The sequence below is a fragment of the Arthrobacter sp. P1_D12 genome (genome assembly GCF_056406175.1).
The window spans coordinates 1-40,997 of sequence record NZ_JBFUAR010000029.1; the positions used below are offsets into that span (position 1 = coordinate 1).

General features: G+C 68.7%; 30 protein-coding genes and 1 pseudogene. 11 read left to right on the forward strand and 20 right to left on the reverse strand.

Annotated elements, in window-relative coordinates:
* Positions 1-85 precede the first annotated feature (85 nt).
* Positions 86-3,082, reverse strand: a complete 2,997-nt coding sequence (locus tag AC1DZV_RS19215; RefSeq protein ID WP_476954380.1) for a UPF0182 family membrane protein — start codon at positions 3,080-3,082, stop codon at positions 86-88.
* Between the two features lie 214 nt (positions 3,083-3,296).
* Positions 3,297-4,445, reverse strand: a complete 1,149-nt coding sequence (locus tag AC1DZV_RS19220; RefSeq protein WP_476954381.1) for a YlbL family protein — start codon at positions 4,443-4,445, stop codon at positions 3,297-3,299.
* Positions 4,446-4,702: 257 nt separating this feature from the next.
* On the opposite strand from AC1DZV_RS19220, the gene AC1DZV_RS19225 reads away from it, so the two are divergent.
* Positions 4,703-6,211 (forward strand): zinc-dependent metalloprotease, encoded by a 1,509-nt coding sequence (locus AC1DZV_RS19225; RefSeq protein WP_476951112.1) that lies wholly within the window; start codon positions 4,703-4,705, stop codon positions 6,209-6,211.
* A gap of 7 nt (positions 6,212-6,218) precedes the next feature.
* Here AC1DZV_RS19225 and AC1DZV_RS19230 read toward each other — a convergent pair whose 3' ends face one another.
* The 3 genes from AC1DZV_RS19230 to nudC form a co-directional block, all read right to left on the reverse strand.
* Positions 6,219-6,848, reverse strand: coding sequence for a M48 metallopeptidase family protein (locus AC1DZV_RS19230; protein WP_476951113.1), 630 nt, complete (start codon positions 6,846-6,848; stop codon positions 6,219-6,221).
* A gap of 32 nt (positions 6,849-6,880) precedes the next feature.
* Positions 6,881-8,983: an ATP-dependent DNA helicase UvrD2 gene (locus tag AC1DZV_RS19235; protein ID WP_476951134.1), complete on the reverse strand. Its 2,103-nt coding sequence runs from the start codon at positions 8,981-8,983 to the stop codon at positions 6,881-6,883.
* A 181-nt stretch (positions 8,984-9,164) separates the two neighbouring features.
* Positions 9,165-10,256, reverse strand: coding sequence for an NAD(+) diphosphatase (gene nudC, locus AC1DZV_RS19240; RefSeq protein WP_476954382.1), 1,092 nt, complete (start codon positions 10,254-10,256; stop codon positions 9,165-9,167).
* A 187-nt stretch (positions 10,257-10,443) separates the two neighbouring features.
* Between nudC and AC1DZV_RS19245 the strand changes: the two genes are divergently transcribed.
* Positions 10,444-12,108, forward strand: a complete 1,665-nt coding sequence (locus AC1DZV_RS19245; protein WP_476954383.1) for a macrolide 2'-phosphotransferase — start codon at positions 10,444-10,446, stop codon at positions 12,106-12,108.
* Between the two features lie 77 nt (positions 12,109-12,185).
* On the opposite strand, the gene AC1DZV_RS19250 is transcribed toward AC1DZV_RS19245, so the two are convergent.
* The 3 genes from AC1DZV_RS19250 to AC1DZV_RS19260 are packed head-to-tail and all read right to left on the reverse strand — an operon-like array spanning position 12,186 to position 19,548.
* Positions 12,186-15,755: an ATP-dependent helicase gene (locus AC1DZV_RS19250; protein WP_476954384.1), complete on the reverse strand. Its 3,570-nt coding sequence runs from the start codon at positions 15,753-15,755 to the stop codon at positions 12,186-12,188.
* Positions 15,752-19,105, reverse strand: a complete 3,354-nt coding sequence (locus AC1DZV_RS19255; RefSeq protein ID WP_476954392.1) for an ATP-dependent helicase — start codon at positions 19,103-19,105, stop codon at positions 15,752-15,754. Before AC1DZV_RS19255 ends, AC1DZV_RS19250 begins: the two co-directional genes overlap by 4 nt.
* Before the next feature lie 26 nt (positions 19,106-19,131).
* Positions 19,132-19,548, reverse strand: coding sequence for an MGMT family protein (locus tag AC1DZV_RS19260; protein WP_476954385.1), 417 nt, complete (start codon positions 19,546-19,548; stop codon positions 19,132-19,134).
* Between the two features lie 97 nt (positions 19,549-19,645).
* On the opposite strand from AC1DZV_RS19260, the gene AC1DZV_RS19265 reads away from it, so the two are divergent.
* The 4 genes from AC1DZV_RS19265 (at position 19,646) to AC1DZV_RS19280 (ending at position 23,207) form a co-directional block, all read left to right on the forward strand.
* On the forward strand, positions 19,646-20,356 hold the full coding sequence (locus AC1DZV_RS19265) for a 3'-5' exonuclease (RefSeq protein WP_028277186.1): 711 nt from the start codon (positions 19,646-19,648) through the stop codon (positions 20,354-20,356).
* 413 nt (positions 20,357-20,769) lie between these two features.
* Positions 20,770-21,705, forward strand: coding sequence for an ABC transporter substrate-binding protein (locus tag AC1DZV_RS19270; RefSeq protein WP_028277187.1), 936 nt, complete (start codon positions 20,770-20,772; stop codon positions 21,703-21,705).
* Positions 21,706-21,708: 3 nt separating this feature from the next.
* Positions 21,709-22,473, forward strand: a complete 765-nt coding sequence (locus AC1DZV_RS19275) for an amino acid ABC transporter permease (protein WP_028277188.1) — start codon at positions 21,709-21,711, stop codon at positions 22,471-22,473.
* A complete protein-coding gene (locus tag AC1DZV_RS19280; protein ID WP_028277189.1) occupies positions 22,470-23,207 on the forward strand; it encodes an amino acid ABC transporter ATP-binding protein in 738 nt (245 codons plus the stop codon). Before AC1DZV_RS19275 ends, AC1DZV_RS19280 begins: the two co-directional genes overlap by 4 nt.
* 79 nt (positions 23,208-23,286) lie before the next feature.
* On the opposite strand, the gene hemL is transcribed toward AC1DZV_RS19280, so the two are convergent.
* The 10 genes from hemL to hemE form a co-directional block, all read right to left on the reverse strand.
* The gene (gene hemL / locus AC1DZV_RS19285; RefSeq protein ID WP_223913924.1) at positions 23,287-24,618 is read right to left on the reverse strand and encodes a glutamate-1-semialdehyde 2,1-aminomutase; all 1,332 of its coding nucleotides are present in this window, start codon (positions 24,616-24,618) and stop codon (positions 23,287-23,289) included.
* Between the two features lie 45 nt (positions 24,619-24,663).
* Positions 24,664-25,764, reverse strand: coding sequence for an LLM class flavin-dependent oxidoreductase (locus tag AC1DZV_RS19290; protein WP_476951119.1), 1,101 nt, complete (start codon positions 25,762-25,764; stop codon positions 24,664-24,666).
* A complete protein-coding gene (hemB, locus tag AC1DZV_RS19295) occupies positions 25,761-26,744 on the reverse strand; it encodes a porphobilinogen synthase (RefSeq protein ID WP_476954386.1) in 984 nt (327 codons plus the stop codon). The genes AC1DZV_RS19290 and hemB overlap by 4 nt, the downstream gene beginning before the upstream one ends.
* Complete coding sequence (locus tag AC1DZV_RS19300) at positions 26,741-27,709, reverse strand: uroporphyrinogen-III synthase (protein ID WP_476954387.1); 969 nt, start codon at positions 27,707-27,709, stop codon at positions 26,741-26,743. Before AC1DZV_RS19300 ends, hemB begins: the two co-directional genes overlap by 4 nt.
* Positions 27,710-27,728: 19 nt before the next feature.
* Positions 27,729-28,727, reverse strand: coding sequence for a hydroxymethylbilane synthase (gene hemC / locus AC1DZV_RS19305; RefSeq protein ID WP_476951122.1), 999 nt, complete (start codon positions 28,725-28,727; stop codon positions 27,729-27,731).
* Complete coding sequence (locus AC1DZV_RS19310; RefSeq protein ID WP_476951123.1) at positions 28,724-30,016, reverse strand: ferrochelatase; 1,293 nt, start codon at positions 30,014-30,016, stop codon at positions 28,724-28,726. The genes hemC and AC1DZV_RS19310 overlap by 4 nt, the downstream gene beginning before the upstream one ends.
* The gene (gene hemQ / locus AC1DZV_RS19315) at positions 30,013-30,759 is read right to left on the reverse strand and encodes a hydrogen peroxide-dependent heme synthase (protein WP_476954388.1); all 747 of its coding nucleotides are present in this window, start codon (positions 30,757-30,759) and stop codon (positions 30,013-30,015) included. The genes AC1DZV_RS19310 and hemQ overlap by 4 nt, the downstream gene beginning before the upstream one ends.
* Before the next feature lie 171 nt (positions 30,760-30,930).
* The gene (locus AC1DZV_RS19320) at positions 30,931-31,788 is read right to left on the reverse strand and encodes a hypothetical protein (protein ID WP_476954389.1); all 858 of its coding nucleotides are present in this window, start codon (positions 31,786-31,788) and stop codon (positions 30,931-30,933) included.
* Positions 31,789-32,026: 238 nt separating this feature from the next.
* Positions 32,027-33,553: a protoporphyrinogen/coproporphyrinogen oxidase gene (locus tag AC1DZV_RS19325; protein WP_476954390.1), complete on the reverse strand. Its 1,527-nt coding sequence runs from the start codon at positions 33,551-33,553 to the stop codon at positions 32,027-32,029.
* 4 nt (positions 33,554-33,557) lie between these two features.
* The gene (hemE, locus tag AC1DZV_RS19330) at positions 33,558-34,730 is read right to left on the reverse strand and encodes a uroporphyrinogen decarboxylase (RefSeq protein WP_476943551.1); all 1,173 of its coding nucleotides are present in this window, start codon (positions 34,728-34,730) and stop codon (positions 33,558-33,560) included.
* Positions 34,731-34,900: 170 nt separating this feature from the next.
* On the opposite strand from hemE, the gene AC1DZV_RS19335 reads away from it, so the two are divergent.
* A complete protein-coding gene (locus AC1DZV_RS19335) occupies positions 34,901-36,295 on the forward strand; it encodes a glutamyl-tRNA reductase (protein WP_476951127.1) in 1,395 nt (464 codons plus the stop codon).
* Between the two features lie 38 nt (positions 36,296-36,333).
* Here AC1DZV_RS19335 and AC1DZV_RS19340 read toward each other — a convergent pair whose 3' ends face one another.
* The gene (locus AC1DZV_RS19340) at positions 36,334-37,434 is read right to left on the reverse strand and encodes an SDR family NAD(P)-dependent oxidoreductase (protein ID WP_476954391.1); all 1,101 of its coding nucleotides are present in this window, start codon (positions 37,432-37,434) and stop codon (positions 36,334-36,336) included.
* Between the two features lie 85 nt (positions 37,435-37,519).
* The gene (moeB, locus tag AC1DZV_RS19345; RefSeq protein WP_476951129.1) at positions 37,520-38,743 is read right to left on the reverse strand and encodes a molybdopterin-synthase adenylyltransferase MoeB; all 1,224 of its coding nucleotides are present in this window, start codon (positions 38,741-38,743) and stop codon (positions 37,520-37,522) included.
* Between the two features lie 157 nt (positions 38,744-38,900).
* On the opposite strand from moeB, the gene AC1DZV_RS19350 reads away from it, so the two are divergent.
* The 4 genes and pseudogenes from AC1DZV_RS19350 to AC1DZV_RS19365 all read left to right on the forward strand — a co-directional run.
* The gene (locus AC1DZV_RS19350) at positions 38,901-39,548 is read left to right on the forward strand and encodes a TetR/AcrR family transcriptional regulator (protein WP_279294506.1); all 648 of its coding nucleotides are present in this window, start codon (positions 38,901-38,903) and stop codon (positions 39,546-39,548) included.
* Positions 39,549-39,609: 61 nt separating this feature from the next.
* A complete protein-coding gene (locus AC1DZV_RS19355) occupies positions 39,610-39,834 on the forward strand; it encodes a DUF3107 domain-containing protein (protein ID WP_028278253.1) in 225 nt (74 codons plus the stop codon).
* 58 nt (positions 39,835-39,892) lie between these two features.
* Positions 39,893-40,195 carry a hypothetical protein gene (locus AC1DZV_RS19360; protein WP_079552845.1) on the forward strand — a complete coding sequence of 101 codons (303 nt, stop codon included), beginning with the start codon at positions 39,893-39,895 and terminating at the stop codon, positions 40,193-40,195.
* Positions 40,196-40,362: 167 nt separating this feature from the next.
* Positions 40,363-40,997 (forward strand): annotated as a pseudogene (locus AC1DZV_RS19365) (hypothetical protein); the annotation flags it as partial.

The window sequence follows — 40,997 nt, forward strand, 5'->3', positions numbered from 1 at the left end:
CAAACCCCGGCCTGTCGCACCGGTTCACAGCCTGCGCCTGGCCTCGCGCAGCGCGTGAGGACCTGTCAGGGTCAGCTGCGCAGCGTTAGCCGCCCGCCGTCGCCGACGGAGAGGGCGACGGTGTGGCGGTGCCCGCTGGCGCCGCAGGGGTTTCCAGCTTTGCTTCGGCCTCGAGCGCCTTCTGCAAGGCAGCGTTCAGCTTCTTTTGCTGCTCGCCATAGGTCGCGAAGTCGCCCTTCGCGAGGGCGTCCTGACCGGCCTTGATCGCGGCATTGGCCTCGTCCAGCGCGGCCTTCAGGTCTGCCTTCGCATCGGTAGTCCCAGGCGGCGGAGTGGCCCCACCTGGGGTGGTGGGCGTGGCCGGTGTTTGTCCCTTGTTTGCCGAGTCACCTGCTGCGGCACCCGAATTTCCGCCGAAGAGCTGGTTCAAGGCCTCGTCCAGCGTGGGCGCGAACCCGATCTTGTCGCCGAACGCCACCAGGACCCGCTGCAGCGTCGGGTAGGAGGTCTCCCCCGTGGAGCGAAGATAGACGGGCTGGACGTACGCCATGCCGCCACCGACCGGCAGGGTCAGGAGGTTGCCGTTGAGCACAGCCGACGCACCCTGGCGCAACAGGTTAAGGGCCTGCGAAACGGTGGGGTCGGAGTTGAACTTGTTCTGCGCCTGGCCAGGTCCGGGGACCTGGGTCTCCGGCGGGATCTGCAAGAGCCTCAGCTGGCCGTAACTGTCCGCTTTGACGCCCTTCTTGTTGCCGGCATCGGAGTCCGCGGCCAGGAAGCCGTAGAGCACGTTGCGGGCGTTGCCGTTGACCACCTGCGGGATGAACGACGAGGTCAGCTGGAACGCCGGCTTGTCCTGGTCAGGCATCTTCAGCGACATGTAGTACGGCGGCTGTTTGACTTCGTCCTTGACGGTGGGGTCGTTGGGAACGGACCAGGCGTCAATGTTGGTGTAGAAGCTGTCCGGGTTGGTCACGTGGTAGCGGCCCAGAAGCTCGCGCTGGACCTTGAACAGGTCCTCCGGGTAGCGCACGTGGCTCATGAGCGCACCGGACATCTCCGAATACGGCTTCACTGACGTCGGGAAGATCTTCTGCCAGGCTTTCAGGACCGGATCCTGGTCGTCCCAGGCGTACAGCGTCACGGAACCGTCATAGGCGTCCACGGTGGCCTTGACCGAGTTGCGGATGTAGTTCACCGAGCTGTTCGGCAGGGCTACTGTCCGGTTCGCGGCGGTCTGTGAGTCGGCCGTGGCGGCCGAGAGCTGCTCCTGCTGGGAGTACGGGAAGTACGGGCTGGTGGTGTACCCGTCCACGATCCACTTCACCCTGCCGTCGACGACGGCGGGGTACGGATTGCCGTCAACAGTCAGGTAAGGCGCCACCTTTTCGACGCGGTCCCGCGGGTTGCGGTCGTAGAGGATCTGGGACTCGGCGTTCACGCCGTCGGAAAGCAGCAGGTCCGAGGACTGGAACTTGATCGCGTAAAGGATCTTGTTGAAGAAGCTGCCCACGTTCGGGCCGCCGTTGCCGGTGAAGGTGTACTGCGTCTCGCCGTCGCCTTCCTTGGCCGCGGGCCGGTCCTGCTCACGGTGCGGTGCACCGTCCGGGGCGCCCACGATCGAGTAGTCGGGCGAGTCCTGGCCGAAGTAGACGCGGGGCTGATAGGTCGAATCGTTGCCGAGCGCGCCGGTGGACGGGATGCCCGCCTGCAGGAAGTCCGGCTTGCCGTCCACGGTGAACTTGTTGCCCTTGGCGGCGACGACGCCGTAGCCGTGGGTGTAGACCACGTGCCGGTTCAGCCAGGACTGCTGGTTCGTGGCGAGCCCGTCCGGGTTGAGTTCGCGGACGGCGATGACCGTGTCCTGGATCTTGCCGTCGATCTCGTAGCGGTCCACGTTCAGGGCGCTGGGGAACTGGTAGTAGGGCCGGTACTGTTCGAGCTGCGAGAACGCATCCGAGATCAGGTTCGGATCCAGCAGCCGGATGTTGGCGGTGGTCTGCGCATCGGGGGCCAGCGCGCCGGTGGTGGCGTTGGTGGTGGCGTTGTACCGCTTTTCCTGGACCTTATCCAGGCCGTAGGCGGCACGGGTCATCGCGATGTTCCGCTTGATGTATTCGTTTTCCAGCGTCTGCTCCGAGGGCCGGACCTGGAACTGCTGGATGACCCACGGGTAGACCCCGCCGGCCAGGATGGCCGTGATGATGAGCATGGCGGTGCCGATCACCGGCAGCCGCCACTTGCCGATCACCGCGGCGACGATGAACAGCACGGCGACGATGGCCGCGGCCACGGCCAGGATTGCCTTGGTCGGAATGACGGCGTTCACGTCCGTGTACAGCGCACCGGCCCAGCGCCCGCCGTTATTCTGCACCGTGGAGTAGCGGTCCAGCCAAAAGTTGAGGCCCATCAGCACCAGGAAGGCGGCGCCCGTGACAGCCAGGTGGATCTGCGCGGCTCGGCTGGTGAAGATCCCGCGTTCCATGATCCGGATGCTGCCGTAGAGGTAGTGGGTGAGGATGCCGGCAAGGCCAGCGATCACCGTGACGCTGATGAGGAACCCGGTGACGAACCCGAGGAAGGGAAGAGTCATGAGGTAGAAGCTGATGTCGAGCCCGAACTGCGGATCGTTCTGGCCGAATGCCTCCTGGTTCAGGAACAGGAGGACTTTCTGCCACTGGCTGGCCGCGGCGCTGCCGGCGAACAGGCCAAAGAGGATGGGAAGCCCCACCATCACGACACGGCGGATCGGTTCGAGCTGCGCCTGGTAGCGGTTGAGGTTGTCCCGGATTTCCGAATCGGGGGCGTACACCGGCCGCGCATGGTAGGCAATCCTGATGGCGAAGAAGACGGCCAGGAACATGACAGCGAAACCTGTCAGGAAGATCACGATCCTGGCCAGGTTCTCGGTCAGGAACACTTCGAAGTAGCCGAGCTGCTGGTACCAGAGGACATCCGTCCAGACATTGGCGAAGAAGATGAATCCGACCACGATCAGGGCCACGATGATCAGCGTCGGCGTCAGGGCGCCGCGTCGTGTCTGGGGTCTTCCGGGCGGGACAGTGCTGGCGGGACGGGACAAACTCGGTACCTCATAGCTGGTCGTCTACTGCTGGTTTTTAGTTATCAGTCGCTGCTGTGGCTCAGTCTGGCGACCAAGTGCCGGTGTTGCAGGTTGATGCATTCTAACGGCCGTCACCGCCGTTCCGTCAGGGCCCTGCAGCAGGGTCCCGGCGGGACGGCACGGCCGTCCATTAGTGCCACGAGTGGGGCCGGCGCTTAGTTCCGCGGCCAGTCTAGTTGTTGGTGCAGACCGGCAGGCCCGATGTGTCGCCGCCTGACGCCGCCAGTTCAACCGCCTTGCGGGCCTCGGTGAGGTTCTCGACCCGGACCACCTGCAGGCCGTCGGGGATGTGGCCCAAGACGTCTTCGCAGTTGGCCGCCGGCGCCAGGAACAGCGTGGCCCCGCCGGCCCGCGCCCCCTGCATCTTCTGGGCGATCCCGCCGATGGGTCCTACGGCACCGTCCGGGGTGATGGTTCCGGTACCGGCGATGTGCTTGCCGCCGGTCAGGTCCCCGGGAGTGACCGTGTCAATGATGCCAAGCGCGAACATCATGCCCGCACTGGGGCCACCGACCTTGTCGAGCGAGATGGTGACATCAAACGGGAAGGTGAACTTGTACTGCAGCAAGACACCGAGGATGTAGCGGCCCGCACTGTTTTTGGCCGGCGTGATGGTGACTGGCACCCGGGCGCCGGCGCGTTCCACGATGACCTTGGCGGGCTTGCCGTTGCCGGCGGCCAGTTCCGCCTGGACCACGCCGAGCGCAGTGATGGGCTTGTCATTGATGGAGACAAGTTCGTCCCCTGCCTGCAGCAGTCCTTTCGAGGCGGAGTCGTCCGGGAGCCCGGCCACTTGCATTTTCTGCCCGAACGGAATCTTCAGTTCCTTCAGTGCCGAGGCGATGGCGTTCTCCTGGGAGGTGGTCATCGCGGTGGCGCTCTCCTGCTGGGACTGTTCCTTGGTGACGCCGGTGGGGAACAGCAGTTCCTGGGGGTAGACAGCTTTGGTCCCGTTCAGCCATGCCGAGAACGCTTCGAAGACGCTGACCGGACCGTTGGGACCGCCGTCGACATAGACAGTGGTCAGGTCCAGGCTGCCCTTGGCGGGAAACGACTCATGGCCGCTGACGCTGATCACCGGTTTGCCGTTGTCCTGGCCGATGGTGTTGAAGGTGGGGCCGGGTGACTCGATCACGTAAGGCACGGGCAGGCTCACCGCGGTGATGCCCAGTGCGGCGGCAAGCAGCCCCGAGACAAGCATGGCTGAAGACCGGTTGTTGCGCGGGCGCCGCACGCCGGCGCCGGCCAGTCGTGCCCTCCTGCCCCGGGCAGGGCCGGCCGCTGGGTCGCTGGCGGGCTGCTCACCGTGGGTGATTGTCATTGAACGACCTCTCCGTGCCGGCACGAGGGGCTGCGGCCCTGCCAGGACAAGCCCGAGAGGACACCGCGACCACGCACCAGGGCCGCAGCCTAACCCGAGGCTGCCGCGTGCAAATATTCCAACTTCCAAGCCTACGCGCTTGGGACCCCGGACCGCTCTTTGCCTACAGCGAACGTGGCGCGGTTTCGGCAGACAGCCACTCTTGCACAGGGGTACCGTGAAGTTGAGAAGCAGCCACACCGACGATCGGCGGGATCATGACCTCCAACCCACTCAATCCGTCCAATGGCGACGAGGAACCCAAGGATCCCTTGGCCGAAATGCTCAAAAACCTGATGGGCGGGCAGGGCATGGGCAATATCGACCCCGCCGAGCTCGCCAAGGCAGCAGGCCTCCCGGACGATCCAAACCTCCTGGCCCAGATGTTCTCCCAGGTGCAGGCGATGATGAGTGCCCCCTCGGAGGGGCCCGTCAATTGGCAGCTGGCACATGACAACGCCCGGCGCGTCGCCGCCAGCGGATCCGACCCCTCGGTCACGGCGCCTCAGTCGCGGGAGGTCGATGAGGCCCTTCGGCTGGCCGAACTGTGGCTCGACCAGGTCACCGGGCTTCCGGCCACGGGACTGATTGGCCGGGCGTGGTCCCGCGCCGAATGGGTCGAGGAAACCCTTGGGACGTGGAAGCGGCTGACCGAGCCCGTGGCCAACAGCATTGCCAACGCGCTCTCGGCCGCCATGACCGAGCAGATGCCCGAGGAAATGAAGTCCATGATGGGCGGCGCCTCCTCGATGATCCAGAACATGGGCGGGGCGATCTTCGGCATGCAGCTCGGCCAGGCGATCGGCGCGCTCTCTGCCGAAGTGGTCAGCTCGACGGACATTGGCGTGCCCCTCGCAGACCTTGAAATGGCGCTCCTGCCGGCCAACGTGGCGAAATTCGGTGAGGGCCTCAGCCTGCCGGAGAACGACATCCGCCTGTTCCTGGCCGTGCGCGAGGCGGCACACGCCCGCCTCTTCGTCCAGGTCCCCTGGCTGCGCGGGCACCTGCTCGGCGCGATCGAGGCCTACGCCCGCGGCATCCACATCGACACCTCCAAGATCGAAGAACTGGCACGCGAGATCGATCCGAGCAACCCCGAGGGCATCCAGGAGGCGCTCTCGCAGGGAGTCTTCATGCCGCAGCGCACTCCCGCCCAGGAGCAGGCCCTCGAAAAGCTGGAGACCGCGCTGGCCCTGGTGGAGGGCTGGGTGGACGAACTCACCTGGGGTGCAACCGAGAAGATGTTGCCGTCCGCCGCCGCGTTGCGCGAAACCGTCCGGCGGCGCCGGGCCACCGGAGGCCCCGCGGAGCACGCGTTCTCCTCCCTCGTGGGACTCGAGCTGCGGCCGCGCCGGCTCCGCGAGGCCGCCACCCTGTGGGCCTTGCTCAAGGAAGAGCGCGGGGTGGACGGCCGCGACGCCGTTTGGCAGCATCCCGACCTGCTTCCGACAGCAGAGGACCTGGAAGACCCGCAAGGCTTCAGCGAACGCCGCAAACTCGCCGAAGCCAGCGACAGCGAAGTGGATGACGCCCTGCAGAAGCTGCTTAGCGGAGGGTTCGACGCGCCGGCCGGCGCCGACGCCCCGGACACCGAGGGCACTCCGGGTTCAGAGGGCACTCCGGATTCAGAGGGAACGACGGATTCAGAGGGCACGGACGAGCCGGTGGCCAAGGACGACGACCGTCAGGACGGCGAACCGGACGACGGCGGCACGCCCAAGGCCTAGCCCAACGCTAGTAGGCCCCGGCCGGGATTTCGGTTCCGTCCGGGGCTTCGCCGTGTCCGCCGTCGGGTGCCATGCCGCGTGAGGTGGCGAACGAGACCCCTTCCAGGAAGGCCTTGGCGCGCTCAGTCTCCGGGTACGCCGTCAGCAACCTCCAGAAGGCGGCATCGTGGCCGGCCACCAGGAGGTGGGCCAGTTCGTGGAGCAACACGTAGTCGATCACCCACTGCGGCATGGGCTGCAGCTTCGCCGAGAGCCGGATGGTGCCTTCGGACGGCGTCGCGGAACCCCATCGCGAATTCTGGTTGGTGACCCAGCGGACTGAGGAGGGCACCGCCCTGCCGCCCAAGTACTTCGCCGACAGATCCGCGGCGTGGGCGGCAAGGTCGGCATCGCTGCGGGGGCGGCGCCGGCCGGAACCCCGCGCCGCCCGGTCCCCTTGGCGGCGGAGTTTTTCCAGCATGCGATGGACCCACTCCCGTTCCTGCGCCCTGCTGAAGGACGCGGGGATGGCGACGACGGCGGTGCCGTCCTCCCAGAACGCGGCGACCGTGCGGCGTCGGCGTGCAGAGCGGCGGACCACGACCGGGGCGCCGTCGGCGGTGGTCAGCGGAATGGCAGCCGGAACTGAACCGGACATCACTGAACCCCCAGGCTTCACGGAACCGGGCATCACTGAACCGTGCTTTCGGCCAGGACTGTCAGAACGGCCTCGCCGTACTTCTCCAGTTTGGATGGACCCACGCCGGCGAGTTTGGCCAACTGCTCCAGCGACTCGGGGCGTGCCTCGGCGATGGCGGTCAGGGTGGCATCGGTGAACACCACGAACGCCGGGACGTCCGCCTCGAGGGCCACGTCCTTCCGCCACTGCCTGAGCGCGTCGAACGTCTGTTCCTCGTAACTGGGCGGGCACTGGTTGCAGCGGCCCACCTTGCGCTCCGCGCCGCTGGAGAGCATGCTGCCGCAGACCCGGCACGACGCCGGAACGGCCGCCTTCCGGCGCGGCGCCGGGCCCTTGCCCCGCAGGTGGGAGCTGGCCACCGAGTCGGGGCGCAGGCCGTCCAGGAAGCGCGAGGGCTTGCGGTTGGCGCGTCCGCCGGGCGTCCGGGCAGTGGACCAGGACAGGGACAGGTGTTCGCGGGCGCGGGTGATCCCGACGTACAGGAGCCGGCGTTCCTCGTCCACCGCTTCCGGAGTGTCCGCGAACGAGATCGGCACGAGGCCCTCACTCAGCCCGACCAGGAACACGGCGTCCCATTCCAGGCCCTTGGCGGCGTGCAGCGATGCCAGGGTAACGCCCTGCACGGTCGGTGCGTGCTGGGCCAGGGACCGTTCCTGGAGCTCGTTGACAAAGTCCGGGAGCGAGAACTGCGGGCCCCTGCTGATCACGAGTTCGTCGGCCAGGGCCACGAGGGCGGCCAGCGATTCCCAGCGCTCCCGGAGAGCGCCGCCGCTGTGCGGCGCCGCGTCCGTGTAGCCCAGGGAGGCGACGATGTCCCGGACCAGCTGCCCAAGCGGCTCGGGCGTGGCGGTTTCAGCCACCGCCCGGGTCGCGGCCCGGAGCTGCAGGATGGCGTCCCGGACCTCCTTCCGCGCGAAGAACCGCTCACCGCCGCGCAGCTGGTAGCCGATCCCCGCCGAGGCCAGCGCCTGTTCGTAGGCTTCGGACTGCCCGTTGGTGCGGAAGAGCACGGCGACCTGGCTCGCCGGAGTTCCGGTGTCGAGGAGCTCGCGGATCCGTGCGGCGACAGTGGCGGCCTCCGCCTCGTCATCCGAGCATTCGGTGAACCGCGGCACCGGGCCCGCCGGCCGCTGCGCCACGAGCTGCAAAGGCGTGGCCCAGGCGGCGTCCGCCACCGGGCCGCCGCTGCGCCGGCCGGCGAGGAGGTCGTTGGCGAGCCTGACAACCTGCGGCGTGGACCGGTAGTCCCGGATCAGCTTAACGACGTGCGCCTCGGGATACATCGCTTTGAACCCGAGCAGGTGCTTCGGAGAGGCGCCGGTGAAGGAGTAGATGGTCTGGCTGGCATCGCCCACGACGCAGAGCTCGTCGCGTCCGCCGAGCCACAGCTCCAGGAGCCGCTGCTGCAGCGGCGAAACATCCTGGTACTCGTCGACGACGAAGTGCCGGTACTGCTCCCGGACGGTCGCTGCCACCTTTGGGTCCTCCTGCAGGATCCCCACGGTTATCAGCAGCACGTCCTCGAAGTCGATGACGTTGCGGTCGGTCTTGACGTCCTCATAGGACTGGAAGACCCGTGCAACGGCGGTCAGGTCGAAGCCGCCCGGATTGCCCCGGCCCTGGGCGTTCTCCAGATAGTTCGCCGGGGTCAGCATGGATACCTTGGCCCACTCGATTTCGGAGGCGAGGTCCCGGATGGAGGCGCGGTCCGTGCTGAGCCGGAGCCGCCGCGCGGCCTCGGCAATCATCTGTGCCTTGTGGTCCAGCAGGTTGGGCAAGGTGCCGCCGACCGCCTGCGGCCAGAAGAACTGCAACTGGCGCAGCGCCGCGGCGTGGAAGGTGCGGGCCTGAACGTTGCCGACGCCGAGGTCACGGAGCCGACTGCGCATCTCGGCGGCAGCCCGCGCCGTGAAGGTGACAGCGAGGAGCCGTTGCGGGCTGTACACCCCTGAGTGCACGCCGTAGGCGATCCGGTGCGTGATGGCGCGGGTCTTGCCGGTCCCGGCACCGGCCAGGACACACATGGGCCCCTGGAGGGTGCTGGCGACCTCGCGCTGCTCAGCGTCGAGGCCGCCGAGGATCCGTTCCTCCAGCGAACGGCCGTCAGGTTCGGGGGCATCGCCAGGCGGGGCATCGCCCGACGTCGTGCCGCCCGACGGTTCCCCGCCGGGGATGGTGCTGAAGTTCAATTTCTCTGTGGTCACTTTTGCTGCTCAGTCGGTAGTCGGTGTCCTGCGGATTGGGGCAGGCGGTGTCAGCCTGTAGAGGGCAGTGTCAGGCGCTGTCGGCGGCGTCCTGAATGACGCCGCCGTACCAGTGTTCAATGAGGGACCGGGCGATGGAGAGCCTGCTGGAAATGACGATTTCGCCGCTGAGGACGGCGTCCTGCAGTTCGCTCCGGCTGAACCACCGTGCCCTGGTGACCTCGACGCCGTCGGGCCGGGCTTCGGTGTCCGGCGTGGTGGCCGTGAAGCCGAGCATCAGGGAGGCGGGAAACGGCCAGGACTGCGATCCAAGGTACTGGGACGCGGTGACGCGGACCCCGACTTCCTCGCCGATTTCGCGCTGCACGGCCTGTTCGAGCGATTCCCCCGGTTCGACGAAGCCGGCGAGGGTCGAATAGTTCCGGGCGTCGAGCGGTCCGCCTCCGCCCAACAGCAGTCTCCCGTCGGGGCCCACCACGGTGACGATGATGGCCGGATCCGTCCGGGGGAAGTGCTCGGAATTATCGGCCGGGCAGCGCCGGACCCAGCCGCCGGCTTCCGGCTGCGTGGGGGTGCCGCAGCGCGGGCAGTGCGTGTGGGTGGAGTGCCAGTTGGCGATGGCGCTGGCTTCGATGAACAGCGCAGTGTCCGTGGAGTTCAGGCGTGCCGCGACTTCGCGGAAACCCACCCACTGCGCATCGCTGGGAACGCCGGCCACGTGGGCCTCGAATTCCTCGGCCTGGACTTCGAACTGAAGCGGGAGGACAAAGAGGACAAGCTCGGTGCCGGCGTCGAGGTCCGAACCGGCCAGGGCGGAACCGAGGTAAATCACGTGTTCGGGAGCGTACGGGGTGTTGGCCAGGTGCCCGGAGAGCTCGGCGGCGTTGAGGAGCACGAGGCTGTTGCCGCTGACGAGGGCCTGCCTGCCGGAGAGCACAACGGCCTGCGCCGCGCCTGAATCGACCAGCTCCGCGAGCATTCCGGGTTTCACCCGCGCCGCGGATCCGCGGTCGATCAGGGCCGGGCGCACGGGAAGGACGGTCTCCATGAGGTGGTTTGCCGGCAGGAGATGTACCGGCGGTGCCGCACCGTCGGATGCCGGGGATTCGGAGGGTGTTTGCTGTGATGCCGATGAAGATGCCGCTGACTCCGCAAGACTCATACACCCACCGTACTGACTCGGGCAGACAATTGACATTTGCCGACCGGGCCGCCGGGGGCTCCACAACGTGTGCGGGACAGGCCGCTTGCCCGGGATTCAGCGCTGATTTCCCTCCGATTTGTCCCCGATCTCAAGACTCGCCGGAGTGCATCGCCGACTTGGGCGCCGCTCAATCTACCGTGGAAGGGTGAGAAGGAAACCAATCGAACTGGCAGCTGTAGCAACGGCGGCGGTACCCGGCCTGACCCCGACCGCCGTCAGCTCTGCGCCCGACGATCCGGCGGACTTCGACGCGGCCCTCCTCCTGGACTCTGAGGGCAAGCGTTGGCGCGTCCGCTCCCCCCGGCATGCCGAAGCGAGCGCCCGGCTGGAAACCGAATTCCTGGTGCTGCGGGCCTTCGCTCCCGGCATCCGGGCCGAGCTCCCGTTCCTCATGCCCACAGTGGCGGGAACGGTCCGGCAAGGCCAGCTCAGCACGTTTGTCTATTCGCACCTGGCCGGCGCCACCCGCTCCCTGGACGAGCTCAGCAACGGCTCTCCCGCGCTGGCCCGCGAAATCGGGGCGGCCCTGGCCGCGATCCATGACCTCCCGCGGTCAATCGTGAGCAACGCCGATCTGCCCAGCTACACGCCCAACGAATTCCGCCAGCGGCGCCTCAATGAACTGGACCAGGCGGCCACGACCGGAAAAATCCCGCCGCTGCTGCTGCGGCGCTGGGAACACGCCATGGAAGACGTCTCGCTCTGGCGCTTCAATCCGTGCGTCGTTCACGGCGACCTCCACGAGGACAACCTGCTGGTCGAGGGTGAGCGTGTGACCGCGGTGACGGGCTGGACCGACCTGCGCATCGGTGACCCGGCGGACGACATGGCCTGGCTGGTCGCCTCCAACGAACAGGACTTTGTGAACGCGGTCCTGGATCACTACACCTCCAGCCGTCGCGACGTGCCCGATGCGCACCTGTTGCGGCGGGCCGCGCTCTCTGCCGAATTCGCCCTGGCGCAGTATCTGGTCAAGGGCATGGCCGCCGGCAACCAGGAAATGATCGACGAGGCGGAATCCATGCTCGCCACACTGGCCGAGGACGTGGCCGAACACGGCGGCCAGCCGATCAGCGTGGAACCGCTGCCGCAGCCGGTCGCGGCACCCGAACCCGGCACAGAACAAGACATTGCCGACGCCGGTGCTCATGTCGATGCGCCGACGGTCCCGGCCGCGCCGGCCCCTGCGGCCAACGGGACGACGCCCGCCGTCAGCAAGGTCACGCTTCTGCCCATGGAGCCGGTCCCGGGCAGCGCTCCGGCTGATGAGGCCACTGCCGGCATCAGTGCCAGCCCCGCGGTGCACGTCACGCCTATCCCCCGCGAAACGGGGGCTGACGAACCGGCGGCTGTCCCCCAGCCCGTCGCAGACACAGCCACAGCCGCTGACGCCGGCGACCAGGCGAGCGCCGAGCCGGGCGCCGGTAAGGCCGCAGGTGCGTCCGCCAACATCACCGCAATCCCCGGCGCCGCCAAGTCCTCCGAGTCCTCCAACGCTGATGCCGCGCTGGACGGCGCCCCGCAGGCGGCTGCCCCCGACCCGGACGCCGGGAAGGTCAGTGAGGCCGGTGACAGCGACGCCGGGGCAGCGGTTCCCGCCGGCACCGACACGTCGACGCAATCGATCACCGTCGTCCAGCCCGGCTCTGTCTTACAGCCCGAGACCGCTGTGCAGCGCGACTCCCCTGTACAGCCCGAGACCGGTGCGGAGCCCGGGTCCGGTGCGGAGCCCGGGTCCGGTGCGGAGCCCGGGTCCGGTGACAACACGTCAACCGCCGCGATCACGGTGGTCGACTCCGCGTCCCGCTAGCGCCGGCTGCCGGGCGGTTCAGGTGTACTGCCCCGCCCGGCTCGTTCGGCGGATTTTCTCCGGCCGGATGACATCCGCTAGGCGCCGCTGTGCGTCGCCGTCCTCCCCAGCGCCGCCGCCACGATTTCCTCAAGCTTTTCCGCTGATCCGAGGTCATGGGGGCGGACCACCTGGTTGTCGGCCACGTAGTAGAAAGCGGCCCGGACGTCCTCCAACGGGACCCCCTTGAGCCGGGCCCAGGCCAGCCGGTAGACGGCGAGCTGGACTGCCTTGACCTTCAATTGGGCCGCCGAGGGGCGGCGGCCGGTCTTCCAGTCCACGAGATCCCAGCGGCCATCGGCGTCGCGGAACACGGCGTCGATCCTGCCCCGGACCACGACGTCGCCGATCCGTGTCTCGACCGGGACCTCGACGTGGGCGGGGGCGCGCTGGGCCCACTCGGACTGACGGAAAGTTTCGACCATGGAATCCAGGCCGTAGGCCTGGTCGATGTGGTCGTCAGCGCCGGCGGCCTCACCCAGGTCCAGCATCCCGGCGGCGCCGAAGTATTCCTCCACCCAGGCGTGGAAGGCCGTGCCCTTGCGGGCCGACATCCCCGGTTCGCGCGGGATCGGCCTGCGCAGGCGGGCCACAACGGAGCCTGGGTCATCTTCCAGGTCCACGAGAGTCGACGCCGAGATGTGCCCGGGCAGATGCACATCCTGGACCACCGAACGCCGGGAGCGGCGTTCCAGCAAAGTGGCCGCCTCCTGCGCCCACCCGGCGGCTGGACCGCGCTGGACGGGACGCTTTCCGGCCTCCGCGCCATCCGGGCCGGCGGCCATCGCCTGCAGGACGCGTGCCGCTGCAGATTCCATGGCCGCCCGCCGGCCCGGGACCAGCCGCAGCCGTCTTCCCGTCCGGGGGTCATGCGGGCCCTCCAGCGGATCATAGGGCCAGGCGGCGACTTCGAGTTCAGAGGTCAGGGGGCTTTCGGCCGGCAGCGCGTCCTCGCTGACGGATAGCGGATGGATTTCGGCCGCGCCGTCGGCGGTGAGGCCCTCGAGCCCGGCAAGGAAGGGAGACATCTCCGCCAAACCGGCCCGGGACCCCACCCACGCCGCACTCGATAGCCAGAGCACGTGTTTGGCACGGGTGTACGCCACATAGGCCAGGCGCCGTTCCTCGGCCTCGCCGTGCGCCTGGACGGCAGACTTGAACTCCTTCTCAGCGTCAAGCCAGCCTTTTTGGTCCGGCTGGTCCAGGTCCCATTGGGGCAAATCGGTACGATCGCCGCGCAACGGCCACGGCAGTGCCGCACTGCCGCTGCTCCACCGCGAGTCACGGCTGCTGGGGAACGCCCCGGAATTGAGCCCGGGAACGAACACGACATCCCATTCCAGCCCCTTGGAGGCATGCACGGTCAGCAGCTGGACGGCTTCGTGGTTGACCTCCGGCGCTGCGGCATCCAGACCGTTTTCCTCGGCCGCCGCGGCTTCCAGCCATGCAAGGAACGCCAGGACGTCGACCCGCTGCGAGGTGTGCAGGAACCCGGCCGCCGCGTCCTGGAAGGCGTCCAGGTTACGGCGGGCCTGATGGATGCTGATCCCGGGCCGCGCCGCAACTTCGATGTCCAGGAGCATCGCCCGTTCGACCTCGCCGAGCAAAGTGGTGAGGTCGTCGCCCATGTAGCTGCGCAACTGCCGGAGCTCGTCCGAGAGCCGCTGCAGACGGTCCCGGGCCTCCGGGCTCAGTCTGCGTCCGTGCCCCGAGGTCCAGCCGTCGCGGGGCAGCCAGTCCAGGGCCTCGACCAGGCTGGCGGCGTCCGTGATGTCGCCTTCGATCACGGCGTCGTCAGAATCGTCTACAGCACCCCCGGCGTCGCCGGCGTCCAGGCCGCCGGGGCGGCCCCGACGGCGGGCCAGGAAACTGGACCAGTCCCGGAGGGCCATCAGGTCCGCCGGGCCGATCCGCCACCGCGCGCCGGCCAGCAGGCGCATGAGGGAGTCCGAGCGGCCCGGGTCGGCCAGGACCCGGAGCGTAGCGACAAGGTCGATGATTTCCGGCGTGTCCAACAGCCCGCCGAGCCCAACGATTTCGTAGGCAATGCCCCGGACTTCGAACTCGCGGCGAATGCATTCCATCTGCGCCCGGCGCCGGCACAGGACAGCCATGGCCGGCGGAACCGGGTCGGCGGAGTGCGCGGCGTCGAAGTCTGTCACGCGAAATTTCAGCACGTCGCCGGCGATCGCCGCGGCCTCGGCTTCGTCCGTGGCGAACCGTCCCATCACCACCCTGCCGTCCACCGCGGCCGGGCTGGGCTGCAGTGGCGGGACCTCGACGGCGTCGGCGCTTTCCCGGGCCCCGGCGGCCCCGAGGTTCGCCGCCGCCTTGCTCAGCGGCGCCGAAATGAGGTTGGCCGTGGCCAGGATGTGGCGTCCGTTGCGCCACGCTGTAGTCAAGTAAGAGGTGGGCGCCACGGCAAAGCGCCGGGCCTGCCCGCTGCCCCGGTCCCGCGAGCTGCCCCGGTCCCCCTCGCCGCCGTGGGCGGTGTCCTTGCCTTCGCCGCTGACGAGGATCGGGAATTCACGGACGAAATGGAAGAGTTGCCCGGCGGACGCTCCCCGGAATCCATAGATGGACTGGTTCGGGTCCCCCACCGCCGTAACCGCATGGCCGTCGCCGAAGAGCCGGGAGAACAACACCAACTGGGCGTGCGAGGTGTCCTGGAACTCATCGAGCAGCACCACCTTGTACCGCTGGCGCTCCGTTTGGGCGGCGACCGGAATCTCACTGGCCACCCGCGCCGCCAGGGCCACCAGGTCACCGAAGTCCAGGGCGCCGCGGGCGCGCTTCGCCTCGGAATAGCGGCCCACCATGTCCGCGACGCTGGCCCGCGTGCGAAGCATCGCGCTGAGCTCGCCCGCGGCCTGGGTGGGGTTCTTCTTAGCTTCTGCGACATACGGGAGCGACTCGAACGCGGCGACCCGTTCCAACAGCCAGCCACGGACCTGGGCCGGGTCCTGCAAATGCTCGGAGCACTCTCCCGCCAGCTGGATCACGGCCTTGACGAGCGTCGATTTGGCGGACCGGAAGTGTTCGTAGTCCCCGTCAAAGGCTTCCACCACCTCGCTGGCGAGCTGGAACGACTGGGCGCCGCCGAGCAGCACGACGTCGCGTTCGACGCCGAGGCGGAGACCGTAGTCGGACACAATGCCGCTCGCATACGAGTGGTAGGTGGAGACCTTGGGTTCGAGCGCATCCGCGCTCAGCAGCCCGGCAGGGAAGAGCGTGTTCCCGGTGTCGGCCGCCGCGATGCGCGCCAGCGCGGCCAGCTTGGCCCGGATCCGCGAGGCGAGTTCACCGGCGGCCTTGCGGGTGAAGGTGACGCCGAGGACTTCCTCCGGCCGGACCCAGCCGTTGGCGACGAGCCACACCACCCGGTCCGCCATGGTGGCGGTCTTCCCCGAGCCCGCCCCGGCGATCACGAGCCGCGGCGTGAGGGGCGAGGAAATGATCAGGGACTGTTCAGCCGTGGGGCTGTTCCCCTCCCCCAGCAGTGCCGACAGCTCTTCCGGGCTGAACCGCGGCTCGGGAGGGGGCGCGGGAAGGGGAGCCGGTGCCGGATGCGGGTCGGACGGGCCGCTTGCCGGCGCCTCGGGGCTCATTCAGTAACCTGCTTTCCCCGCACGCACAGCGGGCACACTTCAGGGAGCCGGCAGCCGTGGCCGCCGTGGCCTCCCTTGGACGGATCGTGGCGGGCCTGGAAAACGCTGCCGGACATTACGCGGGCGGCGTCGCCGACCATCTCCAGTGCCCAGTTGTCCTGCGGATCCAGCGGTGCCTGGGCCTGGATGCCGGGGCTCTTGGTGGTGGTGCCCAGCTGGGCCAGGACGGCGCCGCCCGGCAGCGGCGGCGGACCGTCGTCGGGACCCGCGAAGCCGCCGGCCAGCACGGCGGCCTGGTAGGCGCCGAGCTGCGGGTGCCGGTCCAGATCCGCTTTGCCGGGCTGGCGTTTGCCGGTCTTGAGGTCGATGATCACCAGCCGGCCCTCGGCGTCGATCTCCAGCCGGTCGACCTGGCCCCTGAGCACGGCGGGCCGCGCCGGACCGGCGCTTCCGCCCTCGCCCGGATCGGATCCGGCCTGTGTGGAAGCGGCTTCCGCTGGAACGTCCGGCAGCTTCACCTCAAAGTCCTGTTCGACGCCGATCAGGCTCCGGCCCTCGCTGCGCATCACGAGGACATACTGGGCGAGCTTGCGGACCATGGACTCGGCTCGCTGGAAGTCCAGTTTGCCTTCCCAGTTGTCCTTCATCCCCAGCGTGGGCCAGCGCCGGACGAGTTCGGCGACATATTCGCTTCCCGAGGCGTCCGGGAGGTCCTGCGCAATGGCGTGGACCAGCGTTCCGAGGCTGCGGGCAAAATCGGTGGCGGCTTCACCGCCGGCGGCTTGGACAAACCAGTCCAGCGGAGATTTCTGCACGGTTTCGACCTTCGAAGGCGACACGAACACGGTACCGCCCGGCGGAACCACCGCCTCCTCCGAGGACAACTCCGCCAGCCCCCACCAGCTCGCGGGGTGCGCGCCCGGAACCGGCGGCTGGGCCGTGGCCAGGCCCCCCAGCACGGCCGCGGCTTCCGCCGATTCGGCCGCCCTCGGGTCGAGCTGGGCGTACTGCCGCAGTTCCGCGACCAGCGCCCGGAGGGTCAGCGGACGCTCGACCGGGGTAAAGCCCCGGCGGTCCTGCCCGGGCCGCAACGGCGCCACATAGTCCAGGAACGAGGACGGCTGCTCGTCCTCCGAGGACACCGCCGTGCAGATCAGCACCTCCCGGGCGCGGGACACTGCCGTGGAAAAGCTCCGGAGCTCGTCATAGCGTATTTCGCGCAGCCGGCTCTGCGGATCCAGTCGCAGGGCATACTCCACGCCGTGCTCGACGGCGTCGGCGAACAACGTGCTGCCGAGCAGCTCGCCTCGCAACCGGGTGTTGGGCCACACGCCTTCCTGAAGTCCGGGCACAATGACCACCGGCCATTCGCGGCCGGCCGCGCTGGCAGGGGTCATGAGCTCCACCGCGTCTTCCAGCTGCGCCCGGGCGGCCAGGGTATCCATGGGAAGTTCCTGGCTGAGCAGGTATTCAAGGAACTGCTCCGGGCCGGAACCCGGCAGCTGGTCCACAAAGCGTTCCGCGGTATGGAACAGCGCCATCATGGCATCAAGGTCACGGTCGGCCCGGGCACCGGCTGAGCCTCCGGCGAGGGCGGCGTCGGTCCAGCGGGAGGCCAGGCCGGTGGAATGCCAGAGCGCCCAGAGTACCGTCTCGGCGTTGCCTCCGGGGGCACCGGCGGCGTCCCGGCCCGCTGCGATCATCCGGGCAATCCGGCGGGCCGAGTGACCCTCGATGCCCAGCGTTGCGAGCGCTCCCGGCTCCAGCAGGGCTTCGACCAGGAGCGCGTCGCTGGTGCGCCCGCCGCCGCCCAGGAGTTCCTCCCGGCGCAGCGACTGCCGCAGCCTCCGCAGTTCAATCGCGGTGGCGCCGCCTATCCGGGACGTCAGCAAGGACACCGCTGACTCGGGTGTGAGCACGGCAGGGTCCAGGGCCACCGCATAGGCATCGAGCAGCGGACGGACCGCGACCTCGTCCCGGACGGCGGATTCGGCGACCGGGATCCGGACGGGGATCCCCTGGCCGGCCAGGTATCGCTGCAACTGGCTGAGCTGGCCGCCGTTGCGCACGATCACGGCGATCTCCCCGAGTTCCCGGGCGTCGTTCAGCTGCGCTTCGAGGATCCGCTGGGCCACATACCGCAGCTCGTGGACCGGGGACGGCAACAGGTGGGCCTCGACCGTCCCCTCGCGGGCGCCGGCGGCTCTGTCGGGTGTCGGGACTGGTTGGCCGTCCGGCGCCGGCACTGGTCCGGGCTGTTCCAGCCGGCGGGCGGACTGCCCGCCGGACCTGCGGGAGATGCGCCCGGCCACTGACAGCCATGCCTCCGCCACGGCCGGGTCCTGCCGATGCGCCGTCCACAGAGGTCGTTCCAGGATCGTCCCATCAGGGGCCAGGAGGCCGGGAAGCTCCGCCACGAGATCGGGGCGCGCCCCGCGGAAGCCCTGAACCACGGTGTCCGGCGAAGCAGTGATGATGGCATCCTTGCCGGCGGCGATGTCGGCGAGCAATTCGAAGACCGCCGGGTTCGCCTCCTGGATGTCATCCACAAGAATCAGCTGCAGGCGGTCGCGTTCGGCGGCGAGGAAATCGGGTGAGTCCTGGAAGATCTGGCGCGCGGCAGTGATGATGCCGGCGGGGTCGAAGGCCTCGGGCATGCGCAGGTCCAGGACATCGCGGTATTCGGAGTAGAGGGCGGCCGCCGGAATCCAGTCCGGCCGGTTGCACTGCCGGGCCAAGGCTACAAGGTCCTCGGCGGTCCGCCCGGATTCGATGATCCGGTCAAAGAGCTGGCGCACTTCCTGCCGGAAACCGCGGGTCTGCAGGGCGGCGCCCAGGTCCTCGGGCCAGGGCAGCTCGAGGCCGGGCAGCGCATGGCCCTCCAGCAGTTCCTTGATGATCAGGTCCTGTTCCGGGCCGGAGAGCAGCTTCGGCTGGCGCGGAAGCGGCAGGAGGCCTTCGGCCTTGGCACGGCGGATCAGATCGAAGGCATATGACGCCCAGGTCCGTGCCGGCGTCGTGCTCAGGCTCCGGTCCAGGCGGGCCGTGAACCGGTCGCGGAGCGTATCCGCGGCGAGCCGCCCGGGAGCCAGGATGAGCATCCGCTCCGGATCCAGGCCATCGCGCAGGGTGCGGCGGACGGCAGCCTCGACAAGGACCGTCGACTTGCCGGTGCCGGGCGCGCCGGGCACCAGGACGGGGCCGGAGCCGGGCGGGACCTCGACGGCGGCGAGCTGGTCCGGTGACAGCACCGGCACCGCGCTGTGCTGGGTCCGGGGCGGCAACAGTCGCAGCCCCGCTCCCGTTGCGCGCCCCGCCCCGGGAAGGGCACGGGACCCGGACCGCTGCAGGCTTGGTTCGAGGTGGCTGGGGGTACTCACACAGTCATTTCATCATCGGGTACCGACAATTTATGCGACTCCCGCTCGAGCCGCTCCGCGATGGCATCGATCCGGTCGAAATCGGCATCGGTGGGCGCCCACCGGCCGGAGGCCAGGTCAACACGCCAGCGCCCCTCGCCGGTCCGGCGGAAGTCCTCGTACCGGCCCAGCAGTGGCGTCCCCTCCTGCAGATAAAGGCCCAATGCCTCGTGCTCCAGGCCGGGCGGGGCGTCTCCGCGGGATTTCAGGACGCGCCACCAGGGCACGCTGCTGCCATAGTGGCTCATGACCGATCCGACCTGGCGCGGGCCGCCGGCGCCGAGGAGTTCCGCAACGTCGCCATAGGCCACCGCTGTGCCGGCCGGGATCAACGCCACGAGCTCCAGCACCGCCTCCACATACTCCGTCCGCATCGGTCCAGCCTAGCCGTTCCGGACTCCGGAACCGTGCCCGGGCGGCACGCGGGCACGGCGGTCAGGAACTGTCAGTGGCAGCAGTTACGGTTGAAGCATGAGCACTTGGAACACCCTCCCCCGCGCAGCCTTCGACCTCGAAACCACGGGGCGGAACTCCCGCGCGGCGCGGATTGTCACAGCATCCATCACCGTGGTGGACTCCGACGGCGGGATTGTCCAGGAACACGAGTGGCTCGCTGACCCCGGGGTTGAGATTCCCACCGAGGCCAGCGACATCCACGGCGTCACCACAGAGAAAGCCCGCAGCGAGGGCCGCCCCGCCGCGGAAGTGACGCGGGAGGTCGCCGCCGTGCTCCAGGAGCTTTTCGACACGGGTGTGCCGGTCATCGCCTTCAACGCCAGCTACGACTTCACGGTGCTCGCCGCCGAGTCTGCCCGCTACGGCGTCCCTCAGTTGAGCCGCTTCCCCGTGCTGGATCCGTACGTCATGAACAAACAGGTGGACCGCTACCGCAAGGGCAAGCGCACGCTCACCGCCTTGTGCGAGGAGTACGGCGTCAATCTGGACAACGCGCATACTTCCGCGGCCGATGCCCTGGCAACCCTTCGGATGCTCGATGCCATGGCCGGAAAATTCCCCAAGCTCAGGATGCCGGCGGGCAACCTGCACCAGCTCCAGGTCGAATGGGCCTCTGCCCAGGCCGCGGACTTCCAAAGCTACCTGCGCAAGACGAAGCCGGCCGCCGTGATCGAAGGCGACTGGCCCGTCCTGCCTCCCGAGGATGCCAGCCGGGGCGACTTCTAGGATTTCCGAACGCGGGGATTCCGGACGCCTGGGCGCCGGCGGCGCGGGAACACTTCTTAAAACGAAACGTTCGCCGGCGGAACGGGCTTAACTAGTCCGCCGCTGCGCGCAAATCCAGTGATTGCGACGGAGGTCACACCGCCCGGGGCTTCCACTTGCCGCCCGCTCCGGCGCCGATGATTCCGCGTCACCCGGCCAGCACTATCAGGATCACCGCCGATCACACATGAACCTGAAGATAGTTCGCAGAACGCACACACCAGCTCTGATCTGTTCGGATTGAATGGGCGTCCACGTCGAATGACACAATTATCTTTCGCGGCGTGTCTGCTCCACCCGGCGCCCAAGCCAGCGGCCGGGGGCCCGATGAGCCTCCCGCGACCCACTGAATTTCAGACGAAAGTGATTGCGTGATGAAAAGCAAAGCCTTGAAGTGGCTGACCACCGTTCCCGTGGCCATCGCCGTGGCGGTTTCCCTTGCAGCCTGCGGCGGCGGTTCGGCCCAGTCAACGGCGTCACCGACGGATGCCCTCCAGGGCAGCGACCAGAAGTCCTTGGACAAGTACACCACCAAGGACGTCACTCCCCTGGACAAGATTGACAAGTCCAAGCTCGGCCTTATCAGCGAGGGAACCCTGACTGTGGGCACCCTTTCGGACGCCCCGCCGAACATCTACATCGATAAGTCGGGCAAGTTCACCGGCTACGACAACGAGCTCCTGCGCGCCATTGCGGACAAGCTGGGCCTCAAGGTGGAGTTCAAGGCGACCGGCTTCGCCTCGCTGCTCGCCCAGGTCCAGAACAAGCAGTTCGACCTCGGGTCCTCCTCGATCTCCACCACCGACGCGCGCCGTAAGACCGTCGGCTTCACCAACGGTTACGACTTCGGCTACATGGCCGTCGTCGCCAAGAAGGACTCCAACATCAAGGGGTTCAAGGACCTGACCAAGGACACCCGCATCGCCGTGGTCCAGGGCACGGTGCAGGATGACTACGTCACCAACACCCTCCAGATCGAACCCGTCCGCTTCGAGGACTACAACACCGCCTACGCCAACTTGAAGAACGGTCAGGTTGACGCCTGGGTCGCTCCGTCCCAGCAGGCCACCGGCCAGGTCAAGGAAGGCGACGGCACGGTCATCGCCGAGTCGGTTGTGAACACCCAGAACTTCACCGCGTACGCCGTGAACAAGGAAAACCAGCCGCTCATTGACGCGCTGAACTCCGGCCTCGACGCCGTGATTGCTGACGGCACCTGGTCCAAGTTGACCAAGGAATGGTACCCGGACCGCGAGACCCCGGCCACGTGGTCCCCGGGCTCCAAGGCCGTCACCGTTCCGAAGTCCTAGTCCATGGATGCACTCGATCAACTCGTAAAGACCTTCTTTGACTGGGAGGCGATGGCAGCCGTCCTGCCGAACATGATTATGTTCGGCCTGCCCAACACCCTGATCCTGGCGGTTTCCTCGGGCGTGCTCGGGTGCATCCTGGGCATGGTCCTGGCCGTCATGGGCACGTCCCGCCTGACGCCGCTGCGGTGGCTCTCCCGGATCTATACGGACATCTTCCGCGGCGTTCCGGCTATTGTCATCATCCTCCTCATCGGCCTCGGGCTCGGACCCATAGTCCGGGTAGCGACCGGATCCACGAACCCGTTCCCGCTGGCCATCTTCGCCCTGACGCTCATGGCGGCGGCCTACATCGGCGAGATCTTCCGCTCGGGCATCCAGAGCGTGGAAAAGGGCCAGCTGGAGGCGTCCCGGGCCCTGGGCTTCAGCTATGGCTCGTCTATGCGCCTCGTGGTGATTCCACAGGGCGTCCGGCGCGTGCTCCCGGCCCTGGTCAACCAGTTCATCGCGCTGATCAAGGACTCGTCCCTGATCTATCTGCTGGGCCTGATCGCCAGCCAGCGCGAGATCTTCCGGATCGGTAACGACGCCGCGGCCAACACGGGAAACCTCTCGCCACTGGTTGCCGCCGCGTTCATGTACCTCATCCTGACCGTTCCGCTCACCCACTTGGTCAACTACATCGACAAGCGCCTGCGCACCGGCCGTCCGGAGAAACGGCAGCCGGACGACGCCGCGGCCCTGATCGGGAAGGGAGCACAGCCATGAGCGAATTCGCCTCCGGCTCGCTGACCGGCAAGAACCTGCACTTGTCCTTCGGCACCAACCATGTCCTCCGCGGCATCGACCTTCATGTCGAGAAGGGCACCACCGCCTCGGTGATTGGCCCCTCCGGCTCAGGGAAGTCCACGCTGCTGCGTGTCATGAACCGCCTGATCGAACCGGATCAGGGCGACATCCTGCTCGATGGCCGCTCGGTCCTGAAGGACAACCCGGACGAGCTGCGCCAGCGGATCGGGATGGTGTTCCAGCAGTTCAACCTGTTCCCGCACAAGACCGTGGTGGACAACGTCTCGCTGGCGCTGCGGAAGCTGCGCAAGCTGCCGGCCGAGCAGGCCCGGGCCGAGGCACTCGAGCAGCTCGACCTGGTGGGGCTCAAACACAAGGCCGACGCCCGTCCCGCCAACCTCTCCGGCGGCCAGCAGCAGCGTGTCGCCATTGCCCGCGCCCTGGCCATGAAGCCGGAGGTGATGTTCTTCGATGAGGCCACCTCCGCCCTCGACCCCGAGCTCGTCAAGGGTGTGCTGGCGCTGATGGCCGACCTCGCCAAGGGCGGCATGACCATGGTGGTAGTGACCCACGAGATGGGCTTCTCCCGCAATGTCTCGGACACTGTGACGTTCATGGACGCGGGCGTCGTCGTCGAGTCCGGTCCCCCGGAACAGATCTTTACCAGCCCTCGGACCGAGCGGCTGCAGGGGTTCCTCGCGGACGTTCTGTAATTCGCGCCAGCGTCCCGGCAGCTTAAATGACTGATGGCACCCGCAGCGGCGGGTGCCATCAGTCAATTAAGGGCTGAGGCTATGGCTTGGCGCCGGCGGCCGCCTTCGCCGCGGCCGGGAGGGCGTCGAAGATCCGGTTCATCGCGGTGTCGTCGTGGGCGGCGGAGAGGAACCAGGCCTCGAAGACCGACGGCGGCAGGTAGACGCCGGAGTCCAGCATGGAGTGGAAGAACGGGGCGTAGCGGAACACTTCCTGGCCCTGGGCGTCGTCGTAGTTGTGGACCCCCCGGGCGCCCGTGCCAAAGGCCACGGAGAACAGGTTGCCTGCGCGCTGGATGGAGTGGTCCACGCCGGCCGCATCGAGTGCGGAGGACAGCGCCGCGGAGAGTTCCAGCGAGCGGGCATCCACGAACGAATAGACCTCGGGGGTGGCGTGCGTGAGGGTCGCGACCCCGGCGGCCATGGCCACCGGGTTACCGCTCAGCGTCCCGGCCTGGTAGACGGGGCCCAGCGGCGCCAGGTAGTCCATGACCTCCGCGCGTCCGGCGAGGGCCGCCGTCGGCATGCCTCCACCAATCACCTTCCCGAACGTCAGCAGGTCCGGGGTCCACGGCTGGGCGGCACCGGCGGCGCCGCCGGTGAGGCCCCAGTAGCCGGAGTAGCCGGTGCGGAATCCGGTCAGGACCTCGTCGAGGATCAGCAGGGCGCCGTGTTCGCGGGTGATCCGGGAAAGGCCTGCGTTGAAGCCGTCGCCGGGGGTGACCACGCCCATGTTGGCGGGAGCGGCTTCGGTGATGACGGCGGCAATGCTGTCACCGTGCTTGGCGAAGGCGGCTTCGACGGCGCCGAGGTCGTTGTAGGGCAGCACGAGCGTCTCGGCGGCGGTCGCGGCGGTGACCCCGGCCGAGCCGGGCAGCGCGAGGGTCGCCAGGCCGGAGCCTGCGGCGGCGAGGAGGCCGTCGAGGTGGCCGTGGTAGCAGCCGGCGAACTTGATGATGAGGTTGCGGCCGGTGAAGCCGCGGGCGAGCCGGACGGCCGTCATGGTCGCCTCGGTGCCGGTGGAGACCATCCGGACGCGCTCGGCGGCCGGGACGCGCTCCTTGACGATTGCGGCAAGGTTGGCCTCGTCCGGCGTGGAGGCGCCGAAGGAGAGACCGCGGTCGACGGCGGCGTGCACGGCTGCCAGGACCTCCGGGTGGGCGTGTCCCAGCAGCGCCGGGCCCCAAGAGCAGACGAGGTCGACGTAGTCGGCACCGTCGGCGTCGGTCAGGTAGGCACCCTTGGCGGACACCATGAACCTCGGCGTCCCGCCCACAGAGCCGAAGGCGCGCACGGGCGAGTTCACGCCGCCCGGCATCAGCTGGCGGGCACGGTCGAAGAGTTCCTCGTTGCGAGGCATGCTGGAAGTCATGGTTCCTATTCTTTCAGTTCGCGGCGAAGTCAGTTCGCGGCCAGTTCAGTTGGCGCTCAGCAACGCGGCCACGCGGGGCGCCACTTCGGTGCCGAACAGTTCAATGGAGCGCATCATGGCCGCGTGCGGCAGGGTGCCGTTGCTGTACTTGAGATCAAAGCGGTCCACCCCCAGGTTCTTTTTGAGCAGGGCAATCTTCGCGGCCACGGTTTCCGGTGACCCGACATAGAGGGCCCCCTCGGGCGTACACATCGCGTCGAACTCGCCCCGGCTGGCCGGGCCCCAGCCGCGTTCGGCCCCGATCCGGTTCCGCTGCTGTAGCCAGTGCGGGAAGAACTCCTCGCGGGCTTCCTCATCCGTGGCGGCAACGTGGCCGGGCGAATGCGTGGCCATCTGCTGCATCGGGTGCCCGTACTTGGCCATGGCCTCACGGTAGAGGTTGGCCAGGGGCGCGAAGGACCGCGGCTGGCCGCCAATGATCGCGAAAATGATCGGGTAGCCATACTCGGCGCAGCGCAGCACCGACTCGGGCGTGCCGCCGACGCCGATCCAGGTCGGCAGCAGGTGGTGTTCCAGCGGCGGGTAGACGCTCAGGCCGCTGATGGCCGGCCGGGTACGTCCCTCCCAGTGGACCGGTTTCTGCGCCCGGACCTTGTCGAAGAGCTCGAGCTTTTCCTCGAACAGGACCTCGTAGTCCGCCAGGTCCAGACCGAACAGAGGGAAAGACTCGATGAAGGAGCCGCGGCCCAGCATGACCTCTGCCCGGCCGCCGGAGATGGCGTCCACGGTGGCGAAGCGCTGGAACACCCGTATCGGGTCATCGGAGCTGAGCACTGTCACGGCCGAGCCGAGACGGATGTTCTTGGTGCGGGCGGCCGCCGCGGCCAGGAATACCTCCGGGGCGGAGACCGCGAAGTCGCGGCGGTGGTGCTCCCCCACCGCGAAGGCGTGCAGGCCGATCTGGTCCGCGAGTTCGGCCTGTTCCAGGAGCTGGCGCAGCACCTGGGCGTGCGGGACGGGATGGCCGTCCGGGAAGACCCCGACGTCGCCGAAGGTGTTCAGGCCCAGGAGGATGCGGTTGGGCCCCACCGGCGCGGTGGGTATGGAATTGAGCGGGGCATCCGCGGATTCGGGGGCCGTGTTCATCGGGTTTCCTTCAGCCAGCCGGCGAGCTCACTCGCCCAGTAGGTCAGCACCATGTTGGCGCCGGCGCGCTTGATGCCCAGGACGGACTCGGTGATGGCGGCCCGGCGGTCGATCCAGCCGTTTGCGGCGGCGGCCTCGATCATCGAGTACTCGCCGGAAATCTGGTAGGCGGCCACGGGGACCGGGCTCATGGCGGCGACGTCGGCGAGGATGTCCAGGTAGCTCATGGCAGGCTTCACCATGACCATGTCGGCGCCTTCGGCCAGGTCCAGGTCCACCTCGAGGATGGCCTCCCGGCGGTTGGCGGCGTCCATCTGGTAGGTGCGGCGGTCGCCGGTCAGCTGCGAGTCGACGGCCTCGCGGAACGGGCCGTAGAACGCGGAGGCGTATTTCGCTGCGTAGGCCACGATCGCGGTGTTGGCGTGCCCGGCGTCCTCGAGGGCCTGCCGGATCACGGCGACCTGGCCGTCCATCATGCCCGACGGGCCCAGGACGTGGGCGCCGGCGTCGGCCTGGGCAACCGCCATCCGGCCGTAGATTTCCAGGGTGGCATCGTTGTCGACATAGCCGTTGGCGTCCAGGACACCGCAGTGGCCGTGGTCGGTGAATTCGTCCAGGCACACGTCGCTCATGACCACGAGGTCGTCGCCGACCTCGGCGCGGACGTCGCGGATGGCTTTGTTCAGCACGCCGCCGGGGTCCAGCGACGCCGTCCCGCGCGCGTCCCGTACGGCGGGGACGCCGAACAGCATGATGCCGCCGACACCCAGCTGGACAGCCTCGGCCGCGGCACGCCTGAGCGAATCGGTGGTGTGCTGCTGCACGCCGGGCATCGAGGCGATCGGGTTGGGCTCACTCAGGCCTTCGCGGATGAAGGCCGGCAGGATGAGCTCCGAGGCTGAGAGCCGGTGTTCGGCCGTCAGCCGGCGCATGGCCGGGGTGGTGCGGAGCCGGCGGGGGCGGTGGGTCGGGAAGCTCATATGGTGTCCTTTGCTGAGGGCTCTGCGGCTGACGGATGCGGTGGGGGCTGCTGGTGGTCAAGGGACCGGACGACTGCGGCAACCAGGCCGGACGCCGTCGGCTCTTCGGCGACGGCGTCGACGCTGAGTCCGAGGGAGGCCGCCTCGGCCGCCGTCGAGCGTCCGATGGCGACGAAACGGCAGGTGCCCAGCGGGCCGATGTCCGCGTGGATGCGGCGGGCGGCGCTCGGGGAGGCGGCGACGACGGCGTGCAGCCGCCCGGCCCCGATTTCGGCTTTCGCCTCGGCCGTGGTGAGCACGGTGGGCGGCGGCGCGTCCTGCCCGGCCGGACTGATCCCCTGCGACATGGTCGCCTGTGGCGGGGCCGGCGGGAATGCGGGCAGCGCCCGCCGCGGATCGGCAGGATAGTCGACGGTGTTGTACGCGGTGACGGCCTGGACGGCCGCACCGCGGGCCTCGAGGCCCTTGCGCAGCCGCGGGTCCGCTATGTCCGCCTGGGGCAGGAGCACGCTGCCTTGGTTCGCGGGCCAGATGTCGAGCAGGCCCGTGCCGGATTGCTGGCCCGTGGGTGCAAGGTCGACGCTGATGCCCCGGGACTCCAGCTCACGGCGGGTCGCCGGGCCGATCGTGGCCACGAGGATGCTGCCGGGCAGCCAGCTACTGAGGGAGGCGCCGCGTTCCGCGGCTTTCGCCTCAAGGGCCTGGACCGTGGTCACGCTGCTGATCACGAGCCACGTGTAGGCCCCGGCGCCGAGGGCGTCGAAGGCGACGTCGAGGGAGTGCTGGTCGCTGGCCTGCTCAAAGTCAATCAGCGGGAGCAGCAGCGGCTCGGCGCCGGCACGGCGCAGGGCCGTGACGAGTTCCCCCGCGCGGTCCGGGCTGCGGGCAACCAGCACGCGGGCGCCCTCCGGCACCCTCATGCCGGTTGGGCCGCCCGTGTGGTTGCGGTCGCTGTGCGGTGCCATGAAGTGGTGGATCCGTGGTTCAGGAGGCTGTCAGGTCCGCGATGTCCGCGGCGCCGCGGGCCAGCAGGACTTCCGCCAGCTCGATCCCGAGCAGCGTTGCCCCGACCTCGGTGAGGGCGTCGGTGGCCTTCTTGTCGCGGACGGTTGCCGTGCCGTCGACGGCGCAGACCACCGCTTCGAGGTACAGCATGCTGCCCTTGCGGTAGGCGTAGGCGCCCACCGGGGCGGCGCATCCGGCCTCCAGCCGGGCCAGCAAAGCCCGTTCCGCCGTGACGGCGAGCCGGGTGTCCGGATCATCGAGGGCCGCGAGGGCCTGCGCCAGCACGCCCTGGGAGCCTTCCGTGGACCCTGCCCGGCGGGGGGCGTCGGCGGTGCGGCATTCGATGGCCAGGGCACCCTGCCCGGCGGCCGGCAGCATGATGTCCGTCTCGAGGTATTCGCTGACCGCGTCGAGCCGGCCGATCCGGTGCAGTCCAGCGGCTGCGAGCACGACGGCGTCGAGGTCGTTTGACTTGCCGTCAACGACGGCATCGTTCGTGTTGCCCGACAGCCCGGGGACGCGTCCCAGCCGGGTGTCCACGTTGCCGCGGATGTCGCGGATGTCCAGGTCCGGGCGCACGGCACGGAGCTGGGCCGCGCGGCGCGGGGAGCCGGTGCCGACGCTCGCGCCTCTCGGCAGGTCGGCGAGCTTCAGCCCGTCGCGGGCGCACAGCACGTCCCGGACGTCGACGCGTTGGGGTGTGGCCGCGAGGCTCAGGCCGAGGGCCGGACCGGTCGGGAGGTCCTTGAGCGAATGCACGGCGATGTCGCAGGTGTCCTGCAACAGGGCGTCGCGGAGCGCGGCGACGAAGACGCCGGTACCGCCCATCTGGGACAGCGAGCCTTTGAGGACGTCGCCGTCGGTCCGGATATGGACCAGCTCCACGGGGAACCCGCCGACGGCGGCCAGCTGGTCCGCGGTCTGCTGGGTCTGGGTCAGGGCGAGTTTGCTGGCGCGCGTGCCGATCCGGACGCTCATGCGGTCCCCTGGCCCGCCGCAGCAGCAGCCGCGGCTGCCCTTCCCGCCGCCGCGGGGGCGGCCGGGTAGGGATCGTGTCCGGTCCCGACGGTGGTGTCGGCTCCGGCGATGGTGGGTTTTTCGCCGCGGAAGTTAGCGCAGCAGCCGGGACGGCAGACGTCGTACCAGGGGCCGAGGTTGGTCAGGTGCGGCCGCTCGGCAATATTGTTCGCGACGGTCCGCTCGCAGATGAGGTCCACAAGCCCGGCGACAAACTTGCGGTGCGTTCCGGGCGTGGGGACACGGGTTGCGGCCAGTTCCAGCCGGGCGCAGGTCTCAAGCGCCTCGGTGTCCAGGTCCCAGACCACTTCCATGTGGTCGCTGACAAAGCCCAGCGGCACAATCACGATGCCCTTGACGCCCTGGCCCGCGAGCTCCTCGATGGCGTCGTTGATGTCCGGTTCGAGCCACGGCACGTGCGGGGCGCCGGAGCGGGACTGGTAGACGAGGGACCAGGGTGCGGTCAGGCCGGTCGCGTCTTCCACCCGGCGGATGATCTCGGTACCGGAGGCCAGGTGTTGTGCGGCGTAGGCGGAGTCTTCCTCAAAAGTGCGCGGCTCGCCCTCGGACCGGCCGGCGGCCTCGGCGTCGCGGGTCGGGATGGAGTGCGTCGCGAACAGGATGTGCACGGGGGCGTCCGGGGTGCCGGCCGCGGCCAGCTGGGCACGGACGTCGGCGAGGCCGGCCCCGGTTCCCTCGATGAAGGGTTCCACGAACCCGGGGTGGTCGAAGTACTGGCGCACCTTGTCGACCTCGAGCTTGCCGTCGAGCCCGGTTTCGGTCAGCGCCATGCCGATGTCCTCGCGGTACTGGCGGCAGCTGGAGTAACAGGAGTAGGCACTCGTGGTGAGCATGAGCACCTTGCGGTGGCCGGCGTCGTAGATCTCCTGCAGGGTCTGCGGGATGTACGGGTCCCAGTTGCGGTTGCCCCAGAACACCGGCAGCGCGATGCCGCGGGCTGCAAGTTCGGCCTCGAGGCCGGCCTTGAGCTGACGGTTCTGTCCGTTGATGGGGCTGATGCCGCCGTTGGCGCGGTAGTGGTGCGAGACCTCTTCGAGCCGTTCGTCGGGGATGCCGCGGCCGCGGGTGACGTTGCGGAGGAACGGGATGACGTCCTCCTGGCCTTCGGGTCCGCCGAACGAGGCGAGGAGCACGGCGTCGTACTCCTTGGGGGCCATCCGGCCGGCCTCGGTGACGGTGTTCACGGCGGTTACCGGGGCGGCGGATTCCTGCGGATCGAGCGGGCTCATGCCAGGACCTCGGCAATCTCGGCGGCGGTGACGCGGCGGCCGGTGTAGAAGGGGATTTCCTCGCGGACGTGGTGCCGGGCTTCGGTGGCGCGCAGGTGGCGCATCAGGTCCACGAGGTCCACGAGCTCGGGGGCTTCCAGTCCGAGGATCCATTCCCAGTCGCCGAGGGCGAAGGAGGAGACGGTGTTGGAGATGACCTGGGGGAAGTCGCGGCCCAGCATGCCGTGGTCGCGGAGCATGGCGCCGCGCTCGGCGTCCGGGAGCAGGTACCACTCGTAGGAGCGGACGAAGGGGTAGACGCAGAGCCATTCCGCCGGTTCCACGCCGCGGGAGAACGCCGGGGTATGGTTCTTGGCGAACTCGGCCTCCCGGTGCACGCCCATGGCGGACCAGACGATCTCGGTGCCGGCGAACAGCTTGCTGCGCCGGATGTCCCGCACTGCCCGCTGCAGGGCTTCCGGCCGGGGACCGTGCAACCAGACCATGATGTCCGCGTCGGCCCGCATCGCCGAGACGTCGTAGCTGCCGCGGTGGACAACTCCGTCGTCGGCGAGGCTCTTCATCAGGGCCTCGAAGTCCTCAGCGGCATCGGCGCCGCGCAGGATGTCCGCTGACCGCTTGAATACGGTCCAAAGGGTGAAGAACTGCTCAGTTGAATCTTCGGGCGCCGATGCCCCGGCGACTGATTCTCCGGGGGCTGACATTCCGGTTTTAGTGACAGATTCGGCAGAAGTGTGGCTCATGCATACCAGTCTGCCTCCTCTCCCCAGCTAAGTCGAAAAAAAGCACTTCTACAATGCGTAGAAGTGCTTTATTTCACATGCGGGGCGCGGGAGGTGGGAGGCGGGTCCGCGGGAGGCGAGTCCGTGGGAGGCGGGTCTGCGTGAGGGGCGCGTCCGCGGGGGCGGGTCCTGTCAGCTCCGGCGCATCCGGAGGACCGCGGCGCCGGCGCCGAGCGAGAGCGCCACCAGGCCGATGCCCCAGCCGACCAGCGGGGACAGGCCGGCCGGTTCCAACGTCGAGGTTGCCTCGAGGGAGGAGTTGCCGGAGTGGCCCTTGGCCGGAGCCGGTGCCTGGGTCCAGCCGGCTGTGTTTGAACCCGTTGGGGACGGGTGCGGTGTGGCCGACCTCGAGGCCGTCGCCTGCGCGCCGGCACCGTTGCCCGCGGCCGGCACAGAGGTGCCGGACTGTGGATCGGCGGCCGGGTCGGCGGCCGCGCTGCCCGGTGCCGGCCGGCCGGGGGCCTGCCCGGTGGGGGCAGACCCGGCGGATCCGCCTGCGGCGGGAGCTCCCGGAGCCGGGGCGGCGGGCGGAGTGGCGGGGTCCTGCGGCCCGGCGGGCGGCGCAACCTTCGCGGGCGGGGTGCTCGACGCCGGTGGGGTACTGGTGCGCGGGGCCGTGGGTTCGGGATCGCTGGGCTCGGGGTCGCTGGGCTCAGGGTCGCTGGGCTCGGGGTCGCTGGGTTCCGGGCTGCTGCCGCGCGACGGCGACGGGGAGGACTCGCCCGAGCCGGCGGACGGCGAGGGGCTCGGCGTCGTCGAGGAGCCCAGCAGGCTGTCCAGCACGTCGCCGAGGCCGAGGGTCAGCGAACCCTGCGCGGACGGTGCGGTGGACGCCGCCGCGGACAACCCTGCGGCCGCCTGCGAGGCAGGAGCCCCGACGGTGCCAGCCAGGACGGCCCCGAGCACGACCGCCGCCGCGCCGCTTCGAAGGCCCCGATGGCGGCCGGTCTTCGTTGTTGACACCTTGGACCTGAAAATAAACATGGTCATCGAGCCTAGCCGGAATCGACCAGCAGGAAAAACTTGCAAAAACCGCGAATTTCCGGCACGAAACCGCAGGGACCGGAGGGGTTCAGGGTGCCTTTGGAACCGCTGTGATTCGTGTGACTGAAGGTGTGTTTGGGACTCAGGAACCTCGTTCGGAACAGCCTAATTCAGGGTCACCAAATTCAGCGCACGCACATTGAGGCAACCACATTCAGCGCAGCCACATTCAGCGCAGCCGCGTTCAGGACAACAGGGCGCGGACCTGCTGCGGGGTGTCGGCCACGATCGCTGCCAGGCCATTGCCGGACAGCCAGCCACCCACCACGGCAAGCGTGCCGTCCGCGGCACAGACGCTCCGGACGGCCGCGATGCGCTGCCTGTGGCCCAGGGACGCAAACGGCAGCGCGCCGGCCCAGCGGACCACGTCCCAATCGGCCACGTCCCCGGCGCCGACTGGCACTGCCAGCAGGGCCGACGCATCAGCAAGGGCTGCGCGGAAAAGTTCATCGTCGGAGCGCGGCGCCGCGGCCAGTCCGCCGCCGCGGGACTCGGGCAATGCCCGGGGAGTAACAGCCCCTGGAGCTGCGCTCCGCCCGTAGGAGAGCCGGAGCACATGCCGTCCCGGGCCTGCCTGCTCCGCCAGCCACGCCCATTTGGCGGTGGCGTGCGTCAACGCCTTGGCCTGCACACCCGGGCTCTGCGGCGCAACAAGCACGCCGGTGCCGCGTGGCGCCGCGTCAAGGGCCGGGAGGTCCACTACGAGCGTGACAAGGCTGACGTCGGGTCCGGCATCGGGGCGGTGGCCGGCAAGTTCCGGCAGGGACTCCTCAAGCAGCCCGACGGCGGCGGGACCGTCGACCGCAATCGCGAGGAGCCCGGCGTCGAAAGTGGCCTGGTCCGTGGCCACGCGCCAGCCGTCGGCGGTGCGCCGCACTGACCGGGCCGCGGTGCCGGGCAGCAGGATGACTCCGCGCTGACGCAGATCGGCCAGCAGGGCGGCGACGAGGGTGTGCATGCCGCCGCGAAGGCCGGCGACGGCGGAACCGGCCTTCTGGAGCCCGCCGGCCTGGCCTGCTCCGGACGGTCCGGCTGGTCCGGGGGGGCCGCCCGTGGCGGCCGCCGCTCCCCTGCGCTGGGCCGCGACGGCGGCGGCCAGGGAACCATGCTGGCGGATGCCGGCCCGCAGACCGGGGGCCACCATGTCGACGTCGAGCACCGACGGGTCGGCCGAGTGCACGCCGCCGACCACCGGTGCGACGAGCCGGTCCAGGACCCGCCTGCCCATCCGCCGGCGGACCAGGGCTGACACGCTGGTTGCCCCGTCAGCGGTGCCCAGCGAGGCCGGCAGCACGGCGTCGACGGAGGCGCGGAGGGATCCCAGCAGGCCCAGCGACCGGCGGACTTCCGGGTCCCACGGGCTCGCCGGGATGCCCAGCACACCGGTCTTAGGCAGTTCCCGGGGGCCGTCAGGCAACTGGACCCAGGCCCCGCCGGGGTTCGGCGCGACGATCCCGCCGGCCAGCCCCAACTCCGCGGCGAGATCGGCTACGGCGGCGGTGCGGGTGGCGAAAGACTCCGCGCCGCTGTCCAGGGTCAGTCCGGCCACGACATGGCTGCCGACACAGCCGCCCCAGGCCTCGCCGGCCTCCAGGACGGTGGTGCTGACCCCGGCCCGGGCGAATTCCCGTGCCGCAAGCAGCCCGGAAATCCCGCCCCCGATCACGACGGCGGTGCCTTCCACGGGAGTCCCGGCGGTGCCTGCGTCCACGCCCCTACTCCGGAGCGATGGAGTGGATGAGTTCGACGACGCGCGTGAGCACCTCAGGGTCCGTCTCCGGCGGCACACCGTGGCCGAGGTTCAGGACGTGCCCGGGTGCCGCGGAGCCGGCGGCGATCACCTCTCGGACGTGGGCTTCGAGGACTTCCCACGGCGCCGAAAGCAGTGCCGGGTCGATGTTGCCCTGCAGCGGGACGGTGCCGCCGAGGCGGCGGTTGGCTTCGTCCAGCGGCAGCCGGTAGTCGACCCCCACGACGTCAACGCCGACGTCGCGCATCGCGACGAGCAGTTCCGAGGTGCCGGTGCCGAAGTGGATCAGGGGTGCGCCCAGGTGCCGGACATGGTCCAGGGCACGGGACGACGCCGGCGCAACGAAGCGCTGGTAGTCGGCAAGTCCCAGCGAACCGGCCCAGGAGTCGAAGAGCTGGCCGGCGGAGGCGCCGGCTTCCAGCTGTGCGCGGAGGAACATCCCCGAGGCATCGGCGGCCCAGTTGGCCAGGGCAGTCCAGGTTTCGGGGTCGGCGTGCATCATGGTGCGCGGGCCGAGATGGTCGCGGGAAGGCTTGCCTTCCACCATGTACGCGGCGAGGGTAAAGGGCGCACCGGCGAAGCCGATCAGCGGGGTGCTGCCGAGCTCGGCCACCGTGAGCCGGACGGCTTCGCGGATGGGCTCCAAGGCCTCCCAGGTCAGCTGCGGCAGGGCGGCAACGTCAGCGGCCGTGCGGACCGGTTTGTCCAGGACGGGTCCGACGCCGGGCACGATGTCCACTCCGACACCGGCCAGCTTGAGCGGGATGACAATGTCCGAGAAGAAGATGGCGGCATCGACATCGTGGCGGCGGACCGGCTGCAGGGTGATTTCTGAGGCCAGCTCGGGGCGCAGGCACGAGTCCAGCATCGCGACGCCCTCACGGACCTTGAGGTATTCGGGCAGTGAGCGGCCGGCCTGGCGCATGAACCAGACGGGACGACGGGAGGGCTTGCCGCCGCGGTAGGCGGTGATCAGCGGCGAATCCGCGGTGCGGCCGTCCATCAGCGGGTGGCCGGCGTCGAGGCCGCGGGCGGCGCCGTCTGTGGCGGCGCCGTCAATGGCTGCATTGCCGGCTGCGCCGTTGTCGGACGTACTGAATGTGGTCGTGCCGGCACGTGCCGCAGCGCTTGGAGTCATGACTTCGATTGTGCCCAAATTTGTGGCCAAAAGATAACGACAGCCTGTCACGCCGGCTCTGACACCGGCCCCGAGTGCCGGGTCGTGGCGGGAATCACAGGCCAGGGTGCCTGAGCCCACGCCCGGACAGTTGTTCTACACGGGCGCGAAAAAGCTATGATGGTGATGCTGTGGTTCTTTTTTCATTGGTGGCTACACACGCCGACATCGACCTCGAAACCGTTGCTCAGTTGAGCACCGGTGCTTCAGGGATCGCCACATCCGCCCTCGCCGGATCGCCGGCCGTGGCGGGTGCCGTTGTCCTTGCCACCTGCAACCGCCTTGAAATCTACGGCGAAGCCCCCCATCCGGACGCCGTCGCCGCGGCCCGGGCGGCCCTCATCACCCACATCAGCGGCGCCAGCGGACTCAACGATCAGCTCGTCTCCCGCGCCTTCAGCACCCGCACCGGCGCCGAGGTCAGCCAGCACCTCTTCTCGGTCAGCTCCGGGCTGGACTCCGCCGTGGTGGGCGAACGGGAAATTGCCGGGCAGGTGCGCCGCGCCTTGATCACGGCCCAACACGAGGGCACTGCCAGCTCCGGCCTGGTCCGGCTGTTCCAGGCCGCGTCCAAGACCGCGAAGGACGTCGGTGCCCAGACGGCGTTGGGTTCGCGCGGGCTCTCCATCGTCTCCGTGGCCCTTGACCTCGCCACGGACCTGTCGGAAAACCCGGACTGGTCCGCCAAGAAAGCCGTCGTCTTCGGGACCGGCGCCTACGCCGGTGCCACCATGTCCCTGCTGCGGGAACGTGGCTGCACCGATGTCTTTGTCTATTCCTCCTCCGGCCGCGCCGCCGGCTTCGTCGCCACCCGGGGCGGCACGGCACTGAACGAGGACACGCTTCCGGGCGCAGTTGCCGCCGCCAACGTCATGATCGGCTGCAGCGGCTCCGACAGCCGGGTCGAAGCGGACGAACTCGCCCGGATCCGGGCGAACTCGCCCCAGCCGCTGATCGCGATCGATCTCGCTTTGACCCATGACTTCGACCCGGCGGTCGGCGACCTCGACGGCGTTGAACTGCTTACGCTGGAATCGGTCCGGCTGGCCGCACCGCAGGAACAGGCCGAGTCGCTCGAACAGGCCAGCAGCATCGTGGCCGGGGCGGCCAGCGCCTTTGAGCAGGAGCGCGAGGCCAGGAGCGTCGACTCGGCGATCGTCGCCTTGCGCCGCCACACGATGAACGTCCTGGATGCGGAAATGGAAAAGGTCCGGGCCCGGCACGGCTGCACGGCCGCCGCCGAAGAAGTCGAATTTGCCCTGCGCCGCATGGTGAAACAGCTTCTCCACGTCCCCACCGTCAGGGCCCGCGAACTGGCCTCCAACGGACAGCAGGACGCCTACATTGCCGGTCTTGAGGCGCTGTACGGCATCACGGTGGAGCCTACCGCCGGCGCAACGGTTGCAGGTGCCGCCGGTTCCGGGGCCGCGTGCCCCGTGGACCACAACGCCGCTGTCCACAACCCCGGTGTCCATAACCCCGGCGACCCGAGCCCCGCAGCGGGCGACATCCGCGAAACCGCGTAGCTGCCCCGCGCCTCCCCGCACCGCGGCTTATCCCTGGATTATCCGGGGAAAGCGTTGATCCCGGTCATTTCGGCCGACACCTGCCACAGCCGTGTGGCCGCCTCCCGGTCCACCGCGTGGGCATCCACTCCCCTGATCCTGGCTTCGGGCGATCCCGGCACCGTGGCTTCGGCGATGTCGCAGTCCTCGCAGTAGACGCCGCCCATTCCTTCGAGCGCCGGCGCCGTCGCGGCCCAGACCGAGGTGGCGGCGCCCTGCGCGGGTGTCTTGAACCGCGGGTCGAGTTTGCCGTGCTCGTCCATCCAGCCCGCGGCGATCATTTCCTCCCGCGGCAGGTGCCGTTGCAGCTCCGTCATGATCCCGCCGGGATGTACTGCGAAGGCGCGCACGCCAAAGTTCCGGCCCAGGGCATCGAGCTGGACGGCGAAGAGCGCGTTCGCCGTCTTGGCCTGGCCGTAGGCACGCCACTTGTCGTAGCCGGCGTCGAAATTGATGTCATCGAAGCGAATGGCCGAGAGCTTGTGGCCGGTCGAGGACAGCGAGACCACGCGGGCTCCCTGCGCCGCGGCAAGCGCCGGCCACAGCAGGTTGGTCAAGGCAAAATGGCCCAGGTGGTTCGTGGCGAACTGTGATTCCCAGCCGGGTCCCACCCTTTGCTCCGGACTTGCCATGATGGCGGCGTTGTTGATGAGGATGTCCAGGCTGCGGCTTGAGCCCGGCGCCGCGCCAGGTGCCGTTCCGGTCGCCGGGCCGGCCAGGAAGCCGGCGGCGAACGCCTTCACACTGGCCAGGTCCGCAAGGTCCAGCTCGGCGACGCTGACGCCGCCGCCAGCCGTTGCCGGCGTCAGCCCCGCCGCGGCCAGGACGTCGCGGGCATGCTCGGGCCGCCGGGCCGGCACCACGACAGTGGCGCCAGCGGAGGCCAGCGCCCGCACGGTCTCCAGGCCCAGCCCCGAGTAGCCGCCCGTGACAATAGCGGTCTTCCCGGTCAGGTCGATGCCGGCAATGACGTCGGCCGCCGTCGAATCCCGGCCGAACCCGGAGCCAATCTTGCGCTGGGACGTCACTGTATTTTCCTGGCTCACGGCATTTTCCTGGCTCACGGCGTCTTCCTCTTTCACGACATCTTCCTCGCTCATGACCAAGCCTTTCGTTTTAGGGCGCCGCTCGGCGGAGCGTGTTGTGCGGTATCGCGGCCTTGCTGGCCATATGGCCCGCCAAGGCTCAGTACACCGGTTTCCCGGGCTCCACGTCCCTTACCCAGGCGAGAATGCCGCCTTCGAGGTGGCTGACGCGCCCGTACCCGGCGGCGCGGGCCGCGGACAGGACGGCGGCGGATCGTGTTCCGGCCTTGCAGTGGAAGACAATTTCGGCATCCTGGGGCAGTTCCTGCCACGCCTCGCCGGCAAGGATGCGGCTTTGCGGGATCAGCTCCGAGCCCTCAATGCGGACGATTTCGTATTCTCCCTGCTCCCGCACGTCCACGAGGTGGAAGTCCTTGAGGCCGGCCTTGCGGGAGGCCAGCATGGTGGCGAGCTGGGTCGCCGTCACGGTGTGCTCGGTACCGGCATCCGCCGTTGGAGTGATCCCGCAGAAGGCCTCGTAGTCGGTGAGTTCGGTGATTCGTGCTGCCGCCGGGTCCTTGGTCACCTTGATCTCGCGCCAGGTGCCGCCCAGCGCGTCATAGAGCGCCAGCCGGCCCAGCAGGGACCGGCCGACGCCGGTGATCAGTTTGACCGCCTCGGTCACCATCAGCGCTCCGACGGCGGCGCACAGCATGCCGAACACGCCGCCTTCGCCGCAGGACGGCACGGATCCGGGCGGCGGCGCCTCCGGGTAGAGGTCCCGGTAGGTGGGCCCGAACTGTTCCCAAAAGACGCTGACCTGGCCGTCGAAACGGAAAATCGATCCCCAAATGTAGGGCTTGCCGAGGATGGCGGCGGCGTCGTTGACGAGGTAGCGCGTGGCAAAGTTGTCGGCGCCGTCGAGGATCAGGTCGTAGCCGGCAAAGAGTTCCAGTGCGTTGGACGCGTCGAGCCGGACGTTGTGGAGCCGGACATCCACGAGCGGGTTCAGGGCCGTAATGGCGTCGCGAGCCGACTCGATTTTCGGCCGGCCCACATCCGCGACACCGTGGATGATCTGGCGTTGGAGGTTGCTGAGGTCGACGTCGTCGTCATCGACGATGCCAAGGGTGCCGACCCCCGCGGCGGCGAGGTAGAGCAGGGCCGGGGAGCCGAGGCCACCGGCACCGATCACCAGGACTTTCGCGTTCTTGAGGCGTCGCTGGCCGATCGCGCCGATCTCCGGAATGATCAGGTGCCGCGAGTAGCGTTCCACCTCGTCCGGACTGAGGTCCGCAGCCGGGTCGACCAGCGGTCCGGGCTGCGGACCCAGCTTCGTCTGGGGGGTTGCGGGGGCACCGGCGGCGGTGAACTTGGAAGCCATACTTCAATCTATGCCCGAAGATACCACCAGGTCATATTACCCGCGCGTAAGGTGTAATTGAGTGCAAGGTAGTTCAGTACAAAATGCAGACGATTGCCATTGCGCGCAATGGGGTGAATTAAGGGAAAGAAGGCCGACAGTGGTTCATCAGGCACCGTTGGAGCGGGACGAGTCCGGCAAGCCGACGGCAGTGCAGCCGCGGAGCGGGCAACGTTCGGCCCGCCTCCCCCGCGACGAACGCCGGGCGCAGCTGCTGGCGGCCGCGCAGGAAGTTTTCGTGGCGAACGGCTACCACGGTGCCGCCATGGACGAGATCGCCGAGACCGCCCACGTCAGCAAGCCGGTGTTGTACCAGCACTTCCCCTCCAAGCGGGACCTCTACCTGGCTCTGCTGGACAGCCACCTCAGCAAGCTGACCGACCTCCTGCTTGGCGCCCTGAACTCCACCACAGACAATGACGAGCGCGTCCAGGCCGTCATGCGCGCCTACTTCCGCTTCATCGCGCACGACGACCAGGCCCACAGGCTCGTCTTCGAGTCGGACCTGATTAACGATCCCGACGTCAGCGCGCGGCTGGAAACGTTCAACAAGACCTTCGCCGACGCCGTCGCGCACGTCATCGCCGAGGACACCAAACTGCCTGAGCTGGAGGCCCAGCTGCTGGGCCGCGGACTCGCTGGCATGGCCCACGTGAGCGCACGGTATTGGCTGGAAACGGACGGGAACCTGGATCTCGATGTAGCCAGTGACCTCATCTACCGTTTAGCTTGGCGCGGAATCTCCCGCTTCCCCAAAGAGACCTAGACTACAACTAGAGATTGACCTTAGACATTTTTTGGACGTTGATTGGCTGGGAGGCCTTGCTGTGGAAGTAAAGATTGGTATTCAAAACATTGGCCGCGAAATTGTCCTCGAATCGGCGCAGGATGCCGAAGCCGTCGCCAAGGTAGTTGGCGACGCGATCGCCAAGGGCAGCGAACTGCGGCTGACGGACGACAAAGGCCGCCTGGTGATCGTCCCCGCCAATGTTCTGGGCTACGTGGAAATCGGCGCAGAAGAGGCCCGCCGCGTCGGCTTCGGTGCCCTCTAGCCCCGTTCTTCCCACCACCGTTCCTTCATCGCAGTTTCTCCATCGTGAGGTGTCCTGAATGCTTTCCCTGATTGTGGTCGCCATGGTGACCGTGGCTGCGGGTTTCGTGGTGTGGGCCAACGACAAGCGCCACCAGAAGTACGGCGTCGCCGTCCCCGCGGGAGTTGCTGCATCCGTCGGTATGCTCAGCTGGATCATCTTCATTGCGGCCGGATTCGGCTACCAGCCGGGCCTGACCTGGATCCCGTGGATTCTGCCGATGGTCCTGGGCACTGCGGCCTCGATCGCGGCCGTGGTGTACCTCGGCAAGGCCCGGACGCGGCAGGACACCGAGCGGCTCACCAGCATCCTGAAGCTCTAGCTCTTTATCCCCGCGCAGCTGTTTTCCGCGCGCAACCGTGACCACGCACCCAACGGGGTGCGTGGTCACAGTTCGTTTGGGGTTCGGCCGGGTGCACCGCACCGGAGTCACTCCGAGGCGGAACCGTGCCCATCACTTTTGTCGGAGCCCTCAAATAGACTCGAGCCATGGAAGCCGTCAGGGATTTCATCAGGGATCTCACCGCCTGCGAGGACGAGGCGCAGGGCACGGACCGGGGTGCAGCCCCGGTCGGGCAATCCGGTCTGGACGCCGCCCTGACCGCGCTGCGGGCTGTGGGTTCGACGGCGGTGGAGGATGCGGGGTCGTGGGGATTCCGGGCCGCGTCGGACTTCGCCGGCAGCGTGGAGGAAGTCTCCCGCGCGGTGGAGTATCTGCAGCTCGTCGCGGCCGCCGCCGTGGACCGGACCAGGAAGCAGTCCGCAGCCGCGGCCACGGGGGTCGCGGCGGGGGCGGTCACCGCGTGGACCACCGGCTGGCGTGAGAGCCCCGCCGGGTGGCAGACCGGCGCACCCGGAACCGTGGAACCCGCCGGCACTTCCTTGGCCTCGGATCCTTCCGGCACGTCCTTGTCCTTGGTTCCCTCCGGCACGTCTGTTGCGGCTGCTCCCGCCGGAACCCCCGGAACGGGTGAGTCGGCGGTGCCGGAATCGGTGCTGGATGACGGGTACCGGAACACGGTGGAGTTCCTGCGGGCGCGGCTGCGGATCGGCGCCGCGGAGGCCAGGCGCCGGCTCGGCCTGGCCGACACGCTGCTGCCCCGGCAGGGACTCGCCGGCCGGTC

Bases quoted from the DNA above. Each gene is read 5' to 3' on its own strand.
- AC1DZV_RS19220 (WP_476954381.1), bottom strand. From the start codon at position 4,445: ATGACAATCACCCACGGTGAGCAGCCCGCCAGCGACCCAGCGGCCGGC.
- AC1DZV_RS19225 (WP_476951112.1), top strand. From the start codon at position 4,703: ATGACCTCCAACCCACTCAATCCGTCCAATGGCGACGAGGAACCCAAG.
- AC1DZV_RS19230 (WP_476951113.1), bottom strand. From the start codon at position 6,848: ATGTCCGGTTCAGTTCCGGCTGCCATTCCGCTGACCACCGCCGACGGC.
- nudC (WP_476954382.1), bottom strand. From the start codon at position 10,256: ATGAGTCTTGCGGAGTCAGCGGCATCTTCATCGGCATCACAGCAAACA.
- AC1DZV_RS19250 (WP_476954384.1), bottom strand. From the start codon at position 15,755: ATGAGCCCCGAGGCGCCGGCAAGCGGCCCGTCCGACCCGCATCCGGCA.
- AC1DZV_RS19260 (WP_476954385.1), bottom strand. From the start codon at position 19,548: ATGCGGACGGAGTATGTGGAGGCGGTGCTGGAGCTCGTGGCGTTGATC.
- AC1DZV_RS19265 (WP_028277186.1), top strand. From the start codon at position 19,646: ATGAGCACTTGGAACACCCTCCCCCGCGCAGCCTTCGACCTCGAAACC.
- AC1DZV_RS19270 (WP_028277187.1), top strand. From the start codon at position 20,770: ATGAAAAGCAAAGCCTTGAAGTGGCTGACCACCGTTCCCGTGGCCATC.
- AC1DZV_RS19275 (WP_028277188.1), top strand. From the start codon at position 21,709: ATGGATGCACTCGATCAACTCGTAAAGACCTTCTTTGACTGGGAGGCG.
- AC1DZV_RS19280 (WP_028277189.1), top strand. From the start codon at position 22,470: ATGAGCGAATTCGCCTCCGGCTCGCTGACCGGCAAGAACCTGCACTTG.
- hemL (WP_223913924.1), bottom strand. From the start codon at position 24,618: ATGACTTCCAGCATGCCTCGCAACGAGGAACTCTTCGACCGTGCCCGC.
- AC1DZV_RS19290 (WP_476951119.1), bottom strand. From the start codon at position 25,764: ATGAACACGGCCCCCGAATCCGCGGATGCCCCGCTCAATTCCATACCC.
- hemB (WP_476954386.1), bottom strand. From the start codon at position 26,744: ATGAGCTTCCCGACCCACCGCCCCCGCCGGCTCCGCACCACCCCGGCC.
- AC1DZV_RS19300 (WP_476954387.1), bottom strand. From the start codon at position 27,709: ATGGCACCGCACAGCGACCGCAACCACACGGGCGGCCCAACCGGCATG.
- hemC (WP_476951122.1), bottom strand. From the start codon at position 28,727: ATGAGCGTCCGGATCGGCACGCGCGCCAGCAAACTCGCCCTGACCCAG.
- AC1DZV_RS19310 (WP_476951123.1), bottom strand. From the start codon at position 30,016: ATGAGCCCGCTCGATCCGCAGGAATCCGCCGCCCCGGTAACCGCCGTG.
- hemQ (WP_476954388.1), bottom strand. From the start codon at position 30,759: ATGAGCCACACTTCTGCCGAATCTGTCACTAAAACCGGAATGTCAGCC.
- AC1DZV_RS19320 (WP_476954389.1), bottom strand. From the start codon at position 31,788: ATGACCATGTTTATTTTCAGGTCCAAGGTGTCAACAACGAAGACCGGC.
- hemE (WP_476943551.1), bottom strand. From the start codon at position 34,730: ATGACTCCAAGCGCTGCGGCACGTGCCGGCACGACCACATTCAGTACG.
- AC1DZV_RS19340 (WP_476954391.1), bottom strand. From the start codon at position 37,434: ATGAGCGAGGAAGATGTCGTGAAAGAGGAAGACGCCGTGAGCCAGGAA.
- moeB (WP_476951129.1), bottom strand. From the start codon at position 38,743: ATGGCTTCCAAGTTCACCGCCGCCGGTGCCCCCGCAACCCCCCAGACG.
- AC1DZV_RS19360 (WP_079552845.1), top strand. From the start codon at position 39,893: ATGCTTTCCCTGATTGTGGTCGCCATGGTGACCGTGGCTGCGGGTTTC.